This window comes from Aliiglaciecola aliphaticivorans, from assembly GCF_054782055.1.
This window is the reverse complement of the sequence record NZ_BAAGTF010000092.1, coordinates 1-43,078: the sequence shown is the minus strand read 5'-3', so window position 1 is coordinate 43,078 and position 43,078 is coordinate 1. Positions and strand designations below refer to the sequence as shown.

General features: G+C 39.0%; 32 protein-coding genes, 1 tRNA gene and 1 rRNA gene. 20 read left to right on the top strand and 14 right to left on the bottom strand.

The genetic code is table 11. The features are described from left to right. Nucleotides 1-501, bottom strand: a 16S ribosomal RNA gene (locus ACYVIL_RS20750); the annotation flags it as partial. Between the two features lie 606 nt (nucleotides 502-1,107). Between ACYVIL_RS20750 and ACYVIL_RS20745 the strand changes: the two genes are divergently transcribed. Then, nucleotides 1,108-1,560 carry an RNA recognition motif domain-containing protein gene (locus ACYVIL_RS20745; RefSeq protein ID WP_460314681.1) on the top strand — a complete coding sequence of 151 codons (453 nt, stop codon included), beginning with the start codon at nucleotides 1,108-1,110 and terminating at the stop codon, nucleotides 1,558-1,560. A gap of 57 nt (nucleotides 1,561-1,617) precedes the next feature. On the opposite strand, the gene ACYVIL_RS20740 is transcribed toward ACYVIL_RS20745, so the two are convergent. After that, the gene (locus tag ACYVIL_RS20740; protein ID WP_460314683.1) at nucleotides 1,618-1,734 is read right to left on the bottom strand and encodes a helix-turn-helix domain-containing protein; all 117 of its coding nucleotides are present in this window, start codon (nucleotides 1,732-1,734) and stop codon (nucleotides 1,618-1,620) included. Between the two features lie 408 nt (nucleotides 1,735-2,142). On the opposite strand from ACYVIL_RS20740, the gene ACYVIL_RS20735 reads away from it, so the two are divergent. Beyond that, nucleotides 2,143-2,748 (top strand): hypothetical protein, encoded by a 606-nt coding sequence (locus ACYVIL_RS20735; protein WP_460314679.1) that lies wholly within the window; start codon nucleotides 2,143-2,145, stop codon nucleotides 2,746-2,748. Nucleotides 2,749-2,898: 150 nt separating this feature from the next. Next, nucleotides 2,899-3,507 carry a hypothetical protein gene (locus ACYVIL_RS20730; protein ID WP_460314677.1) on the top strand — a complete coding sequence of 203 codons (609 nt, stop codon included), beginning with the start codon at nucleotides 2,899-2,901 and terminating at the stop codon, nucleotides 3,505-3,507. A 129-nt stretch (nucleotides 3,508-3,636) separates the two neighbouring features. Here the strand turns inward: ACYVIL_RS20730 and ACYVIL_RS20725 are convergent, their stop codons facing one another. Next, the gene (locus ACYVIL_RS20725) at nucleotides 3,637-9,216 is read right to left on the bottom strand and encodes an RNA-directed DNA polymerase (protein WP_460314675.1); all 5,580 of its coding nucleotides are present in this window, start codon (nucleotides 9,214-9,216) and stop codon (nucleotides 3,637-3,639) included. 974 nt (nucleotides 9,217-10,190) lie between these two features. Further along, nucleotides 10,191-10,946 (bottom strand): GmrSD restriction endonuclease domain-containing protein, encoded by a 756-nt coding sequence (locus tag ACYVIL_RS20720; RefSeq protein ID WP_460314673.1) that lies wholly within the window; start codon nucleotides 10,944-10,946, stop codon nucleotides 10,191-10,193. Nucleotides 10,947-11,224: 278 nt separating this feature from the next. On the opposite strand from ACYVIL_RS20720, the gene ACYVIL_RS20715 reads away from it, so the two are divergent. Continuing rightward, the gene (locus ACYVIL_RS20715; RefSeq protein WP_460314671.1) at nucleotides 11,225-11,776 is read left to right on the top strand and encodes a PEP-CTERM sorting domain-containing protein; all 552 of its coding nucleotides are present in this window, start codon (nucleotides 11,225-11,227) and stop codon (nucleotides 11,774-11,776) included. A 190-nt stretch (nucleotides 11,777-11,966) separates the two neighbouring features. Here ACYVIL_RS20715 and ACYVIL_RS20710 read toward each other — a convergent pair. The 3 genes from ACYVIL_RS20710 to purE all read right to left on the bottom strand — a co-directional run bounded on the left by ACYVIL_RS20710 (nucleotide 11,967) and on the right by purE (nucleotide 13,879). Continuing rightward, nucleotides 11,967-12,042: transfer RNA gene (locus ACYVIL_RS20710), tRNA-Thr, on the bottom strand. Nucleotides 12,043-12,248: 206 nt separating this feature from the next. Then, nucleotides 12,249-13,391, bottom strand: a complete 1,143-nt coding sequence (locus tag ACYVIL_RS20705; protein WP_460314669.1) for a 5-(carboxyamino)imidazole ribonucleotide synthase — start codon at nucleotides 13,389-13,391, stop codon at nucleotides 12,249-12,251. Beyond that, complete coding sequence (purE, locus tag ACYVIL_RS20700; protein ID WP_460314667.1) at nucleotides 13,388-13,879, bottom strand: 5-(carboxyamino)imidazole ribonucleotide mutase; 492 nt, start codon at nucleotides 13,877-13,879, stop codon at nucleotides 13,388-13,390. The genes ACYVIL_RS20705 and purE overlap by 4 nt, the downstream gene beginning before the upstream one ends. Before the next feature lie 455 nt (nucleotides 13,880-14,334). On the opposite strand from purE, the gene nhaA reads away from it, so the two are divergent. Further along, a complete protein-coding gene (gene nhaA / locus ACYVIL_RS20695) occupies nucleotides 14,335-15,489 on the top strand; it encodes a Na+/H+ antiporter NhaA (protein WP_303477383.1) in 1,155 nt (384 codons plus the stop codon). 78 nt (nucleotides 15,490-15,567) lie between these two features. Here nhaA and ACYVIL_RS20690 read toward each other — a convergent pair whose 3' ends face one another. From ACYVIL_RS20690 to trxA, 3 genes are all read right to left on the bottom strand, one after another. Further along, nucleotides 15,568-16,848 carry an amidohydrolase gene (locus ACYVIL_RS20690; protein WP_460314665.1) on the bottom strand — a complete coding sequence of 427 codons (1,281 nt, stop codon included), beginning with the start codon at nucleotides 16,846-16,848 and terminating at the stop codon, nucleotides 15,568-15,570. A 127-nt stretch (nucleotides 16,849-16,975) separates the two neighbouring features. Further along, nucleotides 16,976-18,241 carry a transcription termination factor Rho gene (gene rho / locus ACYVIL_RS20685; protein ID WP_303477388.1) on the bottom strand — a complete coding sequence of 422 codons (1,266 nt, stop codon included), beginning with the start codon at nucleotides 18,239-18,241 and terminating at the stop codon, nucleotides 16,976-16,978. 269 nt (nucleotides 18,242-18,510) lie between these two features. Continuing rightward, the gene (trxA, locus tag ACYVIL_RS20680) at nucleotides 18,511-18,837 is read right to left on the bottom strand and encodes a thioredoxin TrxA (protein ID WP_008845982.1); all 327 of its coding nucleotides are present in this window, start codon (nucleotides 18,835-18,837) and stop codon (nucleotides 18,511-18,513) included. Between the two features lie 99 nt (nucleotides 18,838-18,936). On the opposite strand from trxA, the gene rhlB reads away from it, so the two are divergent. Further along, nucleotides 18,937-20,196, top strand: coding sequence for an ATP-dependent RNA helicase RhlB (rhlB, locus tag ACYVIL_RS20675; protein WP_460314662.1), 1,260 nt, complete (start codon nucleotides 18,937-18,939; stop codon nucleotides 20,194-20,196). Further along, entirely contained in the window at nucleotides 20,196-21,707 is a 1,512-nt protein-coding gene (locus ACYVIL_RS20670) for a Ppx/GppA phosphatase family protein (protein WP_460314660.1), read from the top strand. Before rhlB ends, ACYVIL_RS20670 begins: the two co-directional genes overlap by 1 nt. A gap of 17 nt (nucleotides 21,708-21,724) precedes the next feature. Here the strand turns inward: ACYVIL_RS20670 and ACYVIL_RS20665 are convergent, their stop codons facing one another. Continuing rightward, entirely contained in the window at nucleotides 21,725-22,570 is an 846-nt protein-coding gene (locus ACYVIL_RS20665; protein ID WP_303477398.1) for a thioredoxin family protein, read from the bottom strand. A 226-nt stretch (nucleotides 22,571-22,796) separates the two neighbouring features. Here ACYVIL_RS20665 and ACYVIL_RS20660 point away from each other — a divergent pair, with 226 nt between their 5' ends. The 13 genes from ACYVIL_RS20660 (at nucleotide 22,797) to rluF (ending at nucleotide 40,549) form a co-directional block, all read left to right on the top strand. Beyond that, nucleotides 22,797-23,105, top strand: a complete 309-nt coding sequence (locus ACYVIL_RS20660; RefSeq protein ID WP_460314657.1) for an Mpo1-like protein — start codon at nucleotides 22,797-22,799, stop codon at nucleotides 23,103-23,105. A 694-nt stretch (nucleotides 23,106-23,799) separates the two neighbouring features. After that, complete coding sequence (locus ACYVIL_RS20655; protein WP_460314655.1) at nucleotides 23,800-25,053, top strand: HlyD family secretion protein; 1,254 nt, start codon at nucleotides 23,800-23,802, stop codon at nucleotides 25,051-25,053. Beyond that, on the top strand, nucleotides 25,053-27,212 hold the full coding sequence (locus tag ACYVIL_RS20650) for a peptidase domain-containing ABC transporter (protein WP_460314653.1): 2,160 nt from the start codon (nucleotides 25,053-25,055) through the stop codon (nucleotides 27,210-27,212). The genes ACYVIL_RS20655 and ACYVIL_RS20650 overlap by 1 nt, the downstream gene beginning before the upstream one ends. A 30-nt stretch (nucleotides 27,213-27,242) precedes the next feature. Then, nucleotides 27,243-27,464 carry a response regulator transcription factor gene (locus ACYVIL_RS20645; RefSeq protein WP_303477409.1) on the top strand — a complete coding sequence of 74 codons (222 nt, stop codon included), beginning with the start codon at nucleotides 27,243-27,245 and terminating at the stop codon, nucleotides 27,462-27,464. Nucleotides 27,465-27,571: 107 nt separating this feature from the next. Continuing rightward, nucleotides 27,572-27,757 carry a hypothetical protein gene (locus tag ACYVIL_RS20640; protein WP_303477411.1) on the top strand — a complete coding sequence of 62 codons (186 nt, stop codon included), beginning with the start codon at nucleotides 27,572-27,574 and terminating at the stop codon, nucleotides 27,755-27,757. A gap of 110 nt (nucleotides 27,758-27,867) precedes the next feature. Continuing rightward, entirely contained in the window at nucleotides 27,868-28,797 is a 930-nt protein-coding gene (locus ACYVIL_RS20635) for an ATP-grasp domain-containing protein (protein WP_460314649.1), read from the top strand. Between the two features lie 194 nt (nucleotides 28,798-28,991). Beyond that, nucleotides 28,992-32,348 carry an amidohydrolase family protein gene (locus ACYVIL_RS20630; RefSeq protein ID WP_460314647.1) on the top strand — a complete coding sequence of 1,119 codons (3,357 nt, stop codon included), beginning with the start codon at nucleotides 28,992-28,994 and terminating at the stop codon, nucleotides 32,346-32,348. Between the two features lie 227 nt (nucleotides 32,349-32,575). Continuing rightward, nucleotides 32,576-33,514 carry an SPFH domain-containing protein gene (locus ACYVIL_RS20625; protein ID WP_303477418.1) on the top strand — a complete coding sequence of 313 codons (939 nt, stop codon included), beginning with the start codon at nucleotides 32,576-32,578 and terminating at the stop codon, nucleotides 33,512-33,514. A 2-nt stretch (nucleotides 33,515-33,516) separates the two neighbouring features. Further along, nucleotides 33,517-33,972 (top strand): NfeD family protein, encoded by a 456-nt coding sequence (locus ACYVIL_RS20620; protein ID WP_303477421.1) that lies wholly within the window; start codon nucleotides 33,517-33,519, stop codon nucleotides 33,970-33,972. Between the two features lie 45 nt (nucleotides 33,973-34,017). Continuing rightward, the gene (locus ACYVIL_RS20615) at nucleotides 34,018-35,031 is read left to right on the top strand and encodes a GGDEF domain-containing protein (protein WP_460314644.1); all 1,014 of its coding nucleotides are present in this window, start codon (nucleotides 34,018-34,020) and stop codon (nucleotides 35,029-35,031) included. Between the two features lie 268 nt (nucleotides 35,032-35,299). After that, nucleotides 35,300-37,384, top strand: a complete 2,085-nt coding sequence (gene fusA, locus ACYVIL_RS20610) for an elongation factor G (RefSeq protein WP_460314642.1) — start codon at nucleotides 35,300-35,302, stop codon at nucleotides 37,382-37,384. Nucleotides 37,385-37,681: 297 nt separating this feature from the next. Beyond that, complete coding sequence (locus ACYVIL_RS20605; protein ID WP_460314640.1) at nucleotides 37,682-39,655, top strand: alpha/beta hydrolase family protein; 1,974 nt, start codon at nucleotides 37,682-37,684, stop codon at nucleotides 39,653-39,655. A 141-nt stretch (nucleotides 39,656-39,796) separates the two neighbouring features. Beyond that, entirely contained in the window at nucleotides 39,797-40,549 is a 753-nt protein-coding gene (rluF, locus tag ACYVIL_RS20600) for a 23S rRNA pseudouridine(2604) synthase RluF (RefSeq protein WP_303477432.1), read from the top strand. A 30-nt stretch (nucleotides 40,550-40,579) separates the two neighbouring features. On the opposite strand, the gene ACYVIL_RS20595 is transcribed toward rluF, so the two are convergent. From ACYVIL_RS20595 to ACYVIL_RS20585, 3 genes are all read right to left on the bottom strand, one after another. Continuing rightward, nucleotides 40,580-41,578, bottom strand: a complete 999-nt coding sequence (locus tag ACYVIL_RS20595; protein ID WP_303477435.1) for a hypothetical protein — start codon at nucleotides 41,576-41,578, stop codon at nucleotides 40,580-40,582. Between the two features lie 209 nt (nucleotides 41,579-41,787). After that, nucleotides 41,788-42,288, bottom strand: a complete 501-nt coding sequence (locus ACYVIL_RS20590; protein ID WP_303477438.1) for a hypothetical protein — start codon at nucleotides 42,286-42,288, stop codon at nucleotides 41,788-41,790. Nucleotides 42,289-42,843: 555 nt separating this feature from the next. Further along, a partial coding sequence (locus ACYVIL_RS20585; RefSeq protein ID WP_460314636.1) for an EF-Tu C-terminal domain-related protein occupies nucleotides 42,844-43,078 on the bottom strand: 235 nt, incomplete at its 5' end.

The window sequence follows — 43,078 nt, the reverse complement described above, 5'->3', positions numbered from 1 at the left end:
GCCGGTGCTTCTTCTGTTGCTAACGTCACAGCTAGCAGGTATTAACTACTAACCTTTCCTCACAACTGAAAGTGCTTTACAACCCGAAGGCCTTCTTCACACACGCGGCATGGCTGCATCAGGGTTGCCCCCATTGTGCAATATTCCCCACTGCTGCCTCCCGTAGGAGTCTGGGCCGTGTCTCAGTCCCAGTGTGGCTGATCTTCCTCTCAGAACAGCTAGAGATCGTCGCCTTGGTGAGCCTTTACCTCACCAACAAGCTAATCTCACTTAGGCCACTCTTTGCGCGAGAGCCCGAAAGCCCCCTTTGGTCCGTAGACATCATGCGGTATTAGCTATCGTTTCCAATAGTTATCCCCCACACAAAGGCATGTTCCTAAGTATTACTCACCCGTCCGCCACTCGTCAGCAACTAGCAAGCTAGTTCTGCTACCGTTCGACTTGCATGTGTTAGGCCTGCCGCCAGCGTTCAATCTGAGCCATGATCAAACTCTTCAATTAAACTTCTTTCGAAATATGAACTTTTTTGGTAAGCACTCTTATAATGAGTGCCCACACAGATTGTCTTGTTGCAAATTGTTAAAGAACGTTTAGTGCGTTTCCCGAAGGTTTTTACACTAGGTCACAGCCCTTTGGCGTTACCTGTAAATCTTGTCTGCTTAGTGAGTCCGTTAGGTCTCTCTCAAGCGGGAGGCGTATTCTACACTTCCGTTATTTGATGTCAACATTTTTATTTAGTTTTTTTGAATTTATTTCAAATCGCTAAATTGTCTCCATCCCGCTCCACACTTGCCTTACGGCGTGCTCTTAACTTCCTTTTAAAGGTGATTAAGAAGAGACATTCTTTAAAGTTTGTCCCGAAGCGAGGCGCGCATTCTACAGACCATAATCGGAAGATCAAGGGTTTATTTCAAATTAATGACAATAATTTCGAAAAAAGTGTTTTCAAGCTTTAAAAAGAGCAAATTTCAAACGAGTTGCTCAACCTATAAGCAACTTTAAAACAAACAAATTTGGTTATCTGTTTATTTATGCGTAACATGGCATTGCTTTCTTTTCCTTTTTAAAAGAAATCCTATAACAATAATCATATTAGGTAATGACCACATGAAATCTTTCTCTTTAATAAATGCACTAATCGCCATAGCTCTTTCTATTATTGCTTACTTCACACTCCCAGATGATTTTGCTTCAGTTCAATTGGCCTTCATTTTCGGCCTACTTATCGGAGCAATTGCCATTCCACAAATATCAAAGCTAATTTCTGAATCTAAAAAGGTTCAAAGTTCAAGTGATGATATTTCTTCTACCACCACTCTATATGTTGGTAATCTTCCTTATAAAGTAAACGAAGATGCTGTCGCAGAGTATTTTTCTGAATTTGGTACCGTTGCTTCGGTTCGATTAATGAAAGACCGCCGCACTGGAAAACGCAAAGGTTATGGTTTTGTTGAAGTCGCTAGTAAAAGTGCCGACAAAATGATTAGCAAGTTAAACGATACCGATTTTCAAGAACGCACCTTGAAAGTACGTTTAGCAAAAGATAAAACCGAAGGCTAGGCAGAAGGTTTAAAACCTTAAATAAAAATGGCGCTTAAACAGCGCCATTCTTATTTGTTAATCCACCTTCATTTTTTTCATAAAAGCCTTTGGTGACAATCCAAACTCTTTTTTGAACTGATTACTAAAATAGGCCGGAGATGAAAACCCAACGTTAAAGGCAGTTTCAGTGATTTGTTTGCCATTAAGTCAATAGACAAAAAGTAAATTAAGAATCCATTGAGTCTGAAGTCTTGACCAGCATGAGTGTGTCATTAACTGCCGTTCAATTTTTAAAAATTGAACGGCAGCCGTGTACGTAAAGCGGAAGTTGGCACTAGAAAAATTGATTGAAGTCAATGAGCGATCAGGAGTCCCTCGACTAATTCTAACCTTCTGCATTCAGTAAAATAGCGGACTAAAATATTTTTGATTATTTAGGCGTAAACCCCTGTTTGGATATATAAGTTAAAGAGCTTTCCCATATATTCAGGAAAACGACCCAATCGCTCGTTTTTGTTCTTATCATTCTATCCAGATCGCCAGTTTTCTTTTATGTAGCAATATGATATTTAGTTTGGTATTAATGGCGGAAGTACAAAAGTGAGCGATGCGTCGGCAGAAAAACGCGCGAATCGCGCTATAATAAATTGTTATGTTTTTTTGGAAGTTTTGAGAGAATACAAAGATAAAAGTATGACTGAAAACAAAAAAGATGAAATATTTAAAGGCGTCATTATTGGCGTGTTAACGACTTCAATATTAGGTGTTTTGAGCTACTTTTTGTCTGGGATAAACGAAAAGCTAGAGCTTATTAACAATATTCCCAAGTTAGATAATAAGGTGACTGAATTAACAACTCAGCTCGAAAAGTCTAACTCAATTAATGCCAAACTCCCAATTTTAGAAAAAATTATAAACGATTTAGATTCAGACTTTACTAAAGAAGAAATAAATTTGAAAAAAATTGATGTTCTTGAACGTAAACTTCAAGAGCTAACATTAAACTATAGCAAAATAGGTACTTACTCATCTGAAGTTGGCAATAAGGTAACTGCTGCGGATGCGATTCGAAATGAGAGTCAATTTATTTTTGCTGAATGCCCGAAAGGCAGTTATGTTTCAGCTGTCGCTTACCGAGGAACTTCTCAAGATTATTGTTCTTTTTGTAATGACGGCATTCAAATAAAATGCTCTAAGATTAAGTAAATTTTTAAATAAAACATAATAAGCAAATTAAGGGGACTAATAAAGCTTGGCTCTTTTGCTCGTGCCTCACTTATTATAGCCAAAACTTTATTAGCCCATTATTTGTCTAGGTGCCATCTTAATGTCGGTTGGTTTTAAAAGGAGTTTAAAATGACAATGTTCATAACTTTTGCATTCGAAGAGTTTGCATTTGTTGCAGTCGACAAGCAAGTTTCACTTGGGGCAACTGTAACGAATATCACAAGCCAGCGCCTTAGTTTTAAAATCTTGGAAAATGATGACCGTCTGGTTACTGGAAGTGGTCTACAAAATATAATTGAAGAAATAAATAATAAGTATGAACTGTATGGGTTAAACACAGAGCTTTTTGACGAGTTAAGAAATGCTTATCCAGAAGAATTTATTAATATGACGAGAGTTATTATTTTGCCAAAAAAATCGATAAAAAACATACAAATCATGCACATAGATTTTAGTAAAAGTTCACTATCACAGGCATTACACAAAATAGATGGAACTGTAGGTGGTTCTGGACACATTACAAATGAACATCGTTCAACTTGTTTGGAGTTAGCAAACAATCTAAGTTCTAAGTTAGTCAATCAAAGGTCGACACACAGCTCCTACTCAGAATTCCTGGACGGAATTGCCAACGTATTTTTGTCAGTAAATAGTTTGACAAATGAAGTGAGTAAAGAATTTGATTACGCATTTGTGTTTAAGACGGGTCAAACAGTTTTTAATAAAATACCGGCATAAAGCACCTAACAAACCGCTGTAGGCGGTCGCAAGCTCCTTGTCTTAAGCAGAAAGTCGCTTCAGGTATGGTTACGGTCTGCTACTAGCTCATAGCAGTTCTTTTCAGTCTCTGACCCAAGATACTTAGAATCAAGTTAACTCATTATGCTCCGGCCTGCGATCCAATAAACTTTTCCCTCCATTTTTTGGCTTCATGGTAAATAGCCTGAAGCGTCCTTTAGGGGTTGATTGCAGGCGTAAAATCATATTGGAATCCATTACTTTATCTTTGCTACTCGTGACTTTTATCGATTTTGAATACATACTCCAGTTATCATCAAAAATTGACTTAAGTAAATCCATATCATTTAAAAGTACCTTAAATAATTCGATTCTTTTGTTATGCATATCATCCGTAAAATGACAAAAATTAAACTTACTTTCAACTTTTTCTACTCTAAATTCAACCGAAACACTAGTGCTATTGATATCATTAAATAAGTCTTTTATAACCTGTTCTACTCTTGTTTTGAATCGTTCCGTTACCAACGCAGCAACAATTACAACTTTATTGACAGAACAGAAATTCGATTTAAAAGAAGACCAAAGAGCACTATCCTTATGATCAAATGAGAAGTATGATTCTCGTTCGATAATATCGTCCCTTTTGTCATCTGAAATTTTATTGTCTTGCCTAGAGTTTGTAAGGTAAAAATCTAAAGCTTTCTTCAATTCTGTGCCCGATATACCAACATCACACAGGATGACTATTTCCTCAACACAAGAGGATAAATTAACAATGTTATCAAAACAATTATCAAGGCATGGTGTTCTTAAATTTGCAGCACCGGTTTCAGAAATTAAATGTTGTAACCCATTTTTATCTTTATGAATATTTTTGAGAGTAAATATTTGAGACTTATTATCCTCAAAAGCATCCTTAAGTAAATGACCAAACCTAGTAATATCATTAGGGCCTATATAAACATGTTTTGACAGTACCGCTAAAATAGTTTCATATAAATATTTTAGAGAATACTCTTCAGCATCCATATACGCTTGTAATTTTGATCCTTTTAACGAAACTCTGTTAAACAGTAACAGCCAGTTAGTGACTCTATCTTTTGCCTGCTCAAAATCATTTTTATTACGATAATGATTTTGTACAATTAAAGCTGCATCACATACGCTATCATCTATTTCATTTATATCTAATTCGTAATTATAAAGAAGTTTAATATCATCCCTGTCATCTTCAGTCTCACTTAACCATTTAAATCTAGTATTGATTGATTCATATATTTTTTGAATCTCTCTAGGAATTAAAAGAATTAAACATAAATTTGGTAACTTAATAGTGAAAGTAATTCGCTCATTATTGAGTAACTTTAGACTTTCTTTTGTTAATTCTTGAAAATAAGGTTTTTTGCCATAATCTAAAATATAACCTTTATCACTACCTTCAGAATTGTAAAAATCCACTCCCGGTATAGTTAATTTATATTTACCTGTGCCCCCGAATGAACTTTCATCTGTGACAGTAATCCTTTCTTCTTTGAGCTGATTGGCATCGATTAGACTTGTTGAACCAATCTCTTTATCTAAATGATCATTTAAGGTGTTTATTATATCTACTTTAAGTTGTTCCATCGCTTTAGGTATATATGACAAATTGATTGAACAGCTAATAAAATTAAGGAACTCATCAAGGTTTAAATTATTTTTAGATATTTCTTGAGCATTTAATATCAAATGATATAGCTCTGGGGGTGATGTTCTTTTTGAATTGTCGTGATGGTATAAATAGGTCTCAAAAAAGCTTAATAATTTATTACTATCTATATTATCGGTACCGACAACTAACTCCCACAAGGACAAAGCCCAAGCACTTTCAAAAGAATGAAAGCCAAAGTAATGGAGCTCTGAACTACAGTTTTTAATATAAGATTTTAAAAAATCTAATTTTTTGCTGTTTGTGTTACATAATTTAGGAAACAGTTTTTGTTCATTAATATTATTAACTATAAATGAAAAGCTAGTTCCTTTATTCGAGAAAACTTCAAGATTTTGATCATATAACAAGCCTAATATTAGAGTAGAAAATGCTTCAATATCATTAGAATATTTGGAGTTGCAGCTCGGAAAGATATAACTTCCATTGGCATAATAAGGTATACATGGCTTATATTCCTTATTTACATGCGAATCAGGCATGAAGTAGTTAGGAAATCCAAATGTTCGGTATTCACTTTTAAAATTAAGGCCTGTTTCATGTAAGCTTAAGATATTTTTAATTACATTATTAACGCCCCTACCTGAAAAGATATTTGGAACTTTTGTATAATCACTACTTTTTAAAAATGTAACTATACTGTTGTCATTGAAGTGTTTAAATTGATCTAAATAATCAAACAAATCTAACTTTTCATCTAATGATTTAACTAGATAATGGTGCCCCTTATTCATAACAACGGTGTTATTTAGAGCAATATTAGAGAGGCAAATTTCTTTGGTAGGATATAATTTGGCATCATTATCGTATATCCACTTAATAAACTCATCGTTTTCCTTTAATTTTGCAATAAGCTGAGAGTCTATACCTTGGACGTCTGGTTTATCACTTCTTTCAATAGTTAAAATAATCTCTCTAAATTTATCTAATAATTTGTGCGAATCAGGACAATTTTCTAACAGGCCACCTTCTTGATCTAAAGTTATACAAGTAGTTAAACTTGCATGATTTACTTGGCTAATTTCATTACTAGGGATAACTTCAAACCAGTTAAATTGTGTTATTTTACAGTCATTACTATCGATATAAATTAATAATCTTTTCCACAATTCACATAAAGAATCTTTAATATTGTCAATATTTTCCACCACTAGGGAAAACAAGGATAATAAATTATATATTTCACCGACATTTACATGATGACCTTGTAAATTGAATAGCTTATAAGAGTTTTCAGAAGCTCTAATCCAGAAGTAATTGGCAACTTTAGCCAATGAAAGCACCGTAAATTCATTCGTATATACTATTTTCGATATATTGTTAATAAACTCTTCTGAACTCAGGGAGGATGGGAATATTAAAGAGAAAAAATCTTCAGTCAGTAACCATTCATTAATAGGTAAACTAACAGGTGATATAAGAACAGAAATTAAACTCGAAAACTCTATCTTATTAATAAAATTAAAGTCTAGTTCAAGATTGGAACTCAAAGCTAACTGAAAAATTGATAACCTTTCAATACTAGATAAAGTTACATCACTGTTTTGCTTTATCAGATTTTTAATATGATTTATTAAATCTTCTTCTTTATTTTCTTGAGCGTGTTTTAACAGAGAGTTTAAATAACACTCTTTGGCGAGGGTACTCATAAGGTTATATTCATCTGCCTTTATATAGGTTACTGACGCTTTTTTAAAAAAATAAGTATCAAAAAAAATGGAGTACATAGAACCTCGTCCATACTCACTTGTAATTATTTGATTTTCGACATTACTTTTATCAACATCAAGACCTACACCTTCTTTAAATTGGCTAAATACAAAACGAAAGTCATCTTTTAAACCTAATTCAGATTGTGCCAATAGCTCTTTTGCTTGTTCTAAAGCTCGGTCATTTTCTTTATTTGTGGTGATGGAAAAATGCTTTGTAGTCTGGTCAATATTATATTTACTGTCATCTGAATAATTATCCATAATATTACTATCTTTAAATTCCTTTACGCTCATTCTCAGACTCTTGTTATAGTTAAGTTCCAAGCTATTTAAGTTTATCCATTCTGTTACTTTTGAATATATTTCTTCTTCTCTATTCTTGTTTTGAACAAAAATGAAAATATCATCCACATACCTAAAGTAAAATTCATGACCTTTCTTTATGTTGTCACAAATTAATTCATCTAAGCCTAGTAAATAAATTTCAGATAAATACCTAGCAAAAGCAGGTCCTTGGGGGATTCCTGTGTTCGGGTGATAAAATTTAATTAATGAAAACATGTATGAAACTATATTTTCGTATATGTTTTTTTCTTCTTGCGGTAATGACTCAATCTTTTTTTTAATAGATTCAATTGGGTGATCTAAGACTTTTATCTTTAATCGTTGATGATCAATGCTCCCATAAAAGTTTTTTAAGTCTATTTTGATCAGTTGGTAATCATCATAAGCATTGCCTTCATCATTTATCACTTCTTTTACATTATTAATAAAGGTTTTCCATAATGTTAACCACCCTTCAAATATCCAACCATTATTGCAATTATGTTTGAGGCGATACCCATATGAGTTATTGTAAAATGTGTCGTACCAAATATTATGAATCATTCCGATACAGGCTGTACTTATTAGCTTATCAGAAGGACTAAGTGAGACTAATTCTCTAATTTTTATTGGAGATTCTTTTCTCTTAAAAGAGTAGTACTCTTTTTGAGGTTTGAGGTTTCCTAAAATTAATTTATCTAATTGACAGCTAAAATCACTGAAGTCAAAACTCTGTATAATATCCTTGTAATGAAAGAGTGGTACCTCATCATTTGTATTTATATAGTTAATTTGAGCAGTTTTTATATCCATAAAAATTGACTCAGGAATACTAAACCACTTATCAACTTCAATAATTTCAATATCTGGAATAAGCGAGAGAGGGGTCATCCCAATATTATTGGAACAAGCATCACAATTAGAGCCAAATTTCCTTTTTAACGTTGAACAAGATAAAGGGTAAAGGTTATTCAGCGAACTAAGCCTTTTTGAGGTTTCTAATTCATCATAACCAGGTAAGCGTGAAAAAAGCTCAGTTAAAATAGAATTGCTGAAATTAGGGTCATTTTGTTTTTTGAGTCTAGTAAGCAGGCCAACAATAACTAGACGGTCATTGTTTGAAATACCATTTCGATAATTATTTATTATTGGTTGTAGGCTGTTACATTTAGCTAAGTGTCCTAGAATAGAATCTAAATTGGAATTATCATCAACAATAGCTTTTTTAGTTTTTATATCTAATAGATTTGAAGAAACAACGGTCTCAGGTGATAAATCCACAATTGTATTTATAAGTTCAAAATCTACTAGTTTGTAATTATCTAAAATTTCAGTTTGTGATTGAAGAAAAAGCGAGTCTATTTTAGTCACTTTGGCTAATGTAATATTTTCAAAAAAATATGAATAACAATTTGATTTTTTATGTAGCGACAACGGTATCTTTACGCCTAAACCTATGCCTTTAGATTTTTTATTATATATTCCTGTTTTAGGAAACAAATCAACTCCAATGACATTAGGTAAGGTGCCAATCTTTCTATAAATGTAGCTAACAAAATTATAAGCTATTGATTTAACCACCTCTGTTTTGAATATAATCCAAATATGAATACCTCTATTTCCAGAGTGTTCAAGTAAAAAATCTATATTCATATCCTTCAAAATACGACAGGTTTGCTCAACAACATTAACCAATGCATGTAAATGAATATCAAGCTCACCGAGAAATTCTTTTTTTACATCAAAATCTAAACATACCCAACGGACATAACCAGCTGATTCTTGATAAGTAAGTAAACTACCTTTTTCATTCAACATTTTGGCTATAACAGCAGGATAAATAGGTCTATATATGGTTTTATAACTTCCATCTTCCATTTGAACTGCATAGAGCTTCTGATTCATCACAAATAAGTCATGAAGTTTATTAGCTAAAGTTTCTAGTGATGTATGATTATTCATTAGCTTCCAAGTTAATGAGGTAGGTTGGTTAATTATCCTACTAACGATATTATTAATTTAATTATAAAAAACAAAAAGTTTAACTTAATAAACCTTATCAGAATATCCATTATAAAAACGAATGAATTAACAGGACAGCCACGTTAATTAAGAACAAATCAAGCCTAAACATCCCTGTCGGCAAAGCCGATATTTTTGCTCTACTCTAGAGCGGCCTTTTTTGCTTACTTATTTTGGCTACACTGCAGCAAAAAAGTAAGAGGTTCGAGACAGAAACGTCAAGGATGTCGTAAGCTAAACGCATGCTTTATGAGCAAAGCGATAAACTATCGGGGTCAGAACAAAGTTACATTATTCGTGATGAAACCTGCGGGGGCAGGTTCGCTGAAACGTATCATTTGTCATCAAGTTTACCGTTCAACCCGTTAAACTGTTTAGTCCGCTTTGGGTCGAAAACCGACCTTAATCCAGATTACCAAACAATTTGCACGTTGTCTCTTATTCGCTCTTACGAGATAGTCACAAAAATATTCCTTAAACTATGGATATATTTAAATCTAATTTTAGTTAAATCGCACAGCTTAGTTCGTTAGCGAGAGCTATACCGGTGTTTTTGATTTTTTCGCAACTCCAAGTTCTCCGAGCAACGCAGGCAAATGAAGGACAAATGACAGGACGTCATTTGAGCAATGTCTTGTCGGGAACAAATCATTGCGGTCTTTATTTGACAAGTCGCGCAGGGGCAGAACTTGGCTGGAGCGCGGCTTCTTTTGGTTACTTTTCTTAGCTGTTGAAGAAAAGTAACTCGAGCCTCAGGGATGAGACTTGAAAAACGCCATGGATGGCGGTGAGCGCAGCGAATACTTTGTGAACGAAGTGAATTTGTCTTAAATGCGGTACAAAAAATATTTAAACGTGTTTAAAAGTAGTTTGTTTAAACAAACAATTAAAATAACTTATTAAAGCCAGCCTTCTTAATTTCTGCACGCAGCTTTAAGCCTTTCAACTATTCTTTTTTCCGATGGAATATAGGACAATCCATATTTATTCATAACTGCATCGAATTCTGCAATATATGTACATCGATAATAAAAATTGGGAGGTAACCACTCATCAATCCCTTTGGCACCTTTTTGACGGTTTAACGAAGCATCAACAAGTTCTAAATTAGCCATATCATTTGCGAACTCTTGTTTAAGTTCTTTACTCCATTTATCCCCACCATGCCCGTGTGCAAATTTCAAAGGAACAATATGGTCCAAGTCTAGTTCTTTTGAGCTTGTAAATGTAGCCCCTGAATATGGATCATACCAAGAGCCTAGTGAAACGTTACATTTTTCATCTGACTTAAAGGAAACCGCTATACTTGAACGACTAATAAGTAATTCATGTCTAGTATTTTGACAATCTCGGTCACTATCGACCCAATGTGGCCAATCACTCCTGTCATAAAGATAAACAAAGTCTCGACCTTGATCGATAGCTTCTTTAGTTGCTTCATCAACTTTTTTTGTAGTTGATTTGGGAAGTCTGCCACCAGCTTTTAGACATTCATTTATTGATTTATAGGCCGTGTATTTCTTCGTTTTATTGTATGAACGGCTAGAATTATCATGGCAAATTCCTGAACTTGATAATTTAACTATTGAATCGATACCAAAAGCATTCATGCCAATAGTTAAAGAAATGAAGAAAACTAGAAAAGGAAATGAGATTTTAACTTTTATCATTTTAAATTAATTAATTTTGGATTTAAAAAACGTTTAACAATCTTAAATGATCATTAATATAGATCCTAATAGACTTATCTCTTTTTTCACACTTTTGTTAAAAACGCCCTTCAAAATCATGCTGAATGTCACATTACTTTACAAACCCCGCCCACTTCAAACTGTACAAAATTCCATCACCTTGAAAACCCTAGCTTTTCCCATTGTGGCCTAATAATTGCGCTTCTAAATTTGCTCTTTTCAGTAAACACCACAACATTGATAAAAGGAAGAAGACTGTGATACGTAAAATAAAAATAAAGGTTATACCCTTTGTGTTTCTAGCACTGGCATGTTGTTCAACGCCAGCGATTTCAAGTTTGGTTTATTCAGACACAAATGCCACTGGAGACTTTTGGGCTCGTCCAGTTGGAAGCGGCCCAGGTATTTCAGCCATCGGGCCAGTTCAATATCATGTTCAAAGTTTTTTCACTGCCGATTCGGGATTATTTAATTTTAGCAGTATCCAGGATTATGACGGCTATATACACTTATATGAATTTGACTTTTCGCCTACTGACCAAATCGTTAATTTGTTAGTTGGTGATGATGACGGTGCTGATGGTATAGGATCATCTGAATTTAGTTTCAATTTGGTGGGTTCACAGCAATATTATCTGGTGACCAGCGCGTTTTCGGCTGGAGGTGTTGGCAGCTTTACAAATACCATTAGCGGTAATGATAGCGATATAGCGGTGTTCGCAGGGACGGTTTCTGTGCCCGAGCCATCAACCCTTGCCATATTGGCACTCGGCGTTGCAGGGTTGGCTAGCCGTCGCTTGAAAAAGTAAAACAGTTACTGTTAAGAGGGCAGTTGTTAAGAGCATCTTTGATATCATAGGTGCTCTTTTTGTTTCTGTTTTATTTGTTTTTTTGCAAAGCGTCTTTTGCTGGCAATGACATTTCTTTGGAATACTAGCGATGATTATTCATGCGTCTAGTAGAGAATTTCAAAAGATAAGTTTAGCTAAAAAGAGAAAATGGTGCCGACTGCCGGAGTCGAACTGGCGACCTACTGATTACAAGTCAGTTGCTCTACCAACTGAGCTAAGTCGGCACACTAAGGTGACGGCTTTTGATTTACTGTAGTAAGTATTTCTACCCCAGTGACAAGGTTGGTAAATATTGTCTCAAAAGCGAGGCGCTATTTTAATCGCAGATTGAATCTTGTCAACCATTGTTTCCCTACTTATTGCTTTTTATTGCAAGTTTTAATCAAAGCGCCTAATTTTCCATCGTAATGATGAGCTTTAGTATTCTTGGTTAGTCGATTTTAGCTAGTTTGTCTGCTTCATCGAGTAACTTAGGGAAATATTCTACTGGTAAATACTTCGCCAAAGTCGTCATAAGTTCGGCCAGGTCAGCGTAACTCTCTCCGGTAAGATTGATATGCCCCATTTTACGTTTAGCTCTAACGGTTTTGCCATAAAGGTGCAGGTTACAATGGGCCAGCGAGAGCAAATCGGTAGAGTAGTCATCACAACCAATAATATTGATCATGGCACTTTTGCCATTGGCTTGTGTACTACCCAATGGCAGCCCCGTAATAGCGCGCATATGATTTGCAAATTGACTACATTCAGTGCCCTGCATGCTCCAATGACCAGAGTTATGCACACGTGGTGCAATTTCGTTAACTAACAATTGGTCACCAACTTGGAAAAACTCCACCGCCAACACACCAACGTAATCAAATTCATCCACTAATTTGGTGAATGCTCTGTGAGCCTGTTCTGTCAGCTGATTATCAATCTCGGGAGCAGGGGCAACTGAAACATGAAGCTGGCCCTCATGATGCAGGTTTTCGGCTAGTGGATAGAACCGAATATCACCGTGTAATCCACGTACACCAACTAACGAAAGTTCACGGTCAAATGACACCATTTGTTCGGCAATAAGCGGGACTTGAACCAGATCTAAATCGGCCAATTGCTGTTTAAGTGCAGGTAAGTCGTCTTTGCTTCCTAAACGCCATTGTCCGTATCCATCGTAACCATCGCGACTAGCTTTAATAATTAGTTTTTCACCTAATTGTACAACGGCTTCATCGAGTTGTTCGATGTCAGTAACAATGCGGTGTTTACTGTTGTTGATCTGTAATTTCTCAAGCACATTTTTTTCACGTACTCGATCTGCGCCTGTCAAAATCGCTTCCATACTAGGGTAAAGTTTGCCACTGCTTTGGGCTTGCTCCAATAAATCTTCAGGAACATGTTCAAACTCTACCGTCAAAGCATCGGCCATTTGGATAGCCTGTTCAATGCTAATATCGAGTTGCATTTTGCTAATAGGATCAACCACGGTGTGATTAGCCACGTCTACGGCATTAACTTTGAATCCCAGTGGCACAGCAGACAAATACATCATTTGTGCTAATTGCCCCGAACCATAGATCAGAACGTTCACTCAGGTAACTCCAACTCATCTAATGCCAGAACAGTATCGGTTTGCTTTTTACGAAAGGCTATCACCGCCTCTGCCACTTCTTTATCGTGTAAGGCAATAACTTGTGCGGCGAGTAAACCTGCATTAGCAGCGCCCGCTTCACCAATGGCTAAAGTGCCAACTGCAACGCCTTTTGGCATTTGCACAATGGAATAAAGTGAGTCAACGCCACTTAACTGACTTGAACGTACAGGAACGCCAAACACAGGAATATGTGTATGGGCAGCAATCATGCCCGGCAAGTGAGCAGCGCCCCCTGCTCCACCGATAATCACATGATAATCGTTATCTGCAGCAGTTTTCGCGAACTCAGTCAGTAAATCTGGGGTTCTGTGAGCTGATACCACTTTTGCATCAAACGCCACACCAAGGTTTTTCAACATAATTGCAGCTTGCTGCATGGTTGGCCAATCTGATTTTGAACCCATTACTATTGCCACTTTAGGCATATCTGCTCCTAACTTTTTAGGTCTGAGAACCAACGCTGTGTTGGTGATACGTTTTGAGGGGCACAACTTCCCTTAAATAATAAAAACAATGCTCAAAAAGCCCACTTTCGTTAGCTTTTGCATTACTTCTATCAAATAAAAATATGAATAAACCTAGAACAGGGTTATTCCCCTCAATAATTGAGGCGGCAGATTGTAGCTTAATTTTCGCCCAAGCCCAAACGTTGACGAGACGAAAATAGATAATTAATGCTTCTAGACCAACAATTACACTGCATTATTCGAAATTATTGGGCTTTTTCATGCTTTATTTACGTATTAAATAGAGGATTGACTATTATGTAGTAAATAACGTTAAACATGATATGGAATGTAAAAATGTAGCAACAAACTACGCATTATGCACAGCCACAAGCTAGGCTTAAGGTTGTAAAGTAGTATAGAAGGAGTGATTAATGTTAGACAGGTTTTTGAAGAAAGAATCCGCCGGCGGTATTTTGTTAATGTGTGCAGCAGTGCTTGCATTGATTGTAGCCAATTCTCCTTTGTCTTTGGTATACGATTTACTCATCGATATGCCAGTCGTAATTCAAGTTGGCGCGCTGGAAATCAATAAACCCCTACTTTTATGGATTAATGATGGATTAATGGCCGTTTTCTTTTTCATGGTTGGACTTGAACTTAAGCGGGAAATAATGGAAGGAGGTTTATCCAACCCAGCGAACATTGTACTACCTGCAAGTGGTGCAATTGGCGGCATGATTGTACCAGCAGGTATATACGCATTTTTTACGTGGGGAAATCCAATCGCTTTGGCGGGCTGGGCAATTCCTGCCGCAACCGATATCGCATTCGCCATGGGTATTTTGGCCTTACTTGGCAGCAAAGTCCCTGTAAGTCTTAAAGTATTTTTGGTGACCTTAGCCATCATCGATGATATCGGCGCAATTTTAATTATTGCCTTATTTTACAGTGATAACATTTCTACTTGGCCACTCATTGTAGCGGCGTTTTGCTTAATGCTGTTAACCAGTATGAACCGGAAAAATGTCCAGCAAATCCCTTCTTATATTTTAGTTGGAGTGGTTTTATGGGTTGCCATGCTCAAATCTGGTGTACACGCCACATTAGCCGGCGTGTTACTCGCCTTTTTCATTCCTATGCGAGATAACAACGACCCCAGTATTTCCCCGGTCAAATCATTGGAGCATAGCCTACTTCCAGCAGTGAACTTTGTAATATTGCCAGTCTTTGCTTTTGCCAACTCCGGGATTAATCTCGGCAGTATTAACGCCGACTCTGTATTCCACCCTGTTACCTTTGGAATATTCTTGGGCTTATTCTTAGGTAAGCAAGTAGGGGTATTTGGATTTAGTTGGTTAGTGATAAAGTTAGGCTTGGCTAAACTACCTGCAGATCAAAACTTCAGCCAATTGTACGGGTGTGCAATTTTATGTGGGGTGGGTTTCACCATGAGTCTATTTATCGGTTCATTAGCTTTTGCCCAAACCGGTAACAATGCATTTTTTGATGAGCGATTGGGCATTCTTCTGGGCTCAATAGTGTCGGCTGTCACTGGCTATTTGGTACTAAAAAAAGCGATTAAATAAGCTGTATTAGCGAACAAATGAATAAAAAACGGCATCTAAAAAGATGCCGTTTTCTTTAGTTAACATTAGAAATGACGATTAATGCTGATTCATATAGTCGATTGTCATATTCGTTAATAATCGCACACCTAATTTCATACCATCGTCATCCACATAAAAGTCAGGCGTATGGTGAGCAGGTGCATCTTTAGGATCAACATCTAAGGGTTTGCCGCCAACCCATAAATAGATCCCAGGCACTTGTTCTTGGAAAAACGAAAAATCTTCTGCACCCGTTACTGGCTTGCTATAAATGACGTTATCTTCCCCTGCCGTTTTGTTAAGGGTCGGCAACATTGTTGCGGTTAAGTCATGATCATTAAAAGTAACTGGATAAGAACCGCCAAATGGCAGAGTCAGCTCAGCCTCTGCGCGCATACTGTCGGCAACGCCTTTTACTTTTCTTGGCATAGCTTCATAAATATGATCTCGAGCTGTATTATTTAAGGTGCGAATAGTTCCTACCAATTCCACTTTATCAGGGATAATATTAGAGCGAACTCCACCATTAATTGCCCCAAAGGTTACTACCGCAGCATCGTCAAGAAGCTGCACTTCACGACTGACAATAGTTTGGATATTCATGATCATTTGAGCAGCAGTCACAATAGGATCAACACTCAACCAAGGGTAGGCACCATGAGCTTGTTTGCCCTTAATTACAATTTTAAAAGGATCTACGGCTGCCATTACGCCACCTTCGCGATATAAAACCGTGTTCACATCAGCAGAAGAACTGATATGTAAGCCAAAAATCGCGTCAACATCCGGATTCTTGAGCACTCCCTCTTTCACCATTAATTCAGCCCCACCTTCTTCTCCTATAGGGGCCCCCTCTTCCGCTGGTTGAAAAATAAATTTCACTTTTCCACGAAGCTGGTCTTTCATTTCCACTAATATTTCAGCAGCTCCCATTAACATAGCGATATGGGTATCATGACCACATGCGTGCATAACAGGTACTTCTTTGCCGTTGTATTCCCCTTTTGCTTGGGATTTCCAAGGCAAATCATTATTTTCTAACACTGGCAAACCATCTATATCGGCACGCAAACCAACAACAGGGCCAGGCTTACCACTATCTAAAATGGCAACAACACCTGTAATTGCCACACCGGTTTGTACTTCTAGTCCCAATGACGTTAAGTGTTTGGCAATATACTCTGCGGTTTCAAATTCACGATTGGATAGCTCTGGATGTTCGTGTAGGTGATGACGCCACTGAATAACTTTAGCTTCAATTTTATCTGCCATTAGATCAACCGTGTTAGCAAAACACAACGTAGGCAATAGTGACAATGTGAGGAGGAGCTTCTTCATATTTCCCTTCTTGTTAGTTATTTTTATGAGCGTACGAACGTTTTATATCACATTTTAGGGTACAAACAAAAAATCCACTGACGCGCAAACGACAGTGGATTTTTAGGTGTTAAAGAACTGTGAAGGGTTAACTTTTTTGACGTTTCATCGCATCAAAAAATTCTTCATTGGTTTTCGTCATGGCTAATCTACCAATCAAAAATTCTATTGCATCAATCTCAGACATTTCATGGACTATTTTACGCAATATCCACATTTTCTGTAGCTCTTCTTTAGTGGTAAGCAATTCTTCACGGCGGGTACCAGAGCGATTAAAATCGATTGCTGGGAAGACGCGTTTTTCTGCAATTTTACGATTAAGGTGCAGTTCCATATTACCTGTACCTTTAAATTCTTCGTAAATTACTTCATCCATCTTAGAGCCTGTGTCGATTAGTGCTGTTGCAATAATGGTTAAGCTTCCGCCTTCTTCCACGTTACGTGCAGCCCCAAAGAAACGCTTAGGTTTGTGCAGAGCGTTAGCATCAACACCACCGGTGAGTACTTTACCTGATGAAGGAATAACAGTGTTATAAGCTCGAGCTAAACGAGTAATAGAATCGAGTAGTATTACTACGTCTTTTTTATGTTCAACTAATCGCTTAGCTTTCTCAATCACCATTTCAGCAACCTGGACGTGGCGACTGGCAGGTTCATCAAAGGTAGAAGCAACCACTTCACCCTGAACCAAGCGCTGCATTTCAGTTACTTCTTCTGGACGCTCATCAATTAGCAATACCATCAACTCACTTTCAGGGTGATTGGCTGCAATTGACTGTGCAATATTTTGTAGTAATAAGGTTTTACCCGCCTTAGGAGGGGCAACAATCAAACCACGCTGACCGGCACCAATGGGTGAAGCCAAGTCTAAAATTCTTGCTGTCAAATCTTCAGTACTGCCATTACCACGTTGTAACGTAAAACGACGGTTTGCATGTAAAGGAGTTAAGTTTTCAAAAAGGATTTTATTACGGGAATTTTCTGGTTTATCGAAGTTGACTTGATTGATTTTCAGTAGTGCAAAATATCTTTCGCTGTCTTTTGGTGGACGTATTTTCCCAGCGATAGTGTCTCCGGTTCGTAAATTAAATCTACGAATTTGACTGGGAGATACATAGATATCATCCGGACCAGCCAAATATGAAGAATCGGATGAACGTAAAAATCCAAAACCATCTTGGAGTATCTCGAGTACGCCGTCCCCGAAAATGTCTTCGCCGCTTTTCGCGTGCGCTTTTAGTATGGCAAAAATAATATCTTGTTTACGAGCCCGAGCCATATTATCTAGGCCCATTTTTTCGGCTAATGCTACAAGTTCGCTGATCGGTTTATTCTTTAATTCTGTTAAATTCATATTGGTGGGTCTTTATGATTTGAAATGCGCTACAAGGCACCCTGTTTTTTTGTCTCAGGTTTTTTGGCTAATTAAATTCGTTTTACTCTATGGATTGAGTGCGAAATCTGGTGAGTTCAAGATATGAACAATCGAAAGTTAGCACCAATTAGTTGTTCCGTCCAGCGAAAAACGATGATTAATGCAAAGAATGTTTAATTTTCGTTAAAAACACAAAAAATACGCAGAAAAACCAATTATGAGTTAGTGTTTCTGCGCATTAATTGAAATTAGATGTTATCGTTCAAAAACTCAGCTAACTGGGTTTTTGATAAGGCTCCAACCTTAGTTGCTGCGACATTTCCGTCTTTAAACAACAATAAAGTAGGGATACCACGGATACCATACTTAGGTGGAGTTTCATTATTTTCATCGACATTCAACTTGCCAACTGTTAACTTGCCGTCGAACTCGCCAGCAACTTCTTCTAGAATTGGCGCAATCATTTTACATGGGCCGCACCATTCCGCCCAGAAATCAACTAGGACAGGACCAGCAGCATTGATAACATCGGCCTCGAAACTATCGTCAGATAACTGGATAATTTTGTCGCTCATACTTTTCTCCGTAATTGGTCTCTCGCTGAGAAAGTTCAGCGTATAATGAGAGTTTTATAGAAACTGTTTTTTAATGCAAGCACTGATAAGCTATAAGCTATGCAAACTACACATTTAACTGAAACACATTTTTCTGATCTGCCCATCCATGAGGATGTTTTAAAGGCATTAACAGAAGCAAACTTTATCCACTGCACGCCAATACAGGCGTTAAGTTTACCCCATCTTTTAGAAGGGCAAGACATTGCAGGTCAAGCTCAAACTGGAACAGGAAAAACTATTGCTTTTCTTGTTGCCACATTTCATCGATTACTGACTCATCCTAATGAATCAGGTAAGCAACCTAAAGCTATTATAATGGCACCTACTCGAGAATTGGCAGTACAAATTTACAATGACGCCGAATTATTGAGTAAACACACCGGATTATCGCTTGGTTTGATATATGGGGGTGAAGGTTACCAAAGTCAACGGGAATCTTTGCAATCAGGTGTCGATATTATTATTGGCACTACCGGCCGTATTATCGATTACTATAAACAAAATATATTTTCATTGGAAAATATTCAAGTTGCAGTGCTTGATGAAGCCGATCGCATGTTCGATTTAGGTTTTATCAAAGATATTCGATATATGTTCAGACGCATGCCCGAACCGACAAAACGTTTAAGCATGTTATTTTCTGCTACCTTGTCTTATCGTGTGCAGGAATTAGCCTACGAACACATGAATAACCCAACCCATGTCAAAGTTGAACACGACAAACAAACGGCGAGTCGAATTCAAGAAGAGTTATTCTATCCTTCCGATGAAGACAAAATGTTGCTGCTTTTAACCTTGTTGGAAGACGAATGGCCCGAAAAAGCGATTGTTTTTGCGAATACTAAACATACTTGCGAAAAACTCAGTGACTGGTTGGAAGCCGATGGCCACCGTGTGGGATTATTAAGTGGTGATGTTCCGCAACGTAAGCGTTTAAAAATTCTAGACGATTTTAGTAAAGACAAACTCGATATTTTGGTTGCAACCGATGTCGCAGCGCGTGGTTTGCATATTGAAAAAGTCACCCATGTCTTCAATTATGACCTACCCGATGACGCCGAAGATTATGTGCATAGAATTGGGCGAACAGGTCGTGCAGGAAAAAGTGGACACGCAATTAGCTTCGCTTGTGAAAAATATGCGTTGAATTTACCCGCAATTGAAAGCTATATTAGCCGTCCTATTCCTGTGAGCAATTATGATCAGGAATCGTTACTTGATGATATAACACCGCCTAAACCGCAATACAAAAAGCGACAGCAAAGTGGTAAAAGTTATCAGAAGCGTCCAAATAACCGTAACCAGAAAAGGCGTTAATGGAAAATCAGCCAATTACATCGGTGACCAATGAAGACCAACTCTATGCAGCGGTTGATCTTGGTTCCAATAGTTTTCATTTAGTCATTGTAAGAGTTGTTTCTGGCTCTGTACAAATTATTGGTAAAGTGAAACAAAAAGTTAAATTGGCCGCTGGCCTGAATGATAGCATGATGCTTGATCAGATCAGTATGGAAAGAGGCTGGCATTGCTTAGAAACCTTTGCCGAGCGCCTACAAGATATCCCCTTATCAAATATTAAGGTCGTTGGCACTGCTACCTTGCGTTTAGCTAAAAATGCCAATATTTTTATTGAAAAAGCCCAACAAATCCTAAATCAAAAGCTAGAAGTGATCAGTGGCGAAGAAGAAGCCAGACAAATTTATTTAGGAGTCGCCTATACCTCTGCAAACCAAGGTAATACTTTAGTCATCGATATTGGTGGCGCAAGCACAGAAGTGATTATTGGCAATGACATGCAACCCATTAACCTTGTAAGTTTAAACATGGGCTGTGTTACTTTTAAAGAGCGATATTTTGTTGATGGGGTTATTTCTGAACAAAATATGCAAAATGCCATAGCAGCAGCAAAACAAAAGTTATTACCAATTATAGATGACTTTATTTGTTTTGACTGGCAACAGTGTCTTGGTGCATCTGGCACCCCTCAAGCAGTGGTTGAAATTCTAGTTGAACAAGGTATCAGTGACGCCATTCGTTTAGATTATTTACATAATTTAATGCAGCAATGTATCGATTGTGGCAACTTAGAAAGTTTGGATATTGAAGGCCTTACAGAGTCAAGAAGAGCTATATTCCCCAGCGGTTTATGTATTTTAGTCGCCTTGTTTGAGCAGCTTAAAATTCAAGAAATGCAGATCTCAGGCGGTGCCTTACGAGAAGGTCTAATTTATGGCATGCTCGAGAACTGTGAAAGAAACGATCGCCGAACTCATTCTATTGGTGAAGCCATTCGAACTTACCATATAGACCAACAACAAGCTCAGAGAGTTTGCGATGTAGCCGTGAGCTTTTACAAACAACTTTGTGCACAATCTAATATTTGTAATTTTGATGCGTTGGCTGTTATCGAAGCCGCATCTTTACTGCACGAAATAGGTTTGCACATTGAGTATAAACAGTACCATTTGCATGGCGCTTACATTCTTAGTCATATTAACCTTAACGGCTATTCACAAATGCAGCGTAAAAGTATTCGCGATTTAGTGCTTTGCCACCGAGCTGAGTTAGATTTAACTAAATTTTCTCAATACCACCCCGATATGCAGCCGTTGTTATTTGGATTAGTTCGCATCTTAAGATTGTCGTGTTTGCTCTCAATTCGCAGAAAAGATAATATTTTGCCGGAAATTGAATTACATGTAGATGAACAACACTGGCAACTAACCTTTCCCGAAGGTTGGCTAAGGGCTCACCCACTTATTGACGTGGAGTTAGCTAACGAAAAGTGGCTACAACACAAAGCCGGCTTGCCACTTTCCTTTCAGTAATTTCCTTAGTGATAACCTCAGTATAATAAACTATACATGGTGCGGCGAGACTTAGATTTAAGCGGATCACCATCTGGCATCGCATTTATCATATCTAAGGTATATTTTCGTGCATCCCCGAAACTCAAGTCCTTTTTAAGCACTGCAAAAAGTAATTCTAATGCTTCTTCTGGTTGGTTGGCCTGATGCAATTGCACAGCTAATTCAACCTTAATCTCCAAATTGTCAGGATCTTGATCTAACTTAGCTTGAAGCTGTTTGATTTCTGGCGATTCTGAGGCTTTTTCAACCAACTCTACTTTCCCCACAATACTGTGGTAATAGCCGTTTTGATCAACAAGCAGAATATTATCGAGCAGTAGTTGGGCTTGCTTAGTATTGCCTAACTCCACATAGCAGTCAGCTAACACCAAGGCAATGTCAGCTCTTTGGGGGTCGAGATCATGGGCTTGTTTAGCGATTGTAAATGCCTGTTGATAATCCCCCTGATTAACCAGTGCAACTGCCTTCTCGTAGAACCCATCAACTGCATTTGGTAAGTGCTTTTCCAATAGCTCTTGAATTTGTTCTTCCATCATTGGACCAGCAAACCCATCAACAGGCTGGCCATCTTTAACAAGAATAACAGTGGGTAAACTCTGAATGCCAAACTGTTGGGCTATTTGTTGCTCTTGTTCACAATTGACGTTTGCATATATCAAATGTTCTGCATGCTGATTGGCTAGTTTTTCTAAAATAGGCGTTAGTTGTTCACACATTTCTAAATTCGGCGCCCAGAAATTCACCAGCACATGTTTGGCTTTTGACTCTTCGATGATGACTTGCTGAAAGTTTTCTATATTCAGATTTACAAAATTTTGCATTTTTAGCTCTTTCTATTTTTTAGTTTCATAAACTGAAACGAACTGATTGAACACAATGGTTGTTAGGTGGGGGCAATGAATTTAAAAAGCAACCTAGTTATACAAATAGAGGTTTAATTTACGGCGGTTATTTTTGGTACTTTCCAGTACAATGTCAAATACGCGACATTTTCTACTATTTGTATATGCTACTGTTTTTTACAATCAATGACTAAGGGCGAATATCATGGCTGAAAAAGAATATAAGCGTTTTTCTCAATTTTATCCGTTTTATTTGCGCGAACATCAAAACCCTATTTGTCGTAGACTTCATTTTGTAGGGTCATTTTTAATATTATTAACACTTGCTTATATTATTTTTACTGGACAATGGCGGTATTTCATCATCCTTCCTTTTCTAGGTTATGGATTTGCCTGGGTCGGTCACTTTTTCTTTGAACACAATCGCCCCGCTACATTCACATACCCCTTTTACAGCTTTTTAGGAGACTGGGTAATGTTCAAAGATATGCTCACTGGAAAAATTAAATTTTGAAGTGCAGTTTAAGTAGTTAAGTAGCCTCAAAGTTGCTGTATCTTATATTTTGCCTCTCAAAAACCTCAATGCAATCTAAGGCTTCACCCTAAGCGCACTATACCATTTTAAATATCCCCCGAAAGAATGATTAAATTCTTGCAGTTTAATGTCCTAAATCTACTAGTTTTTGTCCCAGACCTACAAGTTACATAACCTTTCTTATTGAAATAAAAGGTTTTTTTCTAACATGTCCCATATGTGTATTTTTTCGCCCTAAATTTACAACGCATTTATTCATTTCTTTTTTATTCTTAAGTCGTCATTACGGAAAATGACATTGGCTCAAACGGAATGGGTCAACTAAGGACTAACGAAGGAACGTTAACGCAAGGAACGCCAAGTGCTAAATCGGATTGTAGCCAGGAAGGCTCACAGTCAGGATAGCAAGGAGGCATCAAGGAAGAAGGTTGAGAAACCCTAAGTGGTAAGGAAACCAACGCAAGAAAGCACTATGTAGACAACTAAACAAAGCCTAGGACTTTGTTTTGTCCGAGATGATAACTATCACGCTTCAGGCATCGTCAGCATGTATTTTTTGCAAACAGGAGCAGTAAATCCAGGGACGGATATTTCTTACACGACTAGGAATGACAAACCAAAAGAGTGTTCAAACTAGCTAGGTAAAAAGCGTCACACAAGAAAGGGAAAGAGTATGCAAGAATCTCTATTTAGGCAAAGTGCAATTGATCACCAGAAGAATAGGCTTCACGGTGAAATTTTGCTTATCCCTAGTGCTTCCCATGTTTTCGTAAGCCTGTTTTTGAGTGCGTGGATTGTCGCCGCTTTTGCATGGCTCGTGAGCAGTCAATACGCTAGAAAAGAAAGTGTAGGCGGTTGGTTGGAACCGCCCAGTGGCGTAGTCAAAGTATTCCCAGAAACGTCTTCTGGCCGGATAGAGCAAGTCTTAATAACAGAAGGGCAAATCGTCTCAGAAGGACAAGCTTTGGCGGTGATTGAGGGAGATCGCACATTAAGTAGCGGGTCGAGTTTGCAAACAACATTACTCGCGGAATATAAGACTCAGCAGCAACTACTAATGGCTCAACTAAAACGAGCTGAAATAGTCAATGATATAAATATAGAAAACACCCAATCAAAGTTAGTCTCTATGGGACAAGACATCATTCGACTTGACGCGCAGATTCAAACTCTACAAAAACGCTATTCATTAGTGGCTTCCCGCTATCAAAATTATCAGTCCATGGGACAGTCAGGACATATTTCCAAAGCCGATTTAGAACAAGTTTTAGAACAAAAGCTGGCATTGCAAAATCAGCAGCAAGGCTTACAGCGAGAAAAAATAAACTTAAATAATGAAATTACCACAACCGAAAATCAATTATTAACCCTCCCCCAGAATCAGTTAAACCAAACTAATCAGCTAAAATCTAAGCTCAGTGATCTCGCTCTAAAGATTGCCCAGTTAAACGGTCAAAGTCGACATGTATTAAAGGCGTCTCGTGATGGAATAGTATCGAACCTGCTGGCTCAAATAGGTCAACAAACGAATCAAAATACGCCGCTGCTCTCAATAGTGCCGCAAAAAAGTCAGATTGAAGCAAAGCTACTAGTGCCAGTTAAAGCAATAGGATTTGTTCAACAAGGCCAGCCAATTCAAATTCGCTACGACGCTTTTCCATATCAAAAGTTTGGATTATATCTAGGAAAGATTACCAGCGTTTCTGACGCAGTAATTTTACCCAATGAAGTGCACAATGCCCCTGTGAGTATTCAAGAGCCCGTATACTTAGTGCATGCCACCCTCGACTCCCAGTTCGTTTCTGCCTATGGAAAGCAACTCAACCTAAAATCAGGCATGACCTTGTCTGCTGACGTGCAATTAGGTGAACGCAGTTTATTAGAATGGATATTTGAGCCTCTATTAAGTTTGCGGGGTAGAATTTAATGAACAGCATGACTTTTGCCCGCCCCGAACGTCTGCTTAACTTCAATACAAAGCATTCTTTGCCATGTATTTTGCAAACTGAAGCCTCTGAATGTGGTTTAGCATGCCTAGCGATGATCAGCGGATTTTATGGATATGAAATTGATTTAACTAGTATACGTAGCCGTTTCTCCATTTCAGCCCACGGCGCAACCCTTAAACAGATTATGCAAATTGCGGGTCAAATGGAATTATCCCCGCGGGCTTTGCGCCTTGAAATAGAACAGTTAGCTGAACTGCAAACTCCCTGCATATTGCATTGGGAGTTGAAACACTTTGTAGTGTTAAAAAAAGTCACAAAACATAAAATCTATATCCACGATCCTGCCGTAGGAGAGCGGGTATTAGAGTTGGCCGAAGTTGACAAACTATTCACCGGTATAGCTTTGGAACTCACTCCAACTCCCGCATTTGAAAAGGGCAAACAAAAGCGAAAGTTATCCTTAAGCCATTTTTGGAATCGAATTACAGGGTTGAAGCGCAGTTTGGTGATTATTCTGGTGCTTTCACTATTTATTCAGGTTTTTGCCCTAATTCAACCTTACTACATGCAAACGGTGATAGATGACGTCATCTTGCGTTCAGATCTGAACTTACTCACGGTTCTAGCGTTTGGCTTTGGGTTACTGTTATTGATAGATACTGCCACCTCATATATCCGTCAAACTGTGATATTGAACCTTTCAAGCCGCCTAAATATACAGATGGCAGCAAATGTTTTTACCCACCTTATTCGTCTACCCCTTAACTATTTTAGCAAACGTCATATGGGGGATGTTGTTTCACGATTTGGTTCATTGCAAAGTATTCGAGAACTTTTAACGACTGGTTTTGTTACGGTGTTTGTTGATGGTTTGATGGCTATTTTTACCCTTTGGGTGATGTTTTTATATGACCAAAAATTGACCTTTATTGTTTTAGCCATTGTATTTCTCTATGCATTGTTACGTTACCTTTTTTATAAACCATTAAGACGCTTAACTGAAGAGAGCATTGTCTCTTCAGCAAAAGAAAATAGTCACTTTATGGAGTCTGTACGCGCTATCCAAACCATAAAGCTGTTTGAAAAGGAGACAGATAGACAAAGCCAGTGGCAAAACAAACTCGCTGAAGCAATGAATAAAGAGATACGTCTTCAACGCTGGAGAATAGGATTTGAAACTGCCAATAAAGTACTGTTTGGACTAGAAAATATTCTGGTTATTTATTTTGCAGCATTGGCTGTTACGAACAACATGTTAAGTGTGGGAATGTTATTTGCGTTTGTGAGTTACAAAGCTCGTTTTATTAATTCAATGGATAATCTCATCGAAAAGTGGATTGAATTCCGAATGTTAGAGCTTCATTGTGAACGACTTGCAGATGTCGTTTATACCCCAAAAGATCCAATGCTAAAAGAGTTCAAAAACCCTTGCCTATCCAGCCCAATATCTGAACAAGACAAGATACAAGGGGAAATTAGATTACAGAATTTGGCATTTTCATACAGTCAGTTGGATGCCCCCGTGTTACAAAATATCAGTCACCATTTTGAAGCCGGTTCTACCATCGCAATCATTGGTGCCAGCGGCAGCGGAAAGAGCACATTAATGAAATGCATGATGGGATTGTTGCAACCCACAGCGGGGCAAGTTTTAGTCGATGGCATCGCGCTCTGTAACCTAAAAGACTACCGCCAAAGCATTGCTGCGGTAATGCAAGATGATGTGCTTTTAACTGGCTCAATTGCAGAAAATATCGCCTGTCTCTCAACCAATATAGATATGCAAAAGGTGGTCTATTGCGCTCACTTAGCTTGCATCCATGACGATATCACCAAAACCAGTATGCAATACAACACCCTAGTTGGCGATATGGGTGCGAATTTGAGTGGCGGTCAAAAACAACGGATTATTTTAGCCAGAGCCCTTTACAAAAAGCCTCGAATTTTATTTTTAGATGAAGCCACCAGCCATTTGGATGTAAACAACGAAATGGCCATCAATAATCATATTAAACAGTTATCGATCACACGCGTGATCATCGCTCACCGTCCCCAAACCATTGCCAGTGCCGACAAGGTGTTGAGCTTGGAGGCTGGACAGTTAAGCGATGTGACCTCGTCGATAAAACAGCCGTAAACATCAACCTACTATTTAAGGAAAAATACCATGGAAAATATGTTGGAGTTCTACCAAAACAAACTATCTAAACGTGAGGCCCAGGTCGCCAACAAAGTGCGTGAAGGTTTAAGTAACCGTTCCATTGCTGAACAGCTATTTATTAGTGAGCGGACGGTGAAATTTCACTGCACTAACATTTTTAGAAAATTAGCGATAAATAATCGAAAAATGCTGCGGACATTATTTCCCAATGCCTATGAAACAGCTTAAAACTGTACCCTGGTACAGTTAACTTTTTGAGTATTTTAGCCATACTCATAATGTCAGTACAATGAAGTACGGCATCTAACCAAAGTAAATATTACAAGGAGAATGAAATGGAACATCCATTCAATACAAAAAAGGAACTTACTAATTTATCTACCGAGGAAGTGGCTGCAGGTTCACTGTCGAATCGACTGCCCTCGGAAAAAACACCCACTATCCGGCCTAAAATCAAACCTCCCATGGAGACGACCATGGCCATTGGTGAGGAAGGTGGCAGTTTTGGTAATTGGTTCTAGGGAATGATTAGTTCATAGATTCATAAAGAACTAAAAACCCGTAGTGAACTACCACTCAGGTGGTTCACTATTTCTAAACCTTTAACTTCGATAAAACTACAGGACGTGTTATGTCGGTTGTTATTATTTTAGGTGCCAGTCAAGACTGTCATGCATTACATATGCTCCAAGCATGCCATCAATCAGGTATTGAAGCTGCGTTGTTTGACACGTCTCTTTATCCGTCCTGTCACAGCATTAGTTGGAACCCAATGCTGGCGAAAGGTGGTTTAAGGTTAAACTCAACGTTTTACAAATTTGAACAAATCAACAGTGTATTTTGGAGTAGTGTCGGTCCTCCCAGTTTAGGGACAGAGACAAATCCCTCGTTGTATCAAATTGCCATGAGTGATAGCTCTAGCGCCCTGCGAACTTTTTTCGATGAAAGCAGTATCCGGTGGATCAATTCCTGGCAGGTGTTTGACTCCCACAAAGTGAAACCACGACAATTACATAAAGCAGCAACCATAGGTGCACTCATCCCACAAACTTATATTGGTAACGAAACCGAAGATATCCTTGCCTTCGCAAAGCAGTATAAAAAATTGTTATTCAAACCTGTGTATGGCGGCTCACATGCCACCTTGATCGATGAGAAACAGCTTAACTCGGCACACCTGCAAAAAGTCCTGCGTTATGCTCCAGTCACCATTCAAAAATATATTGAAGGAACAAACATACGCACTTATGTCATTGGTTCTGAGGTTTTTAGTGCCGAGATAATCAGTGACGAGGTTGATTTTAGACTGCAATCAAACCCTGTCCACGTTCCCACCAAAACACCTGCGAAAATTGTTAACTTAGCCAAGCGTTTGACTCAAGGGTTTAATATGCATTGGACAGCCATAGACTGGCGTCGTGACAACCAAGGTAACTATTATTTTTTAGAAGCAAATCCCAGCCCGATGTTTATCCACTTTGAACAACTTACCGGCTACCCAATCACAGACATGCTAGTTCAAGCGCTCATTCAGCCAAGATATTTTTCAAACGTTGGTTAAATTAGACAAGGTGAGGTAAGCGCTTAAAATAAAGTGTATCTTTATCCATACAAATAGGAGTCTGTATACAATTTCTGAAACGTTTTCGTCATTCAATCTAAAGTGTATAGTGTTGGCGGCTAAACAGGACATGGTATGAGCGTTATAGTCTTTAACGCAATTATCAACTGATAATAAAATGACAGGAATTCTCAATGAATACACTAAACAAAGGCATTAAGGTAAGTAAATTACTATTGAGCCTTTCACTATTGTTTTCTGCACACACGTTTGCAGCGCAAGCAGATCCAACAGAGGCGGAAACTGACTCGCCTTCAGCTGAAAAGCAAGATTGGGATGTAACAAATCCCCCATTCGAGTTGTCTTCAATTGATATTGAAACGGACGAAGTGACTTGGTCTAGTTTAGATATCTCACCAGATGGCAAACACATGGTGTTTGATACCCTAGGAAATATTTTCATTGTTGATAGTCAAGGCGGGAAAGCCAAAGCGTTGACTCAAGATTTTGCTTGGAATATCCAACCTGCTTTTAGTCCTGATGGCAAAAAAATCGCGTTTAGCTCAGACCGAGATGGCTTGTCCAACATTTGGATGATGGACATAGAAAGTGGCGAACTAAACCAAATCACCAAAGAAAAAAATAACATAATGCACTCCCCCAAGTGGAGTCCAGACGGACAGTATATTCTTGCAACCAAAGGAATAATGTCGAGCCGTAGTATTCCCGCTGGGGAAATTTGGATGTATCACTATTCTGGTGGCGATGGCATTCAAATTAAAGCCAGAGTGAATGGCAAAAAAGACCAAAAGAACATTGCTGATCCAGCATTTTCACCTGATGGTAAGTACGTATACTTCACCCAAGATATTACCGGTGGCTCAACATTTAGCTATAACCGAGATCCGTTAAAATCAGTTTTTGCTATCACCCGTTACGATCTGGAAAGTGGCGATGAAGAACGATTTGTCAGTGGCACAGGTGGTGCAATTGTACCTACTCCCTCCCCTGATGGTAAACAATTAGCCTTTGTTCGCCGCATCAAAAACAGAACTGCTTTGTTCGTCAAAAATTTAGCTGACGGCAGTGAAAGAGTTTTGTATCAAGCCCTTGAGCGCGATATGCAAGAAGGTTTCGGTAGTGAAGGGTATTTCGCCTATTTCGATTGGACACCTGATTCTGAAAATATTGTTTTTTGGACTGGCGGTAAGTTTCATAAACTCAACGTGAATAGCCTCGAAATTGCAGATATTCCAGTATCCTTGTCTACCACAGCACAATATGCAGATGCACTGCGTTTTGATGTGGATGTGGCACCAGATACATTCGATGTAAAAATGATTCGCTGGGCACAAAAGTCTCCCAACGGGAAATCAATTCTTTATCAAGCTTTGGGTAAGTTATATGTCAAAGACTTGAAATCAGGCAAAGTGAAGCGCCTAACAAAACAAAATGACCATGATGAATATTTCCCCCGTTATTCAAATGATGGCAAAAAAATCGTTTACACCACTTGGAATGATCAAGATCTAGGTAGCATTAGAGTGGTTTCTGCGCGTGGCGGAAGAGGCAAAGTTGTTTCAAAAAATCCGGGACATTATGTTGAGCCAAGTTTTTCCCTCGATGGAGAATTGCTGACTTATCGCAAAACCACTGGAGGCTATTTACTTTCTCCGAAGTGGTCCGTTGAGCCAGGGCTTTACGTGACGAATTTAGATGAGAAAACCCACACGCGTATATCTAAAAATGGTGTTGCGCCGCACTTTGCAGGCTCAAATGAGCGCGTTTACTTTACCACGGTTGTTGGCGGCACGGCATACACTGAAACCCAACTAGTGAGCGTTGATTTACATGGCGAAGATAAACGTGAACATTTGTATGGCGCCGACAAAGTGAGTGAATACCGACTATCCCATGATGGAAAATGGATTGCCTTCGTTCATCAATACAATGCCTATATCGCTCCGTTTAAACAAATGGGTAAACGCCAAAATATTGGTCCTTCAAGCACAGCTACACCGCTTAAACAAGTGTCTAGCCGAGCAGGTGAGTACCTTACTTGGTCGCCAGACAATAAGACTCTATCCTGGTATCACGGCCCTTACTATTTCGAGCGAGAATTGAAAGATGCTTTCGATTTTATGCCCAATGCACCAGCAACCTTGCCCGAACCTGTTAGTGAAGGAATTAATCTGTCATTCAGTCAAAAAGCTGATAAGCCCGATGGTTACAAAGCTATTGTGGGTGGCACTGTAGTTACTATGCGTGATGCAGATAATCAGCAGGAAGTCATTGAAAATGCCGTTATACTCATCAACAATAATAAAATTGAGGCAGTGGGAAAAGCTGCTGATATTGAAGTTCCTAGTTCAGCCTTGGTGATCGATGCTGCCGGAAAAACCATTATCCCAGGCTTGATCGATACCCATGCCCATGGCTCACAAGGGAGTAATGAAATTATTCCTCAACAAAATTGGAGTCAATACTCAAACCTAGCATTTGGTGTAACCACAATTCACGATCCATCCAATGACACTACCGAGATTTTTTCTGCCTCGGAGTTACAAAAAGCAGGTAAAATTGTCGCACCTCGTATCTATTCCACAGGTACGATTTTATATGGTGCAGAGGCCCTCGGTCACAAGGCGATTATTAATAACCTTGCGGATGCCAAGTATCACTTGCAACGCTTGAAAGATGTGGGCGCTATATCGGTTAAAAGCTACAATCAACCCCGTCGTGATCAACGTCAGCAAGTATTAGCCGCTGCAAAAGAGTTAGAAATGATGGTGGTGCCTGAAGGTGGTGGTAAATTGCAACAAAACATCACTATGGTAGTAGATGGTCATACTGGTTTGGAACATTCCCTTCCTATTGCCAAAGGTTACAATGATCTAACCAAATTATGGTCTGCAACAAAGTCTGGATATACCCCTACCTTTATCGTTTCCTATGGTGGGTTAATGGGAGAAGAGTATTGGTACGACCGCACTGAAGTATGGAAGAATCCACGTTTGATGCGTTATACACCATCTTATATTATCGACCGTCGTTCGATTCGTCGCCCCACAGCACCAGATAATCAATACAACCATTTCGACGTTGCATCTTATGCAAAAGAGCTCAGAGATAAAGGTGTGAGTATTCACATTGGTGGCCATGGTCAAAGGGAAGGTTTAGCCGCACATTGGGAACTTTGGTCCATGCAACAAGGTGGGTTCACGCCTTGGGAAGCCCTGAGAGGTGGCACCATAGATGGCGCGAAGCATTTAGGCATGGATAAGCAAATTGGTAGTATCGAAGTAGGTAAACTAGCAGACCTGGTTATCATTGACGGCGACGTTTTAAGCGACCTTAGGCGCAGTGAGTATGTTGATTACACCGTAATTAATGGACGTATCTATGAAGCTGCAAGCATGAACGAAGTGAATAGCAAACAAAAGCGACAAGCATTCTTCTTTGAACAAGATAACCAAAGCTTTATGCCTAAAGAAACTCAAATTAGAGTCCACGAAAAAGCCAAACAACATAATTGGGTGCACCAGCACTGAGTGAATATGTTGAACACATTAGGGCGCGTAAAGCGCCCTTTTACTTTAAGCCTGCTATGAACTTGTGTAATGAATTGCACTCGTAAATACATAACCTGAGTAATTTATATTAAACTTGACGTTAAAGTTGATTCTGTTTATTTGCTTAGTTTCGCAAATAGTGGGATAAAACAACTAAGGGTTTCAGTTCAATCTAGCTAAAAGAAGTAATTTAGGAGTATTAGCACATGGATTTATTATTTGACTATATCTTTACCGTTCAAACCGCCTTACTGATCTTTGTGATTGTTCTTATCAAATCATCTATTAAATTTGTACCACAAAACCGTGCTTTTTTAGTAGAACGCTTTGGTAAATTTCAATCAACAAAAGAAGCAGGATTGAACTTCATTATTCCCTTTATTGATAACGTTGCCGCCGACCGTTCTTTAAAAGAACAAGCAGTAGACGTTCCCGAACAAAGCGCAATTACTAAAGATAATATCTCTTTATCCGTGGATGGCGTCCTGTACTTTCGTGTAATGGATCCCTATAAAGCTACATATGGAGTTGATAACTACGTTTTTGCCGTCACGCAATTAGCGCAAACCACTATGCGGTCAGAATTGGGTAAGATGGAGTTGGATAAAACCTTTGAAGAACGAGATATGCTCAACACCAATATAGTTGCAGCGATCAACGATGCCGCCGGTCCTTGGGGCATTCAAGTGCTTCGTTACGAAATTAAAGACATTGTGCCTCCCCAATCAGTGATGGAAGCGATGGAAGCACAAATGAAAGCTGAGCGTGTAAAACGAGCACAGATTTTAGAATCGGAAGGCGACAGACAAGCTGCAATCAACCGAGCAGAAGGTAACAAAGCATCCGTAGTATTAGCGGCAGAAGCCGATAAAGAAGAGCAAGTTTTACAAGCCGAGGGGGAAGCCAAGGCCATAGTTGCCGTAGCCGAAGCCCAAGCAGAAGCACTTCGGAAAGTTGGTGTGGAAGCCAATACAGTTGAAGGGCAAAAAGCCATTCAATTAGATTTGGCAACTAAAGCCATAGATGCAAAACAAGCCATAGCCAAAGAGTCGTCTATTGTTCTACTTCCTGATGGCGCAACTGAACCTGCGTCAGTCGTTGCCCAAGCTATGACAGTGATTAACTCAATGAATAAAGGCAGCTAGCCATGGAGTTAATTACTGACAATTTAGCACAGAGCCTAATTGTACTTGGTCTAGTTATGCTAGCGATTGAAATTGCCATTTTAGGTTTTGCAACTTTCATATTGTTTTTTGTGGGTGTGGCGTCTGTGCTAGCTGGCGCGCTTATATATACTGGCATTATTCCAGATACATTAATGAGCGCAACACTGACGGTGGGCATTCTCACCGCCATTAGTGCAGCTTTATTGTGGAAACCCCTTAAGAGTATTCAACAACAAGTTGATAAAAAGCCAGCTCAAAGTGATTTGATTGGGCATCGTTTTTTGTTAGAAGAAGATGTCTCCCTCAACAATAATCCGTACTATCATTATTCAGGAATTCAATGGAAGCTAAAAAGTTCACAGCCCATTTCTGCTGGTAGTATGGTTAAAGTTACTAAAGCGGAAGTCGGTTTGTTTTATGTAGAGGCGGTTGAATAACCCCTTAGGGATTAGCAATAGTTTAACTTAGCAAGAGAGGTAGGTATGTCAGCCAAAGATATTGAACAATCATTTGTTATCCTCAAACAGACCGTTCCCTTGCTGGTTAAACACAAAATCCCCGCTGTTCCCACTAATTATGCCCTTTGGTATACCTATGTGAGCAATGATTCTCCAGAGTTAAATGAACAGTTAGATGCGGCTGTGGAAAGTCACTCTCCAATTTCAGAACTAAAAGCTGAAGATCTGTACCGCAATTTTGTATCTGACGAAAAAGTCAATGTATGGGAATTAAGGCAGTCTCTTGAAGGCATGATGATTGAACTTTCGCAATCCCTTAAAGATACCAAATCTGAAACACAAGACTACAAAGAACTTATGGACAACTGCATTGACGATTTAAGCAAAGTTGAGAAAGAAGGCTGGACAGTAGAAGAAGTGTTAGGCTTGGTGCGTAATATGGTCAAAGAATCCCAAGTGATCAGGCAAAGCACCATTAGCTTCAATGGCGCCCTTGCCAGTGCTGAAAAAGAAATTGCACGCCTCAAATCTCAACTACAAGCGAGTCAACAAGAAGCGCTTTATGATGCGTTAACCGGTCTATGCAACCGTCGCTACTTTGACTCCGAAATTAACACTAAGCTCACACTAGATAAATGCTGTTTAGCGCTGATAGATATTGACCACTTCAAAAAGATTAACGACAACTACGGTCACCAGATGGGTGATTTAGTCTTAAAAGCCGTGGCCAAAAAAATTCAAAGTTGTTGCAGAGAGCAAGCCCAAGCGTTTCGCTACGGTGGAGAAGAGTTTGCAGTCATAATGCCTGGATTAGAGCAATCCCGGGCTCGACAAATGGCCGACGTAATGCGACGTCAAATTGAAAAAATTAACGTAAAAGATCGTCGAACAGGAGAATCATTAGGGGATATCACGGTTTCTATCGGCGTAGCGCAACTCGAAACAAACGAAGACTCAACTCATTTTATCGAAAGAGCAGACAAATTAATGTATGACGCAAAACGTCTCGGTCGAAACCGAGTTATGCCCATGGGGTAATTAGGTTTTTGCTCCATGATAAATGACTAATTTAGTGTTTTCCCGCCAATTTTCGTCTTTAAATTAGCAAAAGCACGAATATCTTAAATATTTAACGCATAAAAACTTCCTTATTTTTAGAAAATAACTATCTGAAATTAAAGATTATTTTCGCAAAATCCAGGTTTAATTTATAAGCTGCTGATTTTTAAAGCAAATGAAACAATGTAACCTGGCGAAAAGTTTTGTATAATGCCGCGCAATTTTTTATTAGACACAGAGTGGACCAATGTCAGACTTATCTCATTACAGAAATATAGGTATTTTTGCCCACGTTGACGCGGGGAAAACTACCACCACCGAACGTATACTAAAACTTACCGGTAAAATCCATAAAACCGGTGAAGTACATGACGGTGAATCAACAACAGATTTCATGGAACAAGAAGCAGAGCGCGGTATTACTATCCAATCAGCTGCTGTAAGTTGTTTTTGGAAAGATCACCGTTTTAACGTTATCGATACTCCGGGACACGTTGACTTTACAGTTGAAGTATATCGTTCACTGAAAGTTCTAGATGGCGGAATCGGTGTATTCTGTGGATCTGGTGGTGTAGAGCCGCAATCAGAAACTAACTGGCGTTATGCTAACGAATCAGAAGTAGCACGTGTCATTTTCGTGAACAAACTTGACCGCATGGGTGCTGATTTTTACCGTGTTGTTGGCCAAGTGAAAAAAGTACTTGCTGCTAACCCATTGGTTATGACATTACCTATCGGAATCGAAGATGATTTTGTTGGAGTCGTTGATGTTCTAACTAAGCAAGCTTACGTCTGGGATGACACGGGTCTTCCTGAAAATTACAAAATTGAAGATGTTCCTGCTGACATGGTTGATAAAGTAAACGAATACCATGAAATGTTAGTGGAAACGGCTGTTGAGCAAGACGACGACCTAATGATGGCTTACATGGATGGTGAAGAACCTTCTATTGAAGACCTTAAACGTTGTATCCGTAAAGGAACACGTGACATGTCTTTCTTCCCAACATACTGTGGTTCAGCATTCAAAAACAAAGGTATGCAATTAGTACTAGATGCTGTTGTTGATTACTTGCCTAGCCCAACTGAAGTTGATCCTCAACCATTGACTGATGAAGAAGGTGTTGAGACAGGCGAAGTAGCAACAGTTTCTGTTGACGAGCCATTACGTGCACTAGCATTTAAAATTATGGATGACAGATTTGGTGCTTTAACCTTCGTTCGAATTTACTCAGGTAAATTGAATAAAGGCGACACCATTCTTAACTCGTTTACAGGTAAAACTGAGCGTGTTGGCCGTATGGTTGAAATGCAAGCAGACGACCGTAATGAGTTAAGCAGTGCACAAGCTGGTGACATCATTGCTATCGTAGGTATGAAAAACGTGCAAACTGGTCACACATTATGTGATCCTAAGCACCCTTGTACGCTAGAAGCGATGGTATTCCCAGAGCCGGTAATCTCAATCTCTGTTGCACCTAAAGATAAAGGTGGTTCTGAGAAAATGGGTATCGCTATTGGTAAAATGGTGGCTGAAGATCCATCTTTCCGTGTTGAAACGGATGAAGATTCTGGTGAGACTATCCTTAGAGGGATGGGTGAGCTTCACTTGGATATCAAAGTTGATATTCTTAAGCGTACCTATGGCGTTGACTTAGAAGTTGGTCAACCTCAAGTTGCTTATCGTGAAACTATTACTCAAGCTATCGAAGATTCTTATACCCATAAGAAGCAATCTGGTGGTTCTGGTCAGTTTGGTAAAATCGACTACCGCATCCGCCCTGGAGAGCCAGGTTCTGGATTCAAGTTCACTTCAACGGTTGTTGGTGGTAACGTTCCTAAAGAATTCTTCCCGGCTATCGAGAAGGGTTTTAAAGGCATGATGGAAAATGGTGTGCTTGCTGGCTTCCCTGTGTTGGATGTTGAAGTTGAACTATACGACGGTGGATTCCACGCCGTGGATTCATCTGCCATCGCGTTCGAAATCGCAGCTAAAGGTGCTTTCCGTCAATCGATTCCTAAAGCTGGACCTCAACTTATTGAGCCAATCATGAAAGTAGACGTATTCACGCCTGAAGATCATGTTGGTGACGTAATTGGTGACCTTAACCGTCGTCGCGGTATGATTAAAGACCAAGAAGCAGGTGTAACAGGCGTTCGCGTTAAAGCTGACGTACCACTTTCTGAAATGTTCGGTTATATCGGTTCACTTCGTACAATGACATCTGGCCGTGGTCAATTCTCAATGGAATTCAGCCACTACATGCCTTGTCCAAATAACGTTGCTGAAAAAGTTATCGCTGAAACTAAAGAGCGTAACGCTAAGAAGTAATTCTTACTTTTAGCCAACGAATCAAAAAACCCGATTTTAGAATCGGGTTTTTTATTATCTAAATATCGGTTTAGTGTGTGCTTATTCAGACAGACGCGTTCAATGAATAGCGAATAAAAACTAGCCAAATAACCAATGAATAAGGACAGTTTTGGGTAAAAAAATTGTCAAACTTTATGTTTTTCGTTACTGTTGAATAAATCTCTGATGTTATCCTTATGGATAAAGAATATAGAGAAATGAGCATCGATTCCCATCTGCGGATCGATAATCAAGGAAGAAGCCAAGGAGGCCCAAATGAAAATCAGCTTAATTTTTTCGTTGCTATTATTCTGTTCCTCAGTTCTAGCAAACGAACTGCCCATTGAACAATTCTCTAAACACAGTGACTATTTGGATATGACCATCTCTCCCGATGGTAAACATTTGCTTGCACGGGTCCATCATGAAGGTGAAATAAGTCTAATATTCTTAGATGCCAAAAACATGAAAATTATTGGCGGCGTTAGACCGAAAGAAGGAGACATCATTCATTCAGCCCAATGGGTAAGTGATGAGCGAGTGGTATATCAATTCGCTGAAAAACGTATGCAATATGATGCGCCAATGGCAACTGGGGAATTATTTGCGATAAATGTAGACGGAAGCAAACAGGAAATGCTTTATGGATATAGAGCCCGAGACAATGGCGATCGCAATACAAGAACTAAAAAGCGAGAAGCAAGTTATGCTACACCGGAAATTATCAGCTTATTGGAAAATGACAAAAAGAACATCTTAATTTTAGAGCATCCATGGACGTTGGAGTTCAATAAGCTTTATGACTTGCGCAAAAAACATTCAGTTATTTCTAAGTTAAATATTTTTAATGGCCGTAAAACCAAAGTTGAAGTACTTCCCCATCCTGGCGCTCAAGCGATAGCCAACAAAAACGGCGAAATTAAATTTATGAAATGGACCGATGAAGACTTAGAACCTCATGGTGCATTTAGAAAAAATAATGAAGATGATTGGCAAGAAATTAAAGATGCCTATGGGGTTAATAAAGATTTAATTCCTATTGATACCAGTAATGATAGTAAACAGATTTTTCTAACAGGTAGCTATGGTAGTGCAGACTTAAATACCTATTACGTATTAAACCTAATGGACGGTAAACTTAGCCCGCTGTTTGATAATATGACTGCCGATATCATTTTTAGCAATAAAGATCCTCTAACCAATATGCCTGTCGTTGGTTTTTCCTTTCCTGGTAAACCCCAATACCACTACGTTGAAGGGAATAACACCGCCAAACTACATAAGATGCTAGTTGAAGCCTTTGCAGGGCAGAAAGTAAACATTACCAGCGCGACCCAGGATGGTAAAAAGTTGTTGTTGCATATTTCCAGTGATGTAAACCCTGGGGAATATTATATTTTTGACACTGAGAAAATGGGAGCTGATTTTATTTGGTCAAATCGCTCATGGTTTGACCCTCGCGACATGGCTTCTATGCGGAGCTTCCAATTTACGACTGATGACAACATGGATATTCATGGTTATTTGACCATGCCAAATGATTTGGCAGAAAATGAAAAACCACCAATGGTTGTTGTTATCCACGGTGGCCCACACGGTGTCAGTGAAAGATGGGGATTCGATAGCGAGGTGCAATTTTTAGCTAATCGTGGATATGCCGTGCTACAAGTTAATTTTCGTGGTTCCGGAGGCTACGGTAAACAGTTTGAACGAGCCGGTTATCGCCAATGGGGTGGCAAAATGATAGAAGACATCACCGACGCTACCAAATATATCGTGAACCAAGGGTACGTAGATGGCGATAAAATGTGTGTTTATGGTGCTAGCTACGGCGGGTATGCAGCACTAATGGCTAGCGTTCGTGAACCTGATCTTTTCAACTGCACCATAGGCTACGTAGGAATTTATGATTTAAATTATGCGTATACCGACAGTATTTACATGAAAAGCCACGGCGGTAGAGGTTATTTTGAAAAAGTTCTAGGAACTAACAAAAGAGAGTTAGCTGAGTTTTCACCCGTAAATTACGCAGACAAAATCAAGTCAAATGTTTTGCTGATTCACGGTGAGAAAGACTCTATTGTCTCTGTTAAGAACGCCCATGCTATGTTAAATAGCTTTGAAGCTGTTGGTAAAAAAGTGTCCTATATAAATTTTGAAAAAGCGGGGCACGGTATCTTTCAAGAAGCAGGCCGTAAGCAATTGTACAGCGAGATTGAAAAATTTATCAAACAGAACATCGGTAAATAACCCCTTACACTGGCAACGACTTGCGCTGAACAGCAAGCCGTTGCCTATGGTTAAATCAGTACTAGTTCCTATATCAGTTTAACTTCAAAACCCTTACACTATCCCACTATATTTTTCTGACACCAATTGATTTAATCTGTTATGACAATAGCCCAAGGTAAACGCCTCAACAAATACATCAGTGAAACCGGCTTATGTTCTCGCCGTGAGGCAGATAAACTCATCGAACAAAACAGAGTGACCATAAATAACAAAATACCAGAGCTAGGTACCAAGGTTTTTGATGGTGATGAAGTCAGAGTTGACCGTAAATTAATTGGCGCTACACCGACGAACAAATCAGATCGCATTTATATTGCTTACAATAAGCCTGTCGGCATTACCTGTACCACGGAAAGGCACGTAAAAGGCAACATCATTGATGCCATAGGTCACAAACAAAGAATTTTTCCTATAGGCCGTTTAGATAAACCATCTGAAGGATTGATTCTACTCACCAGTGACGGCGACATTGTAAATAAGATATTACGAGCTGAAAACGCCCACGACAAAGAATATGAAGTAACTGTCACTCAGCCTATCAGTGAGCGTTTTTTGAAGCGCATGGCCTCTGGAGTGCCAATTTTAGGCACGGTAACCAAACCTTGCAAAGTAAGTCCGTTAGGAAAATACAAATTTAAAATTATATTAACCCAGGGCTTAAATAGACAAATCCGTCGTATGTGTGAATTTTTGGGGTATGAAGTGAGCAAACTAAAACGTACACGTATTATGCACATTGATTTATCAAGGCTATACCCCGGGCAATGGCGCAATTTAACGCCTCATGAAATGCAAACCTTAAATGAGTCTTTAAGAAACTCACAAAAGACTGCCAATATTCACCCACAATAGCAATTTACTATTGTGGGTTGTCTCATTGAATTAGCTGTGTGCAGCGGGTAAAAGATCTTGAACCGGTAAAGGCAATAATTTTAAAATTTGGCTGCGGCTCACTTGCCAAAAAGCAGATAACAACAATAATGTACCGCCAATACACAAACCAGTAATAGCAAAGCTATAGCTCACCATTCCGTAGGTTTCTAAAAGTGTAGAAAAAGCATAAATGACATAAACCAATGCGGATACCATAATAGCGCGTCTATCCACTGCAATTGAAATGGTCGCCAGTAAAACGTAGAGGCCAAGAACCAGTAAAGATATTGATAAGCCACCTACACCTTGCAAGATCCCCAAAGAAGTAAATATCGGGTGCACAATAAGTGGCGCAGCAGCTAAATGTAACCAAAACGCAACATCAGAAGAACGAGTTTGACGATTACGATCAGATGCATCCCAATACATGGCTAAACCAAAAATGCCTAATCCTACACACAACAATAAAGGATTTACCCAAGTAACAGCATTAGGTATTAATACCAATATCAGTGCGATTATACTGCTGCTAATTGCCGCAGCGCCTGCAGCAACAGTAATAGGTACGCGAAAACGTCGCCAATGCAAAACAGCGGCGACGGCACTGAGAGCGCCAGCAATTAAAAATGCCATTTCATTCGGTTGCTGTTGAATCACCAGCGGCGAAGCAAAGACACCACCTAAAAATGTTAACAACAACATAATTGCTGGTAAGGCCATGCGTCGCTTCAAAACAAAAAATTCAGATAACAACCAAGAAGCAATTGCTACCCCAATGGTCCCTAACAACGGCGATACATGGTAGCCAAGAAATCCAATTGATGCCAAAAGTAAGCCGCTTGCGATCACCACAAAGATATCGTTAAAACCACTAATTAAGCGAAAGTTTTCTTCATCTGCAAGTGAGGTATTTTTAATTTTGGCAACATAACTTTTAAACTGTGAAACCGAATCATCCGTAAATATTCCGGCCTCCACGGCTTGTTTCAAGTCTTCATCGTTATACATAGAATGGCTCCAATTGTTATTCTTGGTTTGGTTCGCTTTGTGAATGGACAAACCCACGTCTTGATTACAACAAGGGAACCAAATGCAATAAGCGAACCATTAAAGATAGCTCAGTATTTTCAACCACTTACATAAATCTATGGTTCATAGAGGCTAGACTAGTTAATACGCTTAGCGAAAAAGTAGTGAATTTAACCACAGTTGAATAGTTAAGGTGATATAACGGTTTCCCAATTCCAATCAAATGGGGGCAATCCTATTCCTTCTATCAACCTCTGATATTCAGTACGATTCAGCGCTTTTGCCACCACTTTATATTGAGATCTATATTTAACGGCACGAGTGGTCAGTAAATCAAAACGTTTGTCGGCATTTTCAGAAAAATCCACGTCACGCAACTTTTCAATACGAATACTAGTGTTGTAATACTCCACTACGTATTCTAAAAGGCGATTTTGAATTAATAACATTTTTTTATTCAGCAGATGCACACAAATACCGTTTTCGACAATGGCGTTAGAAAATCCTTTTTCGGTGAAATCTGTGGCACTTTGAGCCAAACTTAAAGACGTTTTCCAATACTGAGTAATTAGCTGCAAATATCTAGTCGATATACGCTGATTTTGCTGAATTTTTTGCGAGTTCAACTCTTCCAAAATGTCTTCAAAGAGCATATCAAGGGTAACAAGCAAACGATTAAAGTTAGACATTTTATGTTTTGTGGCGGCAAAACCTAAAGGCTATATCCTGACAGCACAATTGGTCAAGTACCCTTATTGCTAAATTCCGTTAAAATGGCTTTAGCCCCGCAGCGCACTGGAAACATTCCATGGCCTGTAGGCGGCGGCTTTAGCCCCGCAGCGCATTGGAAACATTCCATAACCTGTAGGCGGCGGCTTTAGCCCCGCAGCGCATTTGAAACATTCCATAACCTGTAGGCGGGTGCTTTAGCCCCGCGCTAAATGGAAACATTCCATAGCCTGAAGACCATGCTACAAAATTGTAGGCCTAAAACAAAAAAGCCGCTCTAGGAGCGGCTTTCTTAATTTTTTAGCTATTATCGAGATTAAGCGATGATTTTAGCTACAACACCTGCACCAACAGTACGGCCACGTTATTCCATACATCCATGTATTCCACCCCTTCGGGGCCAGCCTTCGGCTGTTCTAATTTGTTCCCGACAAATTAGTCACTCCGTTCAGGTGGCCTAAAACAAAAAAGCCGCTCTAGGAGCGGCTTTCTTAATATTTTAGCTATTATCGAGATTAAGCGATGATTTTAGCTACAACACCTGCACCAACAGTACGGCCACCTTCACGGATTGCGAAGCGTAAACCTTCGTCCATCGCGATTGGGTTGATTAGCTCAACTTTAAATTTCAAGTTGTCGCCTGGCATTACCATTTCAACACCTTCTGGTAACTCTACTGCACCAGTGATGTCTGTTGTACGGAAGTAGAACTGTGGACGATAGCCTTTGAAGAATGGAGTATGACGACCA

Bases quoted from the DNA above. Each gene is read 5' to 3' on its own strand.
- ACYVIL_RS20745 (WP_460314681.1), top strand. From the start codon at position 1,108: ATGAAATCTTTCTCTTTAATAAATGCACTAATCGCCATAGCTCTTTCT.
- ACYVIL_RS20730 (WP_460314677.1), top strand. From the start codon at position 2,899: ATGACAATGTTCATAACTTTTGCATTCGAAGAGTTTGCATTTGTTGCA.
- ACYVIL_RS20725 (WP_460314675.1), bottom strand. From the start codon at position 9,216: ATGAATAATCATACATCACTAGAAACTTTAGCTAATAAACTTCATGAC.
- ACYVIL_RS20720 (WP_460314673.1), bottom strand. From the start codon at position 10,946: ATGATAAAAGTTAAAATCTCATTTCCTTTTCTAGTTTTCTTCATTTCT.
- purE (WP_460314667.1), bottom strand. From the start codon at position 13,879: ATGCCTAAAGTGGCAATAGTAATGGGTTCAAAATCAGATTGGCCAACC.
- nhaA (WP_303477383.1), top strand. From the start codon at position 14,335: ATGTTAGACAGGTTTTTGAAGAAAGAATCCGCCGGCGGTATTTTGTTA.
- ACYVIL_RS20690 (WP_460314665.1), bottom strand. From the start codon at position 16,848: ATGAAGAAGCTCCTCCTCACATTGTCACTATTGCCTACGTTGTGTTTT.
- rho (WP_303477388.1), bottom strand. From the start codon at position 18,241: ATGAATTTAACAGAATTAAAGAATAAACCGATCAGCGAACTTGTAGCA.
- trxA (WP_008845982.1), bottom strand. From the start codon at position 18,837: ATGAGCGACAAAATTATCCAGTTATCTGACGATAGTTTCGAGGCCGAT.
- rhlB (WP_460314662.1), top strand. From the start codon at position 18,937: ATGCAAACTACACATTTAACTGAAACACATTTTTCTGATCTGCCCATC.
- ACYVIL_RS20670 (WP_460314660.1), top strand. From the start codon at position 20,196: ATGGAAAATCAGCCAATTACATCGGTGACCAATGAAGACCAACTCTAT.
- ACYVIL_RS20665 (WP_303477398.1), bottom strand. From the start codon at position 22,570: ATGCAAAATTTTGTAAATCTGAATATAGAAAACTTTCAGCAAGTCATC.
- ACYVIL_RS20660 (WP_460314657.1), top strand. From the start codon at position 22,797: ATGGCTGAAAAAGAATATAAGCGTTTTTCTCAATTTTATCCGTTTTAT.
- ACYVIL_RS20655 (WP_460314655.1), top strand. From the start codon at position 23,800: ATGCAAGAATCTCTATTTAGGCAAAGTGCAATTGATCACCAGAAGAAT.
- ACYVIL_RS20650 (WP_460314653.1), top strand. From the start codon at position 25,053: ATGAACAGCATGACTTTTGCCCGCCCCGAACGTCTGCTTAACTTCAAT.
- ACYVIL_RS20645 (WP_303477409.1), top strand. From the start codon at position 27,243: ATGGAAAATATGTTGGAGTTCTACCAAAACAAACTATCTAAACGTGAG.
- ACYVIL_RS20640 (WP_303477411.1), top strand. From the start codon at position 27,572: ATGGAACATCCATTCAATACAAAAAAGGAACTTACTAATTTATCTACC.
- ACYVIL_RS20635 (WP_460314649.1), top strand. From the start codon at position 27,868: ATGTCGGTTGTTATTATTTTAGGTGCCAGTCAAGACTGTCATGCATTA.
- ACYVIL_RS20630 (WP_460314647.1), top strand. From the start codon at position 28,992: ATGAATACACTAAACAAAGGCATTAAGGTAAGTAAATTACTATTGAGC.
- ACYVIL_RS20625 (WP_303477418.1), top strand. From the start codon at position 32,576: ATGGATTTATTATTTGACTATATCTTTACCGTTCAAACCGCCTTACTG.
- ACYVIL_RS20620 (WP_303477421.1), top strand. From the start codon at position 33,517: ATGGAGTTAATTACTGACAATTTAGCACAGAGCCTAATTGTACTTGGT.
- ACYVIL_RS20615 (WP_460314644.1), top strand. From the start codon at position 34,018: ATGTCAGCCAAAGATATTGAACAATCATTTGTTATCCTCAAACAGACC.
- fusA (WP_460314642.1), top strand. From the start codon at position 35,300: ATGTCAGACTTATCTCATTACAGAAATATAGGTATTTTTGCCCACGTT.
- ACYVIL_RS20605 (WP_460314640.1), top strand. From the start codon at position 37,682: ATGAAAATCAGCTTAATTTTTTCGTTGCTATTATTCTGTTCCTCAGTT.
- rluF (WP_303477432.1), top strand. From the start codon at position 39,797: ATGACAATAGCCCAAGGTAAACGCCTCAACAAATACATCAGTGAAACC.
- ACYVIL_RS20595 (WP_303477435.1), bottom strand. From the start codon at position 41,578: ATGTATAACGATGAAGACTTGAAACAAGCCGTGGAGGCCGGAATATTT.
- ACYVIL_RS20590 (WP_303477438.1), bottom strand. From the start codon at position 42,288: ATGTCTAACTTTAATCGTTTGCTTGTTACCCTTGATATGCTCTTTGAA.